Annotated in this window: 54 protein-coding genes (2 of these 54 cut by a window edge); 18 read left to right on the top strand and 36 right to left on the bottom strand. The window is 38.9% G+C overall.

The annotated features are described in order from the left end of the window. The 8 genes from HRT55_RS19170 to HRT55_RS19135 form a co-directional block, all read right to left on the bottom strand. A protein-coding gene (locus HRT55_RS19170) for a hypothetical protein (protein WP_291623819.1) crosses the window boundary here: on the bottom strand, positions 1 to 972 show its 5' portion. Its footprint begins 459 nt before the window's first position; the window shows 972 of its 1,431 coding nt (coding positions 1–972); the start codon lies at positions 970 to 972; its stop codon lies off the left edge, out of view. Positions 973 to 1,035: 63 nt separating this feature from the next. Next, positions 1,036 to 2,100 carry a 3-dehydroquinate synthase gene (aroB, locus tag HRT55_RS19165; protein ID WP_291623818.1) on the bottom strand — a complete coding sequence of 355 codons (1,065 nt, stop codon included), beginning with the start codon at positions 2,098 to 2,100 and terminating at the stop codon, positions 1,036 to 1,038. Positions 2,101 to 2,135: 35 nt separating this feature from the next. Continuing rightward, complete coding sequence (aroK, locus tag HRT55_RS19160; RefSeq protein WP_291623817.1) at positions 2,136 to 2,654, bottom strand: shikimate kinase AroK; 519 nt, start codon at positions 2,652 to 2,654, stop codon at positions 2,136 to 2,138. A gap of 243 nt (positions 2,655 to 2,897) precedes the next feature. After that, positions 2,898 to 4,976 (bottom strand): type IV pilus secretin PilQ, encoded by a 2,079-nt coding sequence (locus HRT55_RS19155; RefSeq protein ID WP_291623816.1) that lies wholly within the window; start codon positions 4,974 to 4,976, stop codon positions 2,898 to 2,900. Positions 4,977 to 4,987: 11 nt separating this feature from the next. Further along, positions 4,988 to 5,545 (bottom strand): pilus assembly protein PilP, encoded by a 558-nt coding sequence (locus HRT55_RS19150; protein WP_291623814.1) that lies wholly within the window; start codon positions 5,543 to 5,545, stop codon positions 4,988 to 4,990. Further along, positions 5,542 to 6,138: a type 4a pilus biogenesis protein PilO gene (locus tag HRT55_RS19145; RefSeq protein WP_291623901.1), complete on the bottom strand. Its 597-nt coding sequence runs from the start codon at positions 6,136 to 6,138 to the stop codon at positions 5,542 to 5,544. Before HRT55_RS19145 ends, HRT55_RS19150 begins: the two co-directional genes overlap by 4 nt. Beyond that, complete coding sequence (locus tag HRT55_RS19140; RefSeq protein ID WP_291623812.1) at positions 6,138 to 6,713, bottom strand: PilN domain-containing protein; 576 nt, start codon at positions 6,711 to 6,713, stop codon at positions 6,138 to 6,140. The genes HRT55_RS19145 and HRT55_RS19140 overlap by 1 nt, the downstream gene beginning before the upstream one ends. After that, positions 6,701 to 7,780, bottom strand: a complete 1,080-nt coding sequence (locus HRT55_RS19135) for a pilus assembly protein PilM (protein ID WP_291623810.1) — start codon at positions 7,778 to 7,780, stop codon at positions 6,701 to 6,703. The genes HRT55_RS19140 and HRT55_RS19135 overlap by 13 nt, the downstream gene beginning before the upstream one ends. 165 nt (positions 7,781 to 7,945) lie before the next feature. On the opposite strand from HRT55_RS19135, the gene HRT55_RS19130 reads away from it, so the two are divergent. Beyond that, a complete protein-coding gene (locus tag HRT55_RS19130; protein ID WP_291623808.1) occupies positions 7,946 to 10,462 on the top strand; it encodes a penicillin-binding protein 1A in 2,517 nt (838 codons plus the stop codon). A gap of 164 nt (positions 10,463 to 10,626) precedes the next feature. On the opposite strand, the gene argA is transcribed toward HRT55_RS19130, so the two are convergent. The 6 genes from argA to argC form a co-directional block, all read right to left on the bottom strand. Further along, on the bottom strand, positions 10,627 to 11,937 hold the full coding sequence (gene argA / locus HRT55_RS19125) for an amino-acid N-acetyltransferase (RefSeq protein WP_291623806.1): 1,311 nt from the start codon (positions 11,935 to 11,937) through the stop codon (positions 10,627 to 10,629). A 51-nt stretch (positions 11,938 to 11,988) separates the two neighbouring features. Then, positions 11,989 to 13,938 (bottom strand): argininosuccinate lyase, encoded by a 1,950-nt coding sequence (gene argH, locus HRT55_RS19120; RefSeq protein WP_291623804.1) that lies wholly within the window; start codon positions 13,936 to 13,938, stop codon positions 11,989 to 11,991. Positions 13,939 to 13,940: 2 nt separating this feature from the next. Continuing rightward, the gene (locus tag HRT55_RS19115; RefSeq protein ID WP_291623803.1) at positions 13,941 to 15,218 is read right to left on the bottom strand and encodes an argininosuccinate synthase; all 1,278 of its coding nucleotides are present in this window, start codon (positions 15,216 to 15,218) and stop codon (positions 13,941 to 13,943) included. Positions 15,219 to 15,301: 83 nt separating this feature from the next. Then, complete coding sequence (locus HRT55_RS19110; protein ID WP_291623801.1) at positions 15,302 to 16,243, bottom strand: ornithine carbamoyltransferase; 942 nt, start codon at positions 16,241 to 16,243, stop codon at positions 15,302 to 15,304. Positions 16,244 to 16,271: 28 nt separating this feature from the next. After that, complete coding sequence (argB, locus tag HRT55_RS19105; RefSeq protein WP_291623799.1) at positions 16,272 to 17,063, bottom strand: acetylglutamate kinase; 792 nt, start codon at positions 17,061 to 17,063, stop codon at positions 16,272 to 16,274. A 43-nt stretch (positions 17,064 to 17,106) separates the two neighbouring features. Further along, positions 17,107 to 18,126: an N-acetyl-gamma-glutamyl-phosphate reductase gene (argC, locus tag HRT55_RS19100; RefSeq protein ID WP_291623899.1), complete on the bottom strand. Its 1,020-nt coding sequence runs from the start codon at positions 18,124 to 18,126 to the stop codon at positions 17,107 to 17,109. A gap of 155 nt (positions 18,127 to 18,281) precedes the next feature. Between argC and argE the strand changes: the two genes are divergently transcribed. Then, a complete protein-coding gene (gene argE / locus HRT55_RS19095) occupies positions 18,282 to 19,430 on the top strand; it encodes an acetylornithine deacetylase (protein ID WP_291623797.1) in 1,149 nt (382 codons plus the stop codon). Positions 19,431 to 19,747: 317 nt separating this feature from the next. Here argE and HRT55_RS19090 read toward each other — a convergent pair whose 3' ends face one another. The 4 genes from HRT55_RS19090 to metB all read right to left on the bottom strand — a co-directional run bounded on the left by HRT55_RS19090 (position 19,748) and on the right by metB (position 26,311). Beyond that, on the bottom strand, positions 19,748 to 20,875 hold the full coding sequence (locus HRT55_RS19090) for a DUF1624 domain-containing protein (RefSeq protein WP_291623794.1): 1,128 nt from the start codon (positions 20,873 to 20,875) through the stop codon (positions 19,748 to 19,750). Between the two features lie 50 nt (positions 20,876 to 20,925). Beyond that, the gene (locus tag HRT55_RS19085) at positions 20,926 to 22,305 is read right to left on the bottom strand and encodes a hypothetical protein (RefSeq protein ID WP_291623793.1); all 1,380 of its coding nucleotides are present in this window, start codon (positions 22,303 to 22,305) and stop codon (positions 20,926 to 20,928) included. A 230-nt stretch (positions 22,306 to 22,535) separates the two neighbouring features. Next, complete coding sequence (gene metL, locus HRT55_RS19080; protein WP_291623790.1) at positions 22,536 to 25,082, bottom strand: bifunctional aspartate kinase/homoserine dehydrogenase II; 2,547 nt, start codon at positions 25,080 to 25,082, stop codon at positions 22,536 to 22,538. Positions 25,083 to 25,144: 62 nt separating this feature from the next. Beyond that, positions 25,145 to 26,311, bottom strand: a complete 1,167-nt coding sequence (gene metB, locus HRT55_RS19075) for a cystathionine gamma-synthase (protein ID WP_291623787.1) — start codon at positions 26,309 to 26,311, stop codon at positions 25,145 to 25,147. Between the two features lie 251 nt (positions 26,312 to 26,562). Here metB and metJ point away from each other — a divergent pair, with 251 nt between their 5' ends. Further along, complete coding sequence (gene metJ / locus HRT55_RS19070; protein ID WP_291623785.1) at positions 26,563 to 26,892, top strand: met regulon transcriptional regulator MetJ; 330 nt, start codon at positions 26,563 to 26,565, stop codon at positions 26,890 to 26,892. A gap of 195 nt (positions 26,893 to 27,087) precedes the next feature. On the opposite strand, the gene HRT55_RS19065 is transcribed toward metJ, so the two are convergent. The 4 genes from HRT55_RS19065 to hemE form a co-directional block, all read right to left on the bottom strand. Further along, positions 27,088 to 28,014, bottom strand: coding sequence for an ABC transporter permease (locus HRT55_RS19065; protein ID WP_291623783.1), 927 nt, complete (start codon positions 28,012 to 28,014; stop codon positions 27,088 to 27,090). Next, a complete protein-coding gene (locus HRT55_RS19060) occupies positions 28,014 to 28,871 on the bottom strand; it encodes an ABC transporter ATP-binding protein (protein ID WP_291623781.1) in 858 nt (285 codons plus the stop codon). The genes HRT55_RS19065 and HRT55_RS19060 overlap by 1 nt, the downstream gene beginning before the upstream one ends. Then, positions 28,868 to 29,245, bottom strand: coding sequence for a GntR family transcriptional regulator (locus tag HRT55_RS19055; protein ID WP_291623779.1), 378 nt, complete (start codon positions 29,243 to 29,245; stop codon positions 28,868 to 28,870). Before HRT55_RS19055 ends, HRT55_RS19060 begins: the two co-directional genes overlap by 4 nt. Before the next feature lie 407 nt (positions 29,246 to 29,652). Continuing rightward, positions 29,653 to 30,720, bottom strand: a complete 1,068-nt coding sequence (gene hemE, locus HRT55_RS19050; protein WP_291610826.1) for a uroporphyrinogen decarboxylase — start codon at positions 30,718 to 30,720, stop codon at positions 29,653 to 29,655. A gap of 706 nt (positions 30,721 to 31,426) precedes the next feature. On the opposite strand from hemE, the gene HRT55_RS19045 reads away from it, so the two are divergent. After that, a complete protein-coding gene (locus tag HRT55_RS19045; RefSeq protein ID WP_291623777.1) occupies positions 31,427 to 31,972 on the top strand; it encodes a DUF2780 domain-containing protein in 546 nt (181 codons plus the stop codon). A 97-nt stretch (positions 31,973 to 32,069) separates the two neighbouring features. Here HRT55_RS19045 and sodX read toward each other — a convergent pair whose 3' ends face one another. From sodX to HRT55_RS19025, 4 genes are all read right to left on the bottom strand, one after another. After that, positions 32,070 to 32,366, bottom strand: a complete 297-nt coding sequence (sodX, locus tag HRT55_RS19040) for a nickel-type superoxide dismutase maturation protease (protein WP_291623775.1) — start codon at positions 32,364 to 32,366, stop codon at positions 32,070 to 32,072. A 202-nt stretch (positions 32,367 to 32,568) separates the two neighbouring features. After that, positions 32,569 to 33,072 (bottom strand): superoxide dismutase, Ni, encoded by a 504-nt coding sequence (gene sodN / locus HRT55_RS19035; RefSeq protein WP_291623897.1) that lies wholly within the window; start codon positions 33,070 to 33,072, stop codon positions 32,569 to 32,571. 25 nt (positions 33,073 to 33,097) lie between these two features. Beyond that, positions 33,098 to 33,280 carry a hypothetical protein gene (locus HRT55_RS19030; protein ID WP_291623773.1) on the bottom strand — a complete coding sequence of 61 codons (183 nt, stop codon included), beginning with the start codon at positions 33,278 to 33,280 and terminating at the stop codon, positions 33,098 to 33,100. Positions 33,281 to 33,305: 25 nt separating this feature from the next. Further along, positions 33,306 to 33,734 (bottom strand): hypothetical protein, encoded by a 429-nt coding sequence (locus HRT55_RS19025; protein ID WP_291610818.1) that lies wholly within the window; start codon positions 33,732 to 33,734, stop codon positions 33,306 to 33,308. Positions 33,735 to 33,898: 164 nt separating this feature from the next. Between HRT55_RS19025 and HRT55_RS19020 the strand changes: the two genes are divergently transcribed. Further along, on the top strand, positions 33,899 to 34,375 hold the full coding sequence (locus tag HRT55_RS19020) for an acyl-CoA thioesterase (RefSeq protein WP_291623772.1): 477 nt from the start codon (positions 33,899 to 33,901) through the stop codon (positions 34,373 to 34,375). 154 nt (positions 34,376 to 34,529) lie between these two features. Here the strand turns inward: HRT55_RS19020 and HRT55_RS19015 are convergent, their stop codons facing one another. Together HRT55_RS19015 and HRT55_RS19010 are read right to left on the bottom strand one after the other, a co-directional pair. Further along, positions 34,530 to 35,789 carry a glycosyltransferase gene (locus HRT55_RS19015; protein ID WP_291623770.1) on the bottom strand — a complete coding sequence of 420 codons (1,260 nt, stop codon included), beginning with the start codon at positions 35,787 to 35,789 and terminating at the stop codon, positions 34,530 to 34,532. 566 nt (positions 35,790 to 36,355) lie between these two features. Continuing rightward, the gene (locus tag HRT55_RS19010; protein WP_291610812.1) at positions 36,356 to 37,132 is read right to left on the bottom strand and encodes an FKBP-type peptidyl-prolyl cis-trans isomerase; all 777 of its coding nucleotides are present in this window, start codon (positions 37,130 to 37,132) and stop codon (positions 36,356 to 36,358) included. A gap of 232 nt (positions 37,133 to 37,364) precedes the next feature. Between HRT55_RS19010 and HRT55_RS19005 the strand changes: the two genes are divergently transcribed. The 5 genes from HRT55_RS19005 (at position 37,365) to HRT55_RS18985 (ending at position 42,436) form a co-directional block, all read left to right on the top strand. After that, the gene (locus tag HRT55_RS19005) at positions 37,365 to 38,300 is read left to right on the top strand and encodes a PQQ-binding-like beta-propeller repeat protein (protein ID WP_291623769.1); all 936 of its coding nucleotides are present in this window, start codon (positions 37,365 to 37,367) and stop codon (positions 38,298 to 38,300) included. Further along, positions 38,282 to 38,545: a SlyX family protein gene (locus HRT55_RS19000; RefSeq protein WP_291623767.1), complete on the top strand. Its 264-nt coding sequence runs from the start codon at positions 38,282 to 38,284 to the stop codon at positions 38,543 to 38,545. Before HRT55_RS19005 ends, HRT55_RS19000 begins: the two co-directional genes overlap by 19 nt. A gap of 332 nt (positions 38,546 to 38,877) precedes the next feature. Further along, positions 38,878 to 40,506 (top strand): alpha/beta hydrolase, encoded by a 1,629-nt coding sequence (locus HRT55_RS18995; protein WP_291623766.1) that lies wholly within the window; start codon positions 38,878 to 38,880, stop codon positions 40,504 to 40,506. Between the two features lie 21 nt (positions 40,507 to 40,527). After that, a complete protein-coding gene (locus HRT55_RS18990; protein WP_291623765.1) occupies positions 40,528 to 41,334 on the top strand; it encodes a hypothetical protein in 807 nt (268 codons plus the stop codon). 343 nt (positions 41,335 to 41,677) lie between these two features. Then, positions 41,678 to 42,436: a hypothetical protein gene (locus tag HRT55_RS18985; RefSeq protein ID WP_291623764.1), complete on the top strand. Its 759-nt coding sequence runs from the start codon at positions 41,678 to 41,680 to the stop codon at positions 42,434 to 42,436. A gap of 132 nt (positions 42,437 to 42,568) precedes the next feature. On the opposite strand, the gene HRT55_RS18980 is transcribed toward HRT55_RS18985, so the two are convergent. Further along, a complete protein-coding gene (locus HRT55_RS18980) occupies positions 42,569 to 42,772 on the bottom strand; it encodes a YheV family putative zinc ribbon protein (protein WP_291623763.1) in 204 nt (67 codons plus the stop codon). Positions 42,773 to 42,916: 144 nt separating this feature from the next. Here HRT55_RS18980 and HRT55_RS18975 point away from each other — a divergent pair, with 144 nt between their 5' ends. Next, positions 42,917 to 44,836, top strand: a complete 1,920-nt coding sequence (locus HRT55_RS18975) for an ATP-binding cassette domain-containing protein (protein WP_291623761.1) — start codon at positions 42,917 to 42,919, stop codon at positions 44,834 to 44,836. A 161-nt stretch (positions 44,837 to 44,997) separates the two neighbouring features. Here the strand turns inward: HRT55_RS18975 and HRT55_RS18970 are convergent, their stop codons facing one another. Then, a complete protein-coding gene (locus HRT55_RS18970) occupies positions 44,998 to 47,916 on the bottom strand; it encodes an HD domain-containing phosphohydrolase (RefSeq protein WP_291623759.1) in 2,919 nt (972 codons plus the stop codon). 139 nt (positions 47,917 to 48,055) lie between these two features. Between HRT55_RS18970 and HRT55_RS18965 the strand changes: the two genes are divergently transcribed. The 5 genes from HRT55_RS18965 to HRT55_RS18945 all read left to right on the top strand — a co-directional run bounded on the left by HRT55_RS18965 (position 48,056) and on the right by HRT55_RS18945 (position 51,380). After that, positions 48,056 to 48,832: a tetratricopeptide repeat protein gene (locus tag HRT55_RS18965; protein WP_291623754.1), complete on the top strand. Its 777-nt coding sequence runs from the start codon at positions 48,056 to 48,058 to the stop codon at positions 48,830 to 48,832. Positions 48,833 to 48,910: 78 nt separating this feature from the next. After that, a complete protein-coding gene (locus HRT55_RS18960; RefSeq protein WP_291623752.1) occupies positions 48,911 to 49,048 on the top strand; it encodes a hypothetical protein in 138 nt (45 codons plus the stop codon). A gap of 110 nt (positions 49,049 to 49,158) precedes the next feature. Further along, positions 49,159 to 49,845 (top strand): flagellin, encoded by a 687-nt coding sequence (locus tag HRT55_RS18955; RefSeq protein WP_291623750.1) that lies wholly within the window; start codon positions 49,159 to 49,161, stop codon positions 49,843 to 49,845. A gap of 449 nt (positions 49,846 to 50,294) precedes the next feature. Further along, positions 50,295 to 50,534, top strand: coding sequence for a YheU family protein (locus HRT55_RS18950; RefSeq protein ID WP_291623748.1), 240 nt, complete (start codon positions 50,295 to 50,297; stop codon positions 50,532 to 50,534). 84 nt (positions 50,535 to 50,618) lie between these two features. Beyond that, positions 50,619 to 51,380 (top strand): ABC transporter substrate-binding protein, encoded by a 762-nt coding sequence (locus HRT55_RS18945; protein ID WP_291623747.1) that lies wholly within the window; start codon positions 50,619 to 50,621, stop codon positions 51,378 to 51,380. Positions 51,381 to 51,503: 123 nt separating this feature from the next. Here HRT55_RS18945 and HRT55_RS18940 read toward each other — a convergent pair whose 3' ends face one another. The 4 genes from HRT55_RS18940 to nudE form a co-directional block, all read right to left on the bottom strand. Beyond that, a complete protein-coding gene (locus tag HRT55_RS18940; protein WP_291623744.1) occupies positions 51,504 to 52,319 on the bottom strand; it encodes a DUF1338 domain-containing protein in 816 nt (271 codons plus the stop codon). Positions 52,320 to 52,543: 224 nt separating this feature from the next. Next, positions 52,544 to 52,723 carry a hypothetical protein gene (locus HRT55_RS18935; protein ID WP_291623742.1) on the bottom strand — a complete coding sequence of 60 codons (180 nt, stop codon included), beginning with the start codon at positions 52,721 to 52,723 and terminating at the stop codon, positions 52,544 to 52,546. An 81-nt stretch (positions 52,724 to 52,804) separates the two neighbouring features. Continuing rightward, positions 52,805 to 53,626 (bottom strand): 3'(2'),5'-bisphosphate nucleotidase CysQ, encoded by an 822-nt coding sequence (gene cysQ, locus HRT55_RS18930; RefSeq protein ID WP_291623740.1) that lies wholly within the window; start codon positions 53,624 to 53,626, stop codon positions 52,805 to 52,807. Between the two features lie 57 nt (positions 53,627 to 53,683). Beyond that, a complete protein-coding gene (nudE, locus tag HRT55_RS18925; protein WP_291623738.1) occupies positions 53,684 to 54,235 on the bottom strand; it encodes an ADP compounds hydrolase NudE in 552 nt (183 codons plus the stop codon). Positions 54,236 to 54,360: 125 nt separating this feature from the next. On the opposite strand from nudE, the gene yrfG reads away from it, so the two are divergent. After that, positions 54,361 to 55,041 (top strand): GMP/IMP nucleotidase, encoded by a 681-nt coding sequence (yrfG, locus tag HRT55_RS18920; RefSeq protein ID WP_291623736.1) that lies wholly within the window; start codon positions 54,361 to 54,363, stop codon positions 55,039 to 55,041. Between the two features lie 250 nt (positions 55,042 to 55,291). Beyond that, complete coding sequence (locus HRT55_RS18915) at positions 55,292 to 55,651, top strand: hypothetical protein (protein WP_291623735.1); 360 nt, start codon at positions 55,292 to 55,294, stop codon at positions 55,649 to 55,651. Between the two features lie 94 nt (positions 55,652 to 55,745). Here HRT55_RS18915 and HRT55_RS18910 read toward each other — a convergent pair whose 3' ends face one another. Both HRT55_RS18910 and HRT55_RS18905 read right to left on the bottom strand, forming a co-directional pair. After that, positions 55,746 to 56,720, bottom strand: a complete 975-nt coding sequence (locus HRT55_RS18910) for a phospholipase A (protein ID WP_291623733.1) — start codon at positions 56,718 to 56,720, stop codon at positions 55,746 to 55,748. A 319-nt stretch (positions 56,721 to 57,039) separates the two neighbouring features. After that, positions 57,040 to 57,671, bottom strand: the final stretch of a protein-coding gene (locus tag HRT55_RS18905; protein WP_291623731.1) for a DUF1254 domain-containing protein. Its footprint extends 985 nt past the window's final position; only the last 632 of its 1,617 coding nucleotides appear in the window; its start codon lies beyond the right edge, outside the window; its stop codon occupies positions 57,040 to 57,042.

Raw genomic sequence — 57,671 nt, 5'->3', positions numbered from 1 at the left:
AGGCACTTGCATAGCCTGACTTAAAACCGGTAAAGCCAATATTGCCCTATTAATCTCTTCAGCCGAAGCGGCTAACGCTAGCCCTACTTTAACGATATTATCAGCAGTAACTAGTTTTTGTTTCTTTTCCATCTGTCTAACAATTTGCTCAGCTGAACTATCCGTGTTTTTTGTTACTGACAAAGCGGTATCACTATTTTTGGCGTAAATGGACTCTTGGCTCAAATTACTACGGTTTTTATTGAAGTCTTCTGTAATTAATTGATAGCCCCAAATAACTATACCTGCCAGTACGAGCATGACTAAAAACAAACTGAATTTTTGCCACTGTGTTAATGAACTGCTGACTTCATCATGGTGTATTTTTTTGTCGTCCAAGCTTAGTACTTGTCCGGATGCAGCATCAATTACAGCTATTTTATTTTTAAATAGGCTTTTATTTGACGATAATTGCTTTGCCGCGTCGGTTAAGCCAAAAAGTACCACATTAATTATCAGGTTATGTTTCTTAGCCAAATGGACTAACTGACTTAATTCGTACTTAAGCTGTAACGAAAGCGCGTGTGCATGATCTATGACTATAGATATAGCTTCACCCTGTTGCTTAGCAAATCGTAAGACACTCACAGCTAAGGACTGCTCAGGATCAAATAAAGTATTTATAAACAACTGCTCTACTAACCGACAGCGAATTTGAATATCGTTTAATTTTATTGACGCTGATACAAAGGCTACATTGAAATGACTTTCGTTCTTATCGGAAGGTCCATTAGAAAGGCTTACCAGATATTGGCTAGCTAATTGAGAGTACTGCTCTGTGCTGTTAGCTATAACTAACACCGCTTGCTTTGCAAAGCGTAAGTTATAATCTATCCGTGTAGATACACTAATATCTGTAGGCGCATTTGCAGACAAGGGGTTATGTCCAACAAGGGCTTGCTCTGTTGTCGAAGTACTCTCTAACGCGGACATGCTTAATCCTTTCTATACTGTAAATTTTTCTTAATAACCGTTAAGCAAATAAGAAAAAGATAATTATAGAATTTCTTGAAGCGTATCCTGGGTGACATCGTCACGGATTTCAGACTGGCCTATCGCGGTTGGTATAATAAATCGGAGTTTACCGGCAATATTTTTTTTATCTCGGCGCATATGACGCATAAATTCAGCAAATCCCATATCCTGTGGAGCAATAACAGGTAGATCAAATGCTGTAATTAGTTTTTCCATTCGTCGTAATTCTGACACTTCAAGCAAATTCATTGCTACTGCTAGTTTAGCAGCAAGTACCATGCCAGTTGCTACAGCTTCACCATGTAACCATACCCCGTAGCCTTGTTCAGCTTCGATGGCATGACCGAAGGTATGACCTAGGTTTAGCAGCGCTCTAACGCCCGATTCTCTTTCATCACTGGCGACAATATCAGCTTTGCACTGACAGCACTTTTCAATCATCTGCGCTAAAACTTGCTTGTCTGCAGATTTTATCGCCGCGATATTGGCTTCAAGCCACTCGAAGAACTCTTTATCACCTAAGATTCCGTACTTAATTACTTCTGCCATTCCCGCGTTAAACTCACGAACTGGTAAAGTTTTAAGACTATCGATATCAATAAAAACAGCTTTAGGCTGGTAAAATGCACCAACCATATTTTTACCTAAAGGGTGATTTATCGCAGTTTTCCCTCCTACCGAAGAGTCAACTTGAGACAGCAAGCTTGTTGGTATTTGAATGAAATCAATGCCGCGTTGATAACATGCTGCTGCAAAACCCGTTATATCACCAATAACTCCGCCACCTAAGGCTATCAAAGTAGAGTCTCTGCCGTGTTCGTTAGTTAACAGGTGGGACATAATGACTTCAAAATTAGCTAAGCTTTTTTCAGCCTCACCATCAGGAAGAATGACTTCATCAACAGTAAAGTCAGTTAATTTTGCTTTGAGTGCATCGATATATAAAGGAGCTACTAGGTCGTTTGAGACAATACAAACTCGCTTGGCACGGATATGCGAAGAAAGCAGTTCTGTTTTACTTAACAGACCTGAATCAATGTAAATAGGATAACTACGCGTGCCTAGATCAAGATTAAGAATTGCCATAACAAGTTACTACTAGCTTCCGATACAGAATAAATTTAAAAATCGAGTCTTTCAATAATTTTGTGAGCGACTACTTTTGCACTTTGATCATCAGTTTGCACTATGATATCTGCAATTTCTTCATAAAGAGGGTTACGTTCAACAGCCAAGTTTTCTAGGACTGTACGAGGCTCTTCCGAAGTTTGCAATAGTGGACGACGACGATCTCTTTGAGTTCGTGCAACTTGTTTGTCAATTGTCGTTTCAAGATAAACTACAATACCGCGAGCGGATAAGCGATTACGAACATTGGTACTGATTACTGAGCCACCACCGGTCGCTAAAACAATACCTTGTTTTTCACTTAGATCTTCAATTACAGTTTCTTCTCTTTTGCGGAAACCTTCTTCACCTTCAAGATCAAAAACCCAAGCAATATCTGCTCCTGTACGACGTTCTATCTCCTGATCAGAGTCAAAAAACTCAAGATGCAATCGGTCGGCTATCTCTCTACCGATAGTGCTCTTTCCAGCACCCATAGGGCCTATAAGGAATATGTTACGTTTTTCTGCCATTAGATTTACTTAATACTCGTTGTGTTAACAGAACAGCCAGAAGACTAAATCTCAATGAAATAGTGCTTTTGACCAAAAAGAGGTCTCCCTCAGAAATTTCAAGGGCGTAATTATCGCAAGTGTTGACTATAAAATGCAAGTAACAATAGTACTAACTTGGTTAAAAAACCGCTTTTAAAATTAAAAAATCCATCAAATGCCATAATTAGATGACATTTAATGGATTTTTTCTCATCAAGTACCTTAGAATTCTTCGGTAACAATTCTAGGCGTGACGAAGATCAACAACTCTTTTTTCTCATTTAACTGGCTGGTCGTTCTAAATAACCAACCTAAATAAGGAATATCACCTAGCACTGGAATTTTAGAAACTGTACTGATAATTGCTTGTTGATAAATACCGCCGAGTACAATAGTTTCACCATTACTGACTAGTACCTGTGTGCCAATGCGCTGAGTATCGATCGCGGGTGCAAAACCACTAGTAATATCTGATATGGTATCTTGTGTTACAACCAAATCTAAAATGATTTTATCATCAGGGGTAATATGTGGGGTTACCGTTAAACTCAACACTGCTTTTTTAAATTGTGTGGAGGTTGCACCACTTGATGCGGCCTCTTGATAAGGTATTTCAACACCTTGCTCAATGTAAGCCTCTTTCTGATTTGCCGTCGTAATACGTGGACTAGCAATCACTTCACCTTTATTTTCTTTCTCAAGTGCTGAAAGTTCAAGATCTAAAATAGTACCATTGGCTAATCTAGCAATTTGAAAGGCGATTGTACCTGCCGGTGTCGCCACAGGTAAGTTAACATTTAACCTATCAGCTAAGTCAGGCACACTACCTCCACGAGCTACATCAACACCTTCTAAGCTTCCTGATATAGTTCCTTCACCATCAGTATTAGTTACGCCCCAACGAATACCTAGCTCTTCATTCATATTATCTTTAACAGTAACCATTCGAGCTTCGATAACAACTTGACGAACAGGAACATCGAGAATAGTAACCATACGTTTAATGTCTTCAATACTCTTAGCTGTATCACGGATTAATAAAGTGTTAGTACGTTCATCTACCGAGACACTACCGCGTGCAGATAAAATACTGGTATCTTCATTTTTAATTAATTCGGCAAACTCTGCCGCTTTAGCATAATTTATTTGCACGTACTCAGTATACAAGGTAGCAAGTTCCTCAACTTGTTGCTTAGCTTGTAAAGCTTGAGCTTCGCGGGCAGCGAGTTCATCACTTGGCGCAACCATCAAGATATTGCCTTGCATGCGTTTATCTAAGCCCTTAACCTTTAAAATAATACTTAAAGCTTGATCCCATGGCACACCATCTAGACGTAGGGTAATATTACCTGTGACTGTATCACTGATAATGAGGTTAAATTCGTTATAGTCGGCGATTATCTGTAGAACGGTACGTACCGGTATGTCTTGAAAACTTAATGAAATACTACGACCTTTAAAGTCATCAGTTTCTCCTAAGTATGTTGGTGCTTTTACAGGCTTCTCTTTTACCGTTAATATAAACAGGTTTTCTTCCTGTTTCTGGGTAAATATAAAACCACTTGCAACGTCAATGACTAAACGAGCGTTACGTCCCTCTTTAAAGGTTTCAATACTGGTAACTAACGTACCAAAGTCCGTCACATCTAATTTATAAAGTAAATCGTCAATAATTTCAGTGTTATGAAATTCAAGATTCAATTTACCTAACCTGTCATTAACATCTGCAGCTAGCATACTGCTTTTAAGGTAAACTAATATTTGCCCTTCATTATCGCTATTTAATCTAAAATCAATTGACTCTATATGGTTGATATACGCTTCACCTGCTGGGCTTAAAGTCTCTACCACATGCGCTGAATCACCATAGTTAAAGGTAATGGCAAACTCTTTGTCATTATTGAGAGTAACATCAAAAACTGATAGTTTCTCTAAACTGATTAAAGCAACAACCTTTCCTGAGGTTGCATCTAAAGCAATAGTTTTAACACCTGCGTGATTCACTAATGTTTCTTTTATATCTTTACCAAAAGCTTTAGCATCAAAAGTTACCTCGACAAAAGCAGGTGTCATTGATGTTTGAATTTCAGGTAAGATTGTAATATTTTCAGCAAAACTAAAAACTAATACAATCTGATCATTTTGTATGGTGTTATAAGAAATACCAAGCAGTTCATTGTCAGTATCAGCAGCACTTGCTGATACTGACAGCAAGGATGTAGATAACAGTAACAGTGTCGTAAGCCAGAGCCCTTTAATAGCAGTAAAGCCTTTATAATTTTTCATTTGATTAAATAGCATTATTAATTCCTTTACTTATTTGACTCTTCAGATTGTACGATATTCAATTTCGCTTCACGCTCTGCCCAACATCCGGCACCATCTGGGGCTAATTCAATAATTTTCACAGTTTTTGCACTCACTTGTGTGATACGGCCATTGTATAAGCCTAGGTAGTTTCCAACAGCAACTCTATGTAAACTTGAATCTGAGGCTTCTAATAAAGCCCAGAGCATGCTTGCATCACCTAAGGTGCCGCGCATTGTTAAGTCACTTAAAGCATATTTTTCTAACGGTTGTTTACGACGGTTAGTATCAGGGCTTAAACACCCTGCCATTTGCTGCATTTTTTGCTGAATAGCTTCAGGTCTTGGCAATACAAATGGACTACGTAAATCATCTGCTGAGTAAGCTATATGATTAAAAGGATTGACCTCTGGTATAGGGTCAATGTAATTAGTTGTGGTTGCTTTCACCTGAGCCATATGCGCTTTTATTTCAGTGGTATCATCAAAACAGCCAGAGACTAAAACAAGCGAGACTACACCAAGTATATTTATTGTTTTAGCAGTTAAACTATGTGTTGTCATTCGGCTGCCCCTTGTTGATAACGGTAGGTTTTAGCTTGTAACGTTAAATTTAAGGTATTACTGTCATCCTGCTTAATCTTAATTTTAAAATCATGCAAGGTTACAATCCTTGGCAGACCAGCAATTTTACTGACGAATTGGCCAAAGGAGTGGTACGAACCGATGACTTCGATATCAATAGGTAATTCAATGTATATTTCTTTACTAATTTCTGGCTGCCACTCTAATTTGACAAAATCAAGACCACTAGTGGTACCAACAAAAGTTATGTCATCTAACAGACCAGGAATTTCGTGACTATTAGGTAATTGTCTTAGTTGAGTAGCAAAAGTTTCTTCAGCCTCAACCATCTGTGCGCGGAATAAATCTAAATTAGCCGCGACATGATACTTTGTTCGATAAGACTGTTTTAAAGTGCTTTCTTCAACGAAACCACGATCAAGTTGCTTAATTTGATCACTAATTAAGGCCATATATCCCAAAAAAGCTACTGCTACCGCTAAAAAAACAGCTAGCAGCAACTTAGCCGCAGCAGGCCATTGACCTATATTGTCAAGTTCGAGATTATCAAACTGGGATGCATCAAACTTCATCATTTGCTCCCTTTCCTTGCGCTAACATCATCCACTAAGCCTTTTATTTTAACTTTCATTTTAAAACTACTAAGTAACTTAGGAGAGCCATCGTCAGCCGTAATAGACTCGGGGGTCGCATCCACAAATAAGTCAGATAACTCAACAGCTCGAATCATATTAGCTAAATGGTTGTTCGATTCACTTTTTCCGATCAGTTGTAAAGTGTTACCTTGCTTTTCCATTTCAGTAATGTAAATACCATTAGGAATAATCTTAGCTATTTCATCAAGTACTTGCGTACCTACATTTCGGCTACGTTGTAATTGCTCAACAACATTAATACGTTTTTCAAGTGCGGCTTTTTTATCGTTTAAGGTTCTTATTTCAGCAATTTGAATATCCAGCTGTGCAATCTCATTTTTTAGGTATTGATTTTTAGTATTTTGACCATCAATTCGTGCCTGAAAATAAAAATTAATGATAAGTACTAGTGCTAATACGGTCAAACCGACTGCGGCTAGAACAGTAAAGTATTGTTTTTGTTGTGCCTTGAGTGCTTCTTCACGCCAAGGAAGAAGATTTATATGTGCCATGGCGTAAAGCTCCTTAAAGCGAGTCCAGTTGCTACCATCAATTGAGGAGCAACTTTAGCGAGTTCGTCTTGATCTACTAACTCACTAATGGTCATATCATGAAAGGGGTTAGCAATAACGGTATGAATACCTAACTCTTCAGTAAGTAAAACTTCAATACCTTCTAATCCAGCTGTGCCACCAGAAATTAATAAATAATCAACTTTGTCTTGGCCACTAGTCGTTAAGAACATTTGGATAGCACGACGTATCTGTTGCATTAGTACTGTATGGAAAGGAGCTAACACTTCAAAAGTATAATTGGGCGGTAAATCATTTGAGGTTTTAGCCTCTTCAGCTTGTTCAAAGGATTTATTATAGTATGAAACAATTGAGCGAGTATATTGCTCACCACCAAACATTTGATCTCGACTATAAATATGCTTACCCGCATCGGTAGCCGAAAAAAGCGTTACCGTTGAACCTATATCAACTATAGCAACAACTTTATCTTTGGCATCTTCAGGTAATTGCGTTAAGCAAAGGTCGTAGGCTCGACCAACAGCATATGACTCAACATCAATCACCTTGGCATGAAAGTCACCGGCTTCTAAAGCCGCAACACGAGCCTCAATGGACTCAGTACGAGCTGCACTTAGCAATACATTAACTTTACTTGGATCTGACTCGTTAACATCAAGAGTCTCAAAATCTAAACTGACTTCATCTAATGGGAATGGAATAAGACTATCTGCTTCAATCTCGATTTGACTGGCAAGTTCATCTTCAGTCAAAGCAACATCCATATAGATAACTTTGGTAATAACCGTTTGTCCTGATACCGCGGCAGCGGCTTCTGTAGCTTTAGCTGAAATTTTCTTTCTAAGTTTTGCTATAACCGCGCCAACCGATTCAATATCTTGAATTTCGCGATCTACCACCGAACCTCGTGGCATTGGCTCTATAGCAAAATCTTCCATTACAAAGCCTTCGCTTCCCTGACTCAATAAGACGGCTTTTGCCGAATGGGAACCAATATCGATCCCCACCATCATTGAGCTTTTCTTTTTAAACAGTTTGTCTAGCATAACGACCTACAATTTTATTTTTGTAATTATTTTAGACGCAAAATACGCATAAATACATTTATTACATGCTTTTACACGATATACTAGTATTATCTTACATATTAATCCACTTATTGGCCTTCTGTTGTGTTTTCAATCAAAAAATTATTTAAAGTCAGTCTGATAGTGTTCATTTTGATAGCTATTGCCGGTTATAGTTTATACCTGACAATGCGTTCAGATTTACCCAGTGTTGACTCATTAAAAGACTTGCATTGGCAAACGCCGATGCAAGTTTTTAGTCGCGATGGTTTGCTAATATCTCAGTTTGGTGAGAAGAAACGTACCCCCTTAACACTAGAGCAAGTTCCGCAACAACTTATCGATGCTTTATTGGCAACAGAAGATGATCGTTTTTATATGCATTTTGGTGTTGATCCAATAGGCATGGGCCGCGCAGTGCTTGGTAAGTTGATGGGGCAAGACAAAGGCGGCGCTAGTACCATTACCATGCAAGTAGCGCGTAATTTTTTCCTAACAAGAGAAGTAACCTACACCCGAAAAATTCGAGAGATATTCTTATCTTTTCATATTGAGAGCTTGCTCAGTAAAGATGAGATATTAATGCTCTACATTAATAAAATTCCGCTGGGTCATAGATCCTTTGGCTTTGGCGCTGCAGCGCAAGTTTATTACGGTAAAGAAGTTAGCGAACTCAATCTGGCGCAAATTGCTGTGCTGGCAGGTCTGCCTAAAGCACCGTCAACATTAAATCCTATACGTTCGCCCAAACGAGCTATAGCCCGTCGCGCTGTAGTCCTCCATCGTATGCTAGTTAGTGGTTATATCACTAAGCAAGAATACCAAAGCGCTAAAGCAGCCCCAATTACCGGAAAAAGGCACGGCACGGAAATAGAGCTAAATGCCCCTTATATTGCTGAAATGGCTCACCAAGAAGTGCTTAAACGTTATGGCAAAGAAAAAGCTTATACCGAAGGTTACAAAGTATTCACTACGGTTACCGCTAAACTTCAAACTGCAGCTCAACAAGCATTGGTGAATAATCTATTAAACTATGACCAGCGCCATGGATTCCGAGGTCCTTTGGTCTCTCTAAGAACCAACCAAGCGTCAAAAACCAATACACTTGCCGAACAAGAACCTTCCTTGCTAACACAGGAAAAAATTGACAGTGCCCTTGCTAAAACCAACTATTACCAAATGCTTGTTCCCGCGGTAGTTATCGCTGTTGAAGAAAAATCTGTATCTATCCAGTTAAGAAATAAAGAAACTGCGACCATTAAATGGCCTGGATTAGCATGGGCTCGACCGTATATTAATGACCAAAGACAAGGTAGGCCACCTAAGCTAGCCAGTGATATCCTCCACTATGGTGATGTTATTTTAGTGAGTAAAATGCCCGACAGTAATTATCGTCTCGGACAACTGCCGACAGCAAGTGCCGCGATAGTCTCACTCTCTCCAGATGATGGTGCTATTAAAGCTGCCGTTGGCGGCTTTAGCTTCACTCAAAGTCAATTTAACCGAGTTACTCAAGCTAAGCGTCAAGTAGGCTCCAATATTAAACCTTTCATCTATTCCGCTGCCCTTGAGCATGGTTTCACTTTAGCTTCATTGGTAAATGATGCGCCGATAAATCAATGGGATAGAAGCTCAGGCGTAGTTTGGCGTCCTAGAAATTCCCCTGAAACTTATGCAGGTCCTTTACGCGTTCGTTTAGGTTTAGCACAATCTAAAAATGTTATTGCGGTACGTTTATTACAAAGTATCGGCGTTACCAATACCATCAAGCATTTAGCTGCTTTTGGTTTTGATGCTCAAGACTTACCCCGTAGTGAAACCTTAGCACTTGGCTCTGCCTCATTAACACCATTAGAAGTTGCCACTGGTTTTGCAACTTTTGCCAATGGTGGTTTTTTGATTGAACCATATTTAATTGAACGTATCGAGAACAGTGACGGCGAAGTTATTTATCAGGCCAATCCGGCCTTAGCTTGTGACCCTTGCCTGCAAGCTGATGATTTGGCCAAGCTAGAAGAAGAAATATACTTTATTGATAGCAGCAATACGCTGGTAGAAAATTCACCAGCTGTTGTAATTAAACAGGCGACTCGTGTTATTAGCCCACAAAATGCATTTTTAATAACTCAGGCACTTAATAGTGCTATTTGGGATGCAGATTGGTCTGCAACCCCAGGTTGGCAAGGAACTGGCTGGCGTGCAAGAACATTAAAGCGCCGTGATATTGCTGGTAAAACAGGTACCACCAACGATGCAAAAGATGCTTGGTTTTCCGGTTTCAGTCGGCGTTTAATCACCACCTCATGGATAGGTTTTGATGATCCTCGCCATATCTTAGGCCAAACTGTTTATAACAACAATTTAGGTAAGAACCAAACGACAGGTAAAGAGTTTGGTGCTAAATCAGCACAACCTGCTTGGATAGAGTTTATGCGTATTGCCCTAGCTGACATTGAAACTGAAGCCTTTGAGCAACCCGTTGATATAGTTTCTGTGCGTATTGATAAGGCAACCGGAAAACTAACGACTAAAACCGATAGAAGCAGTCAATTTGAGTATTTCCGTCTAGGGAATGTACCTACAGACTATGCCACACCAGATAACACTAGCGAAATATTATCTGGTGATAAGTCAAAAGAAGAGGAAGAAGAGCTGTTTTAACCGTGGATCGGGCTTAACCGTATTACTATTTATATTGTCGTAACAAAAAAAGCAGCTAACGTTTAAGTTAGCTGCTTTTTTATGGTGTTAATTCAACTGCATTACTAATTAATAATTAATTTCTAAATGATTAGTAAGTAATATCAAGCTACGACCTATAGCGATTATATATCTTTAACAAAGACTTTTGAATTACGCTGAAAGTTATACATTTGTTTTTTACCCTCTGGCAGCTCTTCTAAAGAGGTTTCAATAAAACCTTGCTCTCTAAACCAATGACCACTGACCGTCGTTAGTAAGAATAACGAGGTTAAACCTTGTTTTTTAGCACTCAACTCAACAGCATTAATTATTCTTTCACCGCGATTACCTTTACGATAATCAGGGTCAATTACCACACAAGCAACTTCACCCGTTTCCGCTTCGGGATAAGGATATAAGGCCGCACAAGCGATGATTACATCTTCCTTTTTAAGCACAGTGAAACAGCCAATTTCCATCTCAAGCAATTCACGAGAACGCTTAACCAACACGCCCTCTTCCTCAAGGGGTTGTATCAGCTCTAAAATCCCGGCGACATCATCAATAGTAGCGGTGGCAATTAACTCTTTGTGATCCTTGGCGATCAAAGTACCTGCACCATCACGGGTAAACAACTCTTGCAACAAAGCACTGTCACTTTGATAGCTAACGCAGTGACAACGCTCAACGCCATTTTCACCACTTTGAATGATAGAGCGCAGCAATAACTGACGCACATGACAGTCATTGTCATCAAGTAGAGTTTTCACCGTACGCACACTACAACTACGTATCAACTCACCCGACTTATCAATAAGCCCTTCGTCTTCAGTGAGGGCAATAAGTTTATCGGCTTGCAGTGCAATAGCCGTTTGGGTGGCAACATCTTCTAGCGCTAAATTAAAAACTTCCCCTGTTGGTGAGTAACCAATAGGCGAAAGTAAAACAATTGAACCATAGTCCAGCTGCATATTAATACCGTCAGAGTCTATTCTTCTGACAGTGCCGGTATATTTATAATCTGTACCATGGCGAACCCCCATAGGCTTAGCTACAACAAAGTTACCAGTACTGACTCTAATTTGTGAGCCGTGCATCGGTGAATTCACTAAACCGGTAGAGAGTAATGCTTCGATGTGCAGACGTAATGAACCGGTAGCATCCTTAACGGCAACTAAAGTTTGTGCATCGGTGACTCTAATATTGCTTACCACGTTATCTTCAAGATCACGCTGTTTCATACGGTCTTCAATTTGCGGCCGTGCTCCATGCACCACCACCAATTTAACTCCTAAGCTACGTAATAACGAAATATCATGAATAATATTGGCAAAATTTGGGTGCGTCACCGCTTCACCACCGAACATAAGCACCACGGTTTTTCCGCGATGGGCATTAATATAGGGTGCTGCGTTTCTAAACCATTTTACGTAATTCTGATCACTATTATTCATGCTTTCCATTCTTTAATTTAACTTACTCTGTTCTTTGCTGTTGTGTACTGGTTACTTACTTTGACTGACGATATATTCCATCGCCACTTCATCAGTAGGATCTTTATGTGGACTTGGCTCACTGTCTTCAATAATATTTTCAGCTAGCGAGCTTTTATCAATTAAGTTAAAACCAAGTTGCTCAAAATATTTCGGAATATAAGTCAAAACGATAATTTGTTCTAACTCCATTTGATGGGCGAACTCTAACAAATACTGAACCAGCGCCTCACCTTGACCTTGCTGTTGAGCACTCTCTTCTACCACTACCGAACGTATCTCTGCAAGACCAGTTTGATAAATGTAAAGTGAGGCTGTACCAACAACGTTACCATCGAGCTCTGCCACAACAAAATTCTGAATGTCATGAATAATATTATCACGTGTACGTGGCAGGATTTCACCTTTGTCAGCCCAGAAATTGGCTAACTTAAAAATGCTATCAACATCAGACATTTTTGCCCGACGCACCGACATAGCCGCAGCACGCTGCGCATTTAAACGTTGTTTAACCTGTTTAAGTGCCACTTGAATTCTTTGTTTGCCTGGTGCGCCGACAACTTGCTCGTTTAAAATAGCTTCATTGCCTAATTGATAACCAGACTGCGTCGTTGCTAATGCTTTTTCAACTTGTGAGCGTGAAGTACCGCCAAGTGCTTCACGCTTATTAAGCGTCGATTCAATGGAAAGATGTTGATATACATCTTGTTCAATTTTATCGCTGAATTCTTGTAATTGACTGATGGTTAAATCTTCTAACGGCACACCTTTATCAATTGCGTCTAAGACAACTTCACCTACAATATGATGAGCTTCACGGAACGGAATATCTTTACCTACTAAGTAATCGGCAAGTTCAGTGGCATTGGCATAACCCTGTTGTGCTGCGGCAAGAGTACGTGAACGGTTTACTTTTAAACCATCGGCGACTAACACCGCCATTTCCATACATTCTTGCCAAGTATCAAGGGCGTCAAACAAACCTTCTTTGTCTTCTTGCATATCTTTGTTATAGGCAAGCGCTAAACCTTTCATTGTAGTTAACATGCCGGTAAGCGAACCAAAAACTCGACCAGCTTTGCCACGAATTAATTCACAAGCATCCGGGTTTTTCTTTTGCGGCATTAATGAAGAACCAGAGCTAACTAAATCACTCATTTCAACAAAACCCGCTTCTCCCGAATTGTAGAAAATTAAGTCTTCAGCAAAACGTGATAGATGCATCATGGAGATACTGGCTGATGCCAATAATTCAATGACGTGGTCTCTATCAGAAACTGCATCAAGGCTGTTAAGGGTTGCGGTTCTAAAACCTAAACGACTAGCTAAAGCATTTCTGTCAATTGGGTAGGCGGTACCTGCTAATGCACCAGAGCCAAGCGGCGAAACATCTAAACGATAAAGTGCATCTTTTAAACGACCGATATCACGGTTAAACATTTCTACATAAGCTAAACACCAATGGCCGAAAGTAATAGGCTGTGCTCTTTGTAAATGGGTATAACCCGGTAGCACGGTATCTTTTTCACGTTCGGCTAAATTCATCATCGCTTGTTGTAAGTTCACTAGGGCAAATAATAAATCGCCGCCGGTCTCTTTACACCAAAGCTTTAAATCGGTTGCTACTTGGTCATTACGACTACGGCCAGTATGGAGCTTCTTACCTAAATCACCGGTTTTTTCGATTAACTGAATTTCTACCCAGCTATGAATATCTTCGGCATCAGATAGTAAAATCTGCTTCGGATTATCTTCTACCGAGGCTTTTAATTCTTCAAGTGCTGCGGTTAAACGTACTAACTCATCATCGTTTAATACACCCACTTCATGAATAGCTTGCGCCCAAGCGATTGAGCCGACAATATCTTGCACGGCCATACGATAATCTACCGGCAGTGAGTCATTAAACTTCTTAAACTGTAAACTCGCTTTGCCTTTAAATCTTCCGCCCCATAAAGCCATAATTACTTCTCCTGATCTTTTAGGCTGCTTTTCTGGCTTAACGCGGTAATTCTACTTGATAAGCTGAATAAACGGATAAAACCTTCGGCATGTTTTTGGTCGTAAACATCATCTGCACCAAAAGTAGCAAACTCTTCTGAGTACAAGCTGTTTGGTGAGCGACGTTGGATCACTTGTGCCATGCCCTTGTATAACTTAACAACCACATCACCGGTTAATTTTTCTGCAAAAGATGCTGCTGAAGCAAGTTGCGCTTTAGCAAGTGGTGTAAACCAACGACCATCATAAATAACATGAGAGAATTCAAGACCAACAGATTCACGATACTTAAGTGATTCTTTATCGAGAATCAATGTCTCTAAGCCCTTGTATGCCGCCATTAAAATAGTGCCACCTGGTGTTTCATAACAACCACGAGACTTCATACCGACTAAACGGTTTTCAACAATATCAATTCTACCAACACCGTGTGCCGCACCCTTCTCATTTAGATACATTAGCGCATCATAAGCGCCAGCCCCCTTTTCACTACCAGCCTCACTATTTCCAGAAAAATCTTTACCATCAATAGCAACTAATTCACCATCAAGAAAACTTAGTTGTACTTTTTCTGGCACATCTGGAGCATCCATTGGATCAACCGTCATGGTCCATACTTCTTTTGATGGCTCACACCATGGGTCTTCTAACTCACCACCTTCATGAGAAATATGCCAAGCATTAGCATCACGGCTATAAATTTTAGTTAATGACGCTGAACAAGGAATATCACGCTCAGCTAAATAATCTAATAAGTCTTCACGAGAAACCATATCCCACTCACGCCATGGCGCAATTACCGTAAGCTCTGGTGCTAGGGCAGCAAAACAAGACTCAAAACGTACTTGGTCATTACCTTTACCGGTACAACCATGACAAACCGCATCAGCGCCAACTTTAAGAGCAATCTCTACGTGTGCCTTAGCAATAATGGGACGCGCCATTGACGTGCCTAATAAATATTGACCTTCGTACACTGAGCCGGTTTTTAAAATAGGGTAAATATATTCTTTTACGTATTCTTCCTTAAGATCAACTATGTAACATTCTGATGCACCTGAAGCTAAGGCTTTTTCTTTTACGCCTTCAAGCTCTTCATCACCTTGACCAACATCGGCACAAAAGGCGATAACTTCACAACCATCGTAGTTTTCTTTTAACCACGGAATGATAGCCGAGGTATCTAAGCCACCAGAATATGCTAATACTACTTTTTTAATTTGTTTCTTTACTAAGGCCATTTTTCTTCTCTCTTAAATTTTTTAAATGTTACTAGCTAGTATCATTACTAACTTAGTCTCAATTATTTCGTTACTAATTCTTATTAATTAACAAGCAATGTTACTAGAACGGCATTCTGTGCCCACATTCTGTTTTCTGCCTGTTGGAATACTTTAGATAATTCACTATCAAATAATTCGGTAGTAATTTCTTCTTCCAAATGCGCAGGCTGGCAATGCAATAACATAGTCGCCTCTGCTTTCGCCATTAGCGCGTGATTAACTTGATACGGGGCAAACTTAGCGAGAATTTCCGCTTTTTTACTGGCATCTTCATCACCCATAGAAATCCATGTATCGGTATAAATGACATCCTGTTTACCGATGGCGTTAATATCATTGGTAAGGTGCAACTTACTGCCCGACTCTTGTGCCAGTTGCTTGGTTTTTTCAATGATATCTGCCTGAGCGTCATGGCCTTCAGGAGAGACTAAAGTGAAATCGACCCCTAAAATTGCTGCCATAATCATTAATGAATTAGAAACATTGTTACCATCGCCGACATAGGCCAATTTTACTTGGCTTAAATCAGGGTAGGTTTCTGCTAAAGTGACAAAATCAGCAAGTGCTTGGCACGGATGATAAACGTCACATAAAGCATTAATAACCGGAATACTGGCATGTTCAGCTAAACCTTGAATAGAATCATGACTAAATACACGGGCAACAATTAGATCAGCAAAACAGGATAAGTTTTTTGCGTAATCACTAACCCGCTCACGTTCACCCAGCTTGCCATTTTGTTGACCTAAATAGAGCGAATGCCCACCTAACTTATTAATGCCCATGTCAAAGCTAACATGAGTTCTTAATGAAGGTTTTTCAAAAATCATCGCCACTGACTTGCCCGCTAATGCTTGGCTATAATCGCTAGGATGTTGTTTGATATTAATAGCTAATTCGATTAATGCTAATATTTGTTCTTTGTTTAGCTGGTCATCAGCTAAAAAATTGTTTAATGATTGTAATGCGTTATCTGTCGACATAAGGTTTTATCTCAATATTTCGTTTAGGCTAATTTGGCTGTATTTGTGTGCCAATGCCATTTCCATCAAGTAATTGGCTGATTTGCTCAGGCGATTGCCAGCTGGCAACAGCGATACTTCGTCGTAATTGTTGCGCGGCATGCAAGGCGGCATTTACTTTTGCGGTCATGCCTCCGGCAATAACACCTTGCTTAATAAGCTCTTGGGCTTGCTCGGCGTTAAGTGATGATAAATACTCGCCATCTGCGCCTTTAACGCCATTCACATCGGTGAGTAACAATAGTTCCGCATTAAGTAGCTGACAAATAGCCACCGCGGCATCATCGGCATTGACATTGACTAAGTCGCCATTATCTAGCGCACCGATTGAAGAAATTATCGGGAGAAAATTAGCTTTTAATAAAGTGTCTAATAACTTACTGCTATTGGTTTTTGGTACACCCACTTGACCTAAGTCTTGCGTGGATAAAGTACAAGAGATCATATCGCCATCATTTAACGATAAACCCACCGCGGCTAAATCCATACTATTAGCAGTGGCAACAATAGCTTTATTAACCGTGCCGGCGAGAGCGCCACTGATTAATGCTATTTGCTCTTTAGGTGTAACCCGTAAGCCATGCTTTTTCTCTGTGGTAAAACCCGCTTGTGTCAACATTTCATCAACCACACAGCCACCGCCGTGCACTAAAACCACTTGTTTATTTTTCAACGTGGCAATCACACTGAGTAAAGCACTTAGAGCTGATTCTTTTTCAAGAATCGCGCCGCCAATTTTAATGACTAATGGTTTTAGTTCAGGTTTTACAGAATGACTCATCTCTATTTCTCTCTATACCTTAAATTGGCTTATAACTATATGCTTATGAGTTTAGTAACGAATATTCACTGGCCAAGCCAAGTGAAATATTAAAACATTGCACGGCTTGCGAAGCTGCACCTTTCAGTAAATTATCAATGGCACAACTTACCACCACAACCTGCTTTGCTTCATCAAACTGCCAATGCACATCAGCAAAAGGTGTATAAGCGACATTGCCAATTTCTGGCCAACTTGTCACTAATCTTACTAGTGGCTTATCACTATAGGCCTGTGTAAAAGCTTGTTCTATTTGAGCATTACTAACACCAGCATTAACTTGCAAGGTCACTGTGGCTAACAGCCCTCTTTTATAAGGTGCTAAATGTGGGTTAAATACTACTTCAATTGCTGCTTCTTGGGAGATCTCAGGCTGATGTCTGTGCTGCAATACGTTATACGCCTTTAAGCTCACTTCATTAAAGTTAGTCGCTAATGAGGCACTTCTTCCGGCGCCACTTACACCACTAATACCATTAACAACAACCAATGAGTTTTCTAGCACTAAACGGTTCACTGTCAGTGGCTTTAAACAAAGTAAACTTGCCGTTGGGTAACAACCCGGTACAGCAATTAAGTTGGTATTGGCTATATCCTCTTGCTGCCATTCAGCTAAACCATACTTAGCAGTAGCTAGAGCATCAGTATTGGCATGTTCAAAACCATAATATTTAGGGTAGTCAGCAGCATCTTTTAATCTAAAGCCACCGGAAAGATCAAATACTTTCACGCCAGCTTCAACAAAGGCTTGTGCCCAATCAGCACTAAATTCATGGGGTGTAGCAAAAAACACTACATCCAAGTCTGCTGCATACTGATCAAACCATGTCGACGAAAATGCTTGCAAGGGTAAATCGCAGATACCTTTAAAACGGCCATGTAAGTCACTAAAAAGTTTATCTTCTGAACTGCTATTTTCAGAAACAACAAGGTGACAGATTTGTGCTTGGCTATGTTTACTTAATAAACCGACAAGTTCTGCACCCGCATAACCACTGGCGCCAATAATCGCCACTTTTTGCATACTGTTATTCGAATCTGGTATAGCCGTTGTCATTTTTGAAGTAGCCTTATTAAAGCAGGTTATTTACACTATAGAACTAAGGTAACACCACATGGGTAGTTATGCAAACAATCAGCATAACTATTTAAGTAATTATTCAAATTTATAGGTTCTTTATGATACAACTGCCTGATTTCAGTCAAAGCTTAAGCCAGTTAATCGCTTGCCCTTCCATCAGTTCTACTCAGCCAAGCTGGGATCAAGGTAATAAAGAGGTAATCCAACTCTTAGCCACCTGGTTTGAGCAACTTGGTTTTACTATTGAAATTCAAGCCGTACCTGAGACCGACAATAAATTTAACTTACTTGCTAAGTTAGGTAGTGGTGAAGGCGGATTATTACTGGCAGGCCACAGTGACACTGTACCCTTTGATGAAAACAGCTGGCAATCAGACCCACATAAAGTAGTCATTCAAGATGATAAGTTTTTTGGTTTAGGTACTTGTGATATGAAAGGATTTTTCGCTTTTATTTTGCAAGTCTGTAAAAACTTAACCGCTGCTCAACTGAAAAAACCTTTATACATTCTTGCCACTGCTGATGAAGAAACGACTATGGCTGGCGCCCGTTTTTTTGCCAAGAGCCAAGCGATAAAGCCTGATGTTGCCATTATCGGTGAACCAACTAATTTAGTACCCGTGGTTATGCATAAAGGTCACATGTCACACCGAATTAGTGTAGAGGGTAAATCTGGCCATTCAAGTAAACCTAACCTTGGTGTAAATGCCATAGAAATTATGCATAAAGTCATTGGTCAATTAATTGAATTAAAAGAAAAACTGCACCTAAATTACGAAAACAAAGCCTTTGATGTAACAGCGCCGACCTTAAACTTAGGGGCGATTTCTGGCGGCGATAATGCCAATCGAATTTGTGGTCACTGTAACCTAGATATTGATTTACGCTCTTTACCGGGCATGAGTGATGACGAATTGATAAACTGGTTGAGTGAGGCCTTAAAACCTTTAGCTGAACTTTACCCTGGCCGAATTACCTTTGCTGAAATGCACCCAAGCTCACCTAGCTTCGAACAAAAGAAACCCAGTACATTGATAGACATTGCTGAAGAAATTAGTGGCCATAGTTGTTGTGCGGTTAATTACGCGACCGAAGCGCCTTATATTCAGCAACTCGGCTGTCAAACCATTGTGCTTGGTCCTGGCTCTATTGATCAAGCCCATCAGCCAAATGAATTCTTGGCTCATAGTGAAGTAGACAAAACTGAGCGGTTACTAACCAAAATGATCCAGCACTACTGTTGCTAATCTTTAGCGACCATATTAATGAAGAGTAGCCAAAACTGAGAAATTACTCACCAGCATGATCCAGCACTACTGTTTTTAACTTTTAGCTACCATATCGATGAAGAGTAGAAAAGAACGAGCTATTACTTACCAAAATGATCCAGCACTACTGTTTTTAACTTTTAGCTGCCATATCGATGAAGAGTAGAAAAGAACGAGCTAATACTAACCAAAATGATCCAGCACTACTGCTTGTAGTATTTAACTTTTCATAAATGATTGATAATAAAAAGGCCGTCATAATATAACTATGACGGCCTTTTTTGGTTACTGCGAACTTACAAATATTTCAACCAAATGCAATCAGGGTGTTTAGCTTTAAAACCTCGATACCACAAACAAAATGGATATAAGGCAAGTAGAAAAACACCCGTTATTATATAAGTACCTGATAGGTCCGTTATATCTCTCATGCCGCCATAAGTACCGCTACCGGTTAAGAGAATTCGATGCACTAAATAAAACATCATAGAAGTTTGGCCGAAAACCAGTAAGACACCGTTAGGGCGCACTCCAATGCGCTGCTCAACTTTAATCATTAACGCTAGAATAACCGCCATAAGCCCTAACTCAAGCATGATAAAACTTGCCGATGGTGGATATTTACTAACATGTAACCATTGTTGCCAACTGTTATCTTCTTTTAATAAAAACATATTACCGTAATCATTGAAATAACGGATAGCAACAAAAGCAGCTAATGCGGCAAAGCCTAAGCGGAAAAGTAATTTAGCCGGGCTAACAGTCACCTTGCCATCGCCATAATCTAGAATATAGCGGCCAAAAACCCAACCCAAAATCATTACTGATAACCAAGGTACTAACGCGTAAGAAATACTTAGGTCTGCCGATGAATATTTACCTATTAATAAACCGACAAGAATAGATTGCTCTTGACCGCCAGCAAACCAGAACTGCGCGGTTACTAACTCACCACCTAATATCCACGCCATGGCAATAATCAATAATTGTGTAGTGGATAAGCGCCTAAAAAAGGCCATGCACATCATAGCTACACCAATGGCATAGAGTACTTGAAAAGTCAGTTTTCCGCCGAAGAATGAAGTAATGGTTGGGTCTAATAGGGCGATAAAAGCGCCGCGAATCAAAATATCTTTATCAATGCCTTTACTGTCAAAACCCCTTGATAACTTGCGCTCAACACTAATAGCTAATGCAGTACCAGCCAAAAAAACAAAAACAGGCGCACAAATATGACTTATCCAGCGACTAAAAAACTCGAACGCAGGCAACGGAGTGCCTAGAATATAATTGACTGCGGAGTCAGTTGATAAATGATCTCGGTTATAAACCATTGAAACATGATCCAGCACCATGATGATCATAACAAAACCGCGCATCCAATCTATTGCCGCGATACGTTTACTTTTTACTACATTGGTCATTTATTCACTTCCTTTTGAAAAACCTGGGGTAAGCCCCTTATTTTGGGAGCCTATGAATCCGTTTTGTTCCACAGGTTTTGATGTGCTTTTAATGAGAAAAATTCATTAGCATGCCAACAGCGAGGTAATAAATCTAATTCCTTACGCTCCTGAGAATTTGAACTTAGTAACTCTAATATTTCATTCAAACGATCTTTACTCAAGGTGGCTAGCTTTTTAGCCGTTTGGGGGAAATAAAGGTTACTGTTATTTTTGATAACAGTATTTTGGCCATAGCCAATAAAGGTGAGTTTACGGGTCGCCATTCGACAATTCGGCTGCTCTGCTTTTTCAGGATAAAAACTATTTACAATGCTGTACTCATAACAATCACCTTGATCACCAAATTCCCCTAATGGCATATAAACAACACCAAAACCTTGGGGAAACATACCGGTGATCTTATATAAGGCATCAACGACACTTTGTGCACAAGCACCGACCTCAGCATTTTTATTAAGCACCTGAAAGACTTTCGGCAGTAATTTGTAATTATAACTTGCCTTGGTTGACAAAATTATTGAAGTATAAATTTGTGGAACTTTTAAGACATTACCAATAGTATTTTTAGGATTAACACTGGTTTTTAATAACTGCTTGATAAAAGATAATTTGTCTTGTTCATCGATAATAAATTGCTCACGCTCGGCCTTGGTATTACCAATGAAGATTGGCATGCCGATACCTTCATTGAGGTATTTCAACGTTTCACGATAATTAATCTGTAGCAGCTCTTTCCGTTGTTTCACCTCAAGGGTACGAAAGACATCTAATTTACCATCGCCACCAACAAGAATAGTTTGAGCTTTAGGGTGATAGTTACCGACATCTTGTATAAGTGCCGCCATTATCAATGGAATTTTCACTTGCTCAACAAAGCGATGGTAAGCTTTATTATCATGACTGGCAAAATCACTATATTGTTCAGGGGAAATACCGCTGAGAAATTTAGTGATATAAGGTTCGACCATCTGACCATCGATAATTAAGCGGTCCAGTAAACGTAAACATAATACCGCCTTATAAACTGACTTACTCTGTTCATTACTTGCTGCGACACGTTTTCCTTCGGTAGGACTGATTAACTGAAGTGTGCCAAGAAATTGTGCCGATTTACGGTTATTTTCAGCATAACTATCGCCCTCGGCCAACTCAAGAATAATGAGTGCCAGCGACAGTAAACTCGAATGGCGCTCAGTGCGCTGCATTTGTTCAACCTGAGATTTATCGGTCGATGTTTTATCATCTGAAGGACGAAATTCTTCTTGTTCAAAATAGCCGATAGCGCGATCTAACAAAGAGTCTTTAACGGCACTTCGTCCATAGACTTTTGCTAACAAATGATGAATTTGTCGAGTGTAGTGTGTTTGGTGCGGAGAATCTTTAGCCATTGTATCGCTGAAGGGAATAAATAATATCTATAATGCTAGTAATAATAGCTAAAAGCAACAGATAGACAAGCAGCTACGGCTTTGATGAACAATTAACTAAGTTATTAATTATGTTCATCAAAGTCATCATCATTGATTTATCTGGAGCAATAGCTAAAGTGTGACACCTATATAGGGAAATTCGGCACGATTATCGCCCTAATAAGCCGCATTTATGCCTTAGTAACGCCTTAGTTTATACCTTTTATTTTTACCTGGTTTTTTTTGTGAGCAAGTTGCTGACAAATCTTAACGAGATCTGAATGCAATCCACCAGCAGTGACATCTCGCCCTGCCCCCGGACCACGTATAATTAAAGGATTGTCTTGATACCAGTGACTATTGATTTGAAAAATATTATCACAAGGCGTTAAATTGGCAAAAGCATCACTTTGTGGCAATACTTCCAAACTAACTTTAGCGCTTAAGCCTGTTTTTTCGTTATGCTGAAAACGAGCGACATAACGGATACAAGCACCTTTATCATTGGCATCACTTAATGCCGTAGCAAAGTAATCATCTAGTTCATCCGCTCGGGCTAAAAAGTCACTGGTTGATAATGATTGTAATGCTTCTGGTACTAAGTTTTGACAGTCAATGTCTACTAGATCCAACTCAAACCCTGCTTTTCGCGCTAAAATCAATAACTTACGCTGTACATCTCTGCCTGATAAATCTTCTCTAGGGTCAGGTTCAGTAATACCTTGGGCTAAAGCATTCAATAACAGCTCTGAAAATTTTGAACTGCCGTCATAGGTTTCAAATAACCAAGAAAGCGTACCGGAAAAAATGCCGGATAATTCACTGATGCTATCACCACTTTGACGCAAGTCATCAATGGCGTAATTAATAGGTAAGCCGGCACCGACAGTAGTATTGCCTAACCATAAGCTGTTATTACTATCAGCAGTATTGACTAGGTTATTATAATGTTCGGTACTGCTTGAAGCGGCCCATTTATTAGCGCCGATAACATGAATACCTAAAGCAAAAAGTTGTTCATACAATAAGCTAAAATCTTCACTAGGGGTGATATCTACCACAATTAATTCATCGTATGGATGATGACTCAACCAAGAAATAAGCTGTTCTCCATCATAACTTTGTGCATCTTGAGCAAATAATGACGTCGCTAAGTTTACATCAATACCATCATTATTGATCAGGGCTTTTTTCGAGGAAAGCAAGCCAACAAGATGTAAGTTTTCCAAGGCATATACTTTATTAAGTTGCGCGGGTAATAACTCTAAAAAGCGTTCACCTATGTTACCCATACCAGCAACCACTAAGCCAATATGGCGAGCATCTTTGGTCATGTCGTGATGAACGGTATTTAATAATTCAATGGAACAAGGCTCTGGTAAAATGGCAATAACGCTATGGTTATTCTCACTGCCCACTATGTTTAATGGTTTGGCTGTTTTTAATGAGCGTTTAAAACGGGCTCTAATATCGCCACGTTCAGCTACTTTATGGCCAACAGTGGCTATAATGGCCACTGGCTTAAAAGTGATATCAACATCATGACTTGCCAACCACTGACTTAATGGTTTTTGTTGTGCTTGGGTGATGACCATAAAGCCTTGTTGATCATCTATACAAATAGGTGAAAACTCTGCTTTGGCTTTAGCCGCAGCCTCGCCGATAAAACTCACGGATTGCACCAACAATAAATCATTCAAATAAGTAACTGATAACTCTTGTTTAGCTATTTGGCCAAACTTACCAATTTCAGTACCAACGACTTGTGCATCAAAGCTACTAGCTACATGTAAGTGGGTATGATGTTCACTTGAAGGATTAATCAGTGGCAATAATGTTTTGGCATGTAAAACCGGGTTACCTAAACGGCCTAATTCTTTGGCAACACCGTTAGGCAAGCGATGTAATTTCCTAGCATTAGGCACAACACGAGGATCGGCACTATAAATACCATCAACATCTGTCCATAAGGTCACATTACTTGCAGCGACTAAAGCTGCAATTATAGTGGCCGAGTAATCACTGCCATTTCGTCCTAAGGTACAGCTGTTGCCGCGGCTATCTTTACTGATATAACCAGTAATTACTGCTAACTTACCAAACTGACGCCTTTGTCTTAATTGCGCAGCACTTATCGCGGAGTCTACCGCACAGCTTTGTTCATTATCGATAACAAGAAAATCACGCGCATCAATACTATTACTTGGACAAACTTGCTCATTAAGTAAAGCGGATAGCAATCTTGCTGACCATACTTCACCCAAGGCTAAAATATCATTGTGATGTTGCACAATATCGCCCGCTAACCGTTGAGTTAATTGCTCAATGTCTTTACTTAACAGATGTAATAATTGCTTGGTGTTGTTGGTATTTAATAATTCAGTGATTAACTGTTCTTGCTGCTGAGCTAACTCAGCGATAGCTTGGCTTAACTGATCACTAGTTTGCTTAGCTGGTGTAGCGATTACTTGTTCGGCCAGAGAGTAAATAGCAAATAAGCCATCGGTATTTTTACCATTAGCTGATACCACGACAATATCGTTTAACTGACAATTTTCACGAATAATTTCAACAACACGTTTAATACATTTGGCTGTTGCTAAAGAACTACCACCAAATTTGTGTACTTGAATAGCATGCTTAGCTAGTTTGTTTTCCGTGGTAAAGTCAGCGATAAATTCATGCTCGACAATATCTTTGCTTAGCACGGCTTTTTTTTCGTTAACGTTATTTTTCGTAATACTTGCGGGTGTCATCTCTGTGCCTACTCAATTGCAAATTTATTTTCACAATTGTTTATTTGTTAATGGGTGATAAATTACCTTTGGCTTTGCGCTAAACCATGGGCTAAATCGGCCAGTATATCATTAATATCCTCAATACCGACGGATATCCGTACTAAAGACTGAGTAATACCCGCGGCTAACTGATCGACTATCTCCATACCCGCATGGGTCATGGTTGATGGGTGACTAATTAAACTTTCAACGCCACCTAATGATTGCGCTAAAGTGAACAACTCAAGATTTTCGAATAGCTTTTTAACCGCTTCAACACCACCTTTAACTTCAAAACTTAACATAGCGCCATAGCCAGTTTGCTGCTTTTTGGCAATATCATGACCTGGATGCTCAGGAAAACCGGGGAAATATACCGCATCAATAGCATCATGGTTCTTTAAAAAGTCAGCTACTTGTAGGGCGTTTTCTTGGTGTTGCTTCATTCGTACGGGTAAAGTTTTTAAACCGCGTAATGCTAAGAAACTATCAAAGGCACTGCCGGTAATACCAATACAGTTTGCCCACCAAGCAAGTTTTTCACCAAGCTCAGCAGTTTTGGTAACTAATACACCACCAACAACATCGCTATGACCGTTGATATATTTAGTGGTTGAGTGAAAAACAATATCAGCGCCCAAGGTTAACGGTTGTTGCAGTGCTGGCGATAAAAAAGTGTTGTCAACTGCCACTAACGCACCCGCTGCATGACACGCTTTGGTTACTTCTTCAATATCGACCAGGCGTAATAACGGATTGCTTGGGCTTTCAAGTAAAACTAATTTGGGTTTGTGGGCTAAAGCATTAGCCAATGCTTGTTGATCATTTTGATCAACAACAATGAGTTTGAACTGACCACGTTTAGCTAAATGGGTAAATAATCTAAAACTACCCCCATAACAATCATGTGGAATAACAACTGTGTCATCCGTTGATAAAAGCTGACAAATTAAATGCACTGCTGCCATGCCGGTACTGGTAACTATGCCAACACTGCCTTGCTCTAGTTTTGCAATGGTTTCAGCAAAAGTAGCTCGGGTTGGGTTACCGGTGCGAGAGTAGTCAAATTGACGCTTATCGTTAAAGCCTTTTAATGAATAGGTACTGGATAAATGGATAGGAGCAACCACAGCGCCATGGTGCTGATCGCTATTTATACCGGCTCTTACTGCCGAAGTAGTGATATTACTTGTTTTAGCAATCGACATTTAGTTGTCTCCATTAATTGATTAAGTAAGCACGCAAACGCATTAATTATTTGCCTATTTTATCGGTCATTGCACCGACAAATAGCAAAATTTACGTTTAGATGTTTGGACGTCTATAACTCTAAACACTTTGATTAATTGGGTCAAGTAATTTTAGACATCTAAACTTCTACTTGACTGGTTTTTTTCAGCAGGTAAAATCTACCCTTATTACATTTAATTATCTTATATAGCAAAACAGAGGAATATCCATGGCTCAGTGGAATGAAGAGTACATAAATCCCTATGCCGAACACGGTAAAAAAAGCGAGCAAGTAAAGAAAATTACCGTTTCTATTCCTTTGCGCGTGTTAAAAGTATTGACGGATGAACGCACTAGACGTCAAGTAAATAACCTTCGCCATGCTACTAATAGTGAATTGTTATGTGAAGCGTTTTTACATGCTTTTACTGGTCAGCCCTTACCTGACGATGAGGATTTAGCAAAAGATAACAATGAAAAGTTACCTGCCAGCGTCAGGCGATTACTTGAAGCAAAAGGTGTTACCGATTTTAGCGCTTATGAAATAGATGAAGAATAGCTATTTCTTATAAAAGCTAACATCTAAAAAAGGTACTTGTTAAGTACCTTTTTTATTGCCTTATTTATTAACAATAACCTCTAAACCTTATAGATTGGTAAAATTAATGATAAAAAAGCGATGTTTACTCAGTAAACATCGCTTTTATCGTTGGTGATTCGCTTATTAGCGAGCCTAACTAAAGTAAAAATCAGCTTAACTTTCTTGTTTATTGACCCTAAACCAGTAAGTTGCAAATAGTAGTCCCGCAGATACCAATATTGTGCGGTAATCAATTTGTGCTATCAACAATTCTAATGCTAGTGAACGTGACTTCTCTTGTTCTCCCGCCATACCGGCAAGGTTGTCTGGTGTAAGGGAGAAATAGTCCATTAAGAAATGGCCGAAGAAGGGTTGCGAAATATTCAAATAATGCACCACGATAGTTTCAATGACTAATAGCGCGACAATAGGTAACACCGCCCATAAAAATGGTGCTTTATTCGCGTAAATAGACGCTAACATTAACCAGCTATATAAAGGTAATAACCAAATTGCCATAGGCAGCAGTGTTAACCAAATATAACCTACGCCACTGAAAATATTTGCGCTAGCCAGCATACCCCATAAAGAGATATCAAAACCTACAGATAAAATGACACAAGTGACAACAGCAAGTACTAACATCAGTAGCATTAAGAATGTCGCTGCGCTAAAAAAGATCACAGGAATAACAACGGCACCCGTTACTAATTTACTGGCAATGGTCATCTCATCTGAAACAGGTAATGAGCGCCAGAACATCACCGATTGGTCGCGTCTTTCATCAAATAAGCAGGTAACAAAATAATAGACTTGCACAATAAAGCCTATGGCGATAAACGGGCTAAACAGGGCAATGGCTGAAACATAGAATATCTCCCCCAATCGCTCAGTTTGCTGCATCTGCGTTAATCGCTCAAGTTCTTGCGCTATCTGCGACAACTCATGTAAAACGTCCTGCATGTTTATGCCATTAAGCACTACAGCTAATATTGGAATAAAAATGAACACACCAGCCAAAGTGATAGGTATCCACTTCAGCATACCGTTAAATTCCCATAACTCTTTTTTAATTGAAGCTTTCATTATTGCAGTATTCATTAGCAAGTCTCCTTATTCATCACGCCAACAAAAATATCAGCCAAACTAGGCACACTCACTTTACCTAAGCCCTCTAGTTTTTGTTTATCTTGATTATCAAATAACATAGTGGTCAGTCCCATCATGCTATTTTTAAATAACGGCTGCAGTTCATCAGCTTGTGGCAGTTGCTCATTGGTAACAGAAACTAAATTAAAACGCTCTTTTATATCCTCAGTGCTTTGTGCCAATACGATCTTACCCTGCTGAATAAAAGCAACGTCCGTTAAGATATGTTCAATTTCTTCAATTTGATGGGTAGTGATGACAATGCACTTATCTTCAGTATAAAAATCTTCCAACAAGTGGCTATAGAACTGACGGCGCGTCAAAATATCTAAACCTAAGGTTGGCTCATCTAAAATTAATACCTTGGCATCAATGGCTAGAATAAGTGCTAAGTGCAATTGCGCCACCATGCCTTTAGATAAATTTTTAACTTTATCGGTTAAGATAATATTGGTTTTAGCTAAAAATTCTTTTGCTTTTTCAATGGCAAAGTTTGGATGAATGTCTTGCATATAACTTAACGCTTGTGACACTTTTAACCATTTTGGTAAAATAGCGACATCGGCAATATAAGCAACATCTTTAAGCATGTTTACCCGGTCTTTTCTCGGATGATGACCTAAGACACTGATATCACCTTCAAAGTCGGTCAAACCTAAGATGGCTTGTAAGCAAGTAGTTTTTCCTGCGCCGTTAGGGCCAACTAAGCCAACAATTTGTCCGGCATTTAGCGATAAATTAACTCCTGACAATACTTTTTTACTGCCATAAGATTTATTTAAATTTGAAATTGAAATGAGTGAGCTCATATCTTGCCCTCCACGGGGTTATTCACATTAACTGACAATAACTGCTCTGCTGACAGCTTTAGTCGTGAAATCTGCATTAGAATTTCAGGCCATTGGTGCGACAAAAAACTATCACGCTCTCTATCTAGCATCAATTCTTGTGCGCCAGGCATAACAAATAGGCCCTTACCTCGTTGCTTTTCTACCACTTCTTCATCCTGTAACATCTGATACGCCTTTGAAATAGTAATTGGATTAAGCTGATACTCAGCCGCTACTTTCCTTACTGAAGGTAACGCTTCCCCTTCCTTGATATAGCCATCTAATATGCGCGTAATGACTTGCTGATACAGTTGCAGGTATATCGGTTTATCTGGATCCCATTGAGGTGTCATGCCCGTTTCCTTGAATAATACCAAAAAGATATTAGTGTTATACACCACCAGCACACTACAACACAAGAACAGTCTGCCGTTATTTTATCCAATTGATGGCATGAGATGCGGTTAACAACTGACAACAATAAATTAACTCATTGATTATTAATAAGGATTTTAATTTAGGATGATTGTTTTTAAAGAATGTAACAGAGTATGTAAACCAATATCAATTATAAAAATCGTGGGTCAGCAACTAGCTATGCCTGAAAACAGCACAGAGTGATAGAGGGTATTTCGGAGTAGCTAAAGGGCTTGGCAAAAAGCTAATTAAAAATTGCCAATAAAAAAGCCGTGGTTAGCTTATCTAGGGGATAAGTTAACAACGGCTTTATTGTTTTTCACTCTTTATAATAAGCTAAGGCTTACTTATGGTAAGGCTTACTTAAACGATGTACTGATTCAATGAAGTGGCCAGCATGATCTGGGTTCACATCAGGGTGAATGCCGTGACCTAAGTTAAATACATGACCCGTACCACCTTCACCAAAACCTGCTAATATTTTTGAAACTTCTTGTTCAATACGTGGCAAGGGTGCGTATAACATTGATGGGTCCATATTGCCTTGTAGAGCAACTTTATCGCCAACGCGCGCTTTGGCGTTTTCAATATCAATGGTCCAATCTAAGCCAACTGCATCACAGCCTGTCGCTGCGATAGACTCTAACCACATGCCACCATTTTTCGTAAACAAGGTTACTGGCACTTTACGACCTTCATTATGACGAGTTAAACCATCAACAATTTTCGCCATATATTGTAGTGAGAATTCATTGTAATCACGTGGAGATAATACGCCGCCCCAAGTATCAAATACCATCACTGATTGCGCACCCGCAGCAATTTGCGCATTTAGGTAACTAATAACCGAGTCAGCTAACTTATCAAGTAATAAATGTAAGGTTTGCGGCTCAGCAAACATCATCTTTTTGATTTTAGTGAAAGCTTTAGAGCTGCCACCTTCAATCATGTAAGTAGCTAAAGTCCATGGACTACCAGAGAAGCCAATTAAAGGTACTTCACCCTTTAGCTCTTTGCGAATAGTACGCACGGCATTCATTACATAACCTAATTCATCTTCAGGATCAGGAATGCCAATCTTATCGACATCGGCTTTACAGGTAATTGGGTTAGTAAATTTAGGACCTTCACCGGTTTCAAAGTACAGACCTAAACCCATAGCATCAGGGATAGTTAAAATATCACTAAACAAAATAGCCGCATCTAATGGAAAGCGACGTAACGGTTGAATAGTTACCTCACATGCTAATTCAGCATTTTTACATACCGACATAAAGTCGCCGGCATTTTTACGTACTTCACGATACTCAGGTAAATAACGACCAGCTTGACGCATCATCCATACCGGTGTGTAGTCTACTGGTTGCTTTAATAACGCACGTAAATAGGTATCATTTTTTAATTCTGTCACCAATAGTTCCTCTTAATTGTCTTGCTTTGTCCTGGCAAGTAGTTAAGGACTTAACCATAACTGACTGCAAGGACTGCCTTAATTCTTTGCGAAGCCGCCTTATGCAGCACAACAGCGCGAATGTGTTTTATGATGCGCAGTTTAGCACTGACCTAGCTTTTGATCTATGCGCTAAATCAACACTGCTGAAAAATAACCTTATACAGATTCGAACTTAAAACACGTCAACAACCTAAAAGTTCAATTTATTTAATTTTTTTTCAAAAGTATTAATTTACGCTTGATTTCTGCCAATGAATATTGAATCAATAGCTTAGCAGTACTGGCTTGTCGGACCAGTTTAGTACGAAAAAAATCGTGGTGCTTATGCTCTACTAAAGTTGTTGCGGTGGCAAAAATGCTTTGGTATAAAATGCCTGCGCTACAGAAAAACAATAATAAGAACAAAAATAAAAATAAATAAAGCTAAGAATTAATAAAAATAATAAAAAAATATTAGCTAAAAAATTAATAATAAGAATCTTGTTTAACAAGACCAAAATGCGAGCATTTCAAGCCTTTCTCTTTGAGAAAGGCTTTTTTATTTGTGCAAAGTCATCACCTTTGTTAAAGCATGGCTTTTTATCTGCCTTTAAATAATTCCAACAATAAACTTCCTCAAGCATGTTAAAGTAACTCATTACAAAAAATTAACATGGAGTTAACCGTGAAATTATCAATTATCTGCCTTTCTGCCTCAGTTGCCTTAACAAGTTTAGCTGGCTTAACCTCACTTCCGGCCATGGCCATTGATTTAGGAAGCATCACTAAATCTTCGGCTGAGCAACTTAAAGCAGCAGCCAAAGATGCCGGAGTACCATTTCAAACTAATGCTATGATCGAATATGCTGCCAAGCAGTTAAATCTATCTGAAGAGACGGTATCAGCAAGTTTTGGCTCACTACTTAAGGTTGCCCGAGATAATTTAACGCCGGAAAACTTTGCCTTAATCAGTAAAGCTGTGCCAGATACACAAAGTTATGTAGATAAAGCGCCTAAAGTATCGAAGTCATCATTGAGTTCATTATTTTCAAGTGCCGGTGAAGCAGGTAAAAAATCCGAAAGTTTGGATTACCTCAATTCAGCTTTTGAAAAACTAGGTTTGTCTAGTAAGCAAGTACCAGGTTTAATCAACAGCTTTAGTAGTTATTTAGACAAGAGTGGTTATAAAGAAGCAGCTGCGTCACTCAAACAGGGTCTAAGCTTGCTGTAAACACATATTAGCTTTTCCTATCTACAGCTTGTTTTATTAGCCCATGTATAGCCACGACAGTTTACTCGCTGGCTATACATGTTAAAAAGCCTATCAGCTATTTAGGTGGGAATACCCACAAGACCTTGCCTTGTATTTGTGACTTTCCCACTGGGCCTAACTTTTCAATGGGCACACTACTTTTATGATGACCTTTAAGCCAAAATAAGCCGTTTCTATCCACTTTCGCTAATGACTTAACAATATGACCATAGCGAGGGTGCAACACCTTAAGTAGGCTACCTTCTTTTAAGCTAAATATTTTCAGCCAAGGTACGACAAAAACATAACTGTTTTCCGGTATGCGAGGTGACATGCTCACCCCAGTAACTTTGCAAAAATGAAAACCAAACATAGTGCCTCCTAATAAAAAGTATGCCTAATACCAATTTCACTAAATTATTGCCCACTTGTGCGGGGTAAAATACGCCAAGGCGGCGTTGCTCTCAATTCCAATAGCCAGCTATTGGTCAATCGAGCGCCTTGCTTTGGTTTATTTTTTCTGTGCACAACAAGATCACAAACTTAGTGAAACTGGTATAAGATCAATAAAGCCGTTAAGGTTGGAGTTTGGGGTATACCAGTATTTCTGCTGGTGGATATGGACAAACGGCAGTAAAGGTAGTCACTTTCTTGGTAGCCCAAAATATTTCAGCAAACCGATTTACTTGCTGCAACAACGTCAGCGCAGCATCTCTACTAATATGCTGTTTTGCTTGTGAGCTGGCGAGCATAATGCCGTGCACCAAGTCATGCAACTCTGGGTATTGGCTTAATTGTGGCGCTTTAATGTAATCACCCCATATTATGTTTATTTCTTCTTTTACTTTTAAACCATGCTTTTCTTTTTGGTTTACTAGTCGTAAAAACTGCGCTTGCTCATCTAACGTTAGTGATGGCTTAGCTTTTAATTCATTAAGTAAATCGACCATACGGATCATAGTTAATGCCGCAATTTGCGCACTGATAGGATCGTAGATTTTACAAGGTATATCGCAGTGTGCCATCACCACGGGAAAGTTTAATTTCTTGTCCAACTTAGCGATAAGGTTATAAAGCATCATCATCTTCTTCCTATATTTTGGCTTAGCCTTTAGTGGCGGTAATTTCTTTAAAGACCACAACAACTGCGGCGATAATAACGGGTACTAACCATAATAAATGTACTAAGCCAGCCCCTGGAGCGCTATGATCATGTCCGGGATGGGCGAATAATGGATTACTTAGTAGTAATGCCGTCAGAGCAAATATAATAGCTGTTCTTCTCATGTCGTTATCCTTAGTAGTCAGTAAATTAGTGCATTACCGGTTGGCTGGCATTCACGGCCATTGCCATTTTATTAAGCGAAGATAAACAGTCATCGCATGCGGGGTGTTTTTTACTAAAAGCTAACAGTGGCATTAACGTTAATTTCATTGAAAGTAAGGCTATGGACTGTAAATCTTCGCTATATTGACTTTGCTGAGATAACTCAGCCATACGTTGATGGGGTATTTGTAAATAACGAAAAGCCATTTTGGGTTGGTCCTGCTCTTCATACAAAACAGCTAAGTTATGAAAAGCGCTGATCCAAGCCATTAATAGCTCACTATCTTCAATATTTTCTTGCCACTGCTGCTCTAAGCATTCTATCGCTTGGTGATAATAGTCTTCAGCTAGTGGTAGCTGTTGTTTATTAAAACTATCGTTACCCTTTAAAAGTAATATTTGCCAGACTTCCATAACCCTTCCAAACAATTAAACGCAAATGATAATGGTTCTCATTCTATTTGCTTTATTTGATTCTGTAAAGATAATATTTGCTAATTAACAGTGAACACTATATTTTTGTGCTATCCGCTGCAGATCCACCCTGTACAACTCCATTAACGATAAAGAGCACACTTATGAATACACCACAACGCGACATTACCTTACGATTTTTAGCCGAACCACAAGACGTGAATTTTGGTGGCAAGGTGCATGGTGGTGCTGTGATGAAATGGATAGATTTAGCCGCTTATGCATGTGCTGCCGGCTGGAGTGGACGTTACTGTGTTACCGCTTATGCGGGTGGTATACGTTTTATTGCTCCTATTCATGTTGGCAGTTTAGTGGAAGTAGAAGCGAAAGTTATTTATACCGGTAATTCGTCAATGCATATTGCTTTAGAAGTTAATGCTTGCGACCCTAAATCATTAAACCGTCGTTTAACTACCCACTGTATTGTTATCATGGTCGCAGTTGATCAAAATGGACAATCGGAAAGTGTGCCGCAATGGCAACCAAAAACAGAAGCAGATAAGAAACAACATTCTTCAGCGGTTAAATTAATGGAGATGCGCAAACAAATTGGTGAAGAAATGCAGATCTTTGTCGATTAAGACTTTAGGCCGCCATGTTAAAGCAACTGTAATGGTTGTAGATAAACGGCGTCAGAATAAAATTTCCCTACAAAAATAATGTATAAAGGCGGTGCTAAACCCTAATAGGATTTATCACCGCCTTTTTCTTATACCTGTCTGCTTATAAGACCCTTTACTCTTTCTCAGGTCCTTCAACTAAGTCTTTCAACTGAGTTTTCACATCAATCCATTGCGCCATATATTGAGTACTTTTATGGTGATGGTGATTGAGCATGCTACCAATAAAATTTTGTTGCCTGTGCTGTTCAAGATTATCGGCCAGCTTTAATAAACAGTCCGCTAACGCCACTAAAATTCTTTCTTGTTGATACATTAATTGGCTATTTTGTTGACCTAAATCACTGGCAACTTGCCAAACTTGTTCATCTTGATAAAGCTTTACTGCGGCATCAGCTATTGTTTGTGGCTCATTGGCTATTGCCCCCGGCCAAGCTAGCTCGGTTTGCATGCTTTCGGCACCAATATCAGAGGTAACTGATGGTGTCGCACAATACATAGCTTCAGCTAACTTGCCTTTAATGCCGGCACCAAAACGTAATGGCGCTAAACAGACTTTAGCGCTTTGCATAGCAAGTACCGCATCGTCAACCCAACCTTTAACCAGAAAGCCTGACTTTTCATCATGTAAGTCAGTCGCTTTTGGTGGTGGATATGCGCCATAAACATTTAGCTTAGCGTCAGGCAATTGTTTGCGAATAAGTGGCCATATTTGCTGTTTTAGCCACAATACCGCATCCCAATTAGGCGCATGGCGAAAATTACCTATCGCCATAAAATCGTCACGCTGCTGATAACTCGGATTATCTTGCGTTAACTGCGCCTCACTCAACATAAAGGGACAAAAGTGAATCAAGCTGGCATCAACTTTAAATAAGCGTTGTAGTAAAGCCACTTCAACACTTGAGATCATTAAGCTGATATCAGAGCGGAATATCGATGCAACTTCACGTTTAGCTAAATCACTGGTGAGTAAGTCTTCATCTGTTAGATCACGTTTTTGTTTATAGGCTTGATGACGGCCATTACGTAAGCAAAACAAATCTTCTGTATCTAAAATTCGCAGGGTATCAGGGCAATGCTCACTGACGCGCCAGCCAAACTGCTCTTCCATCATAAAGCGATCAAACATCACTGTATCTGGCTGTAAGTCAGCAATAAATTCATCAAAACTGGTGCAGTTGAGATTGATATTTTCCATGGTAATATTTAAGGCGTTTAAATCAACCATATGCTCAGTTTGTTGCGCTGGGCTGGCAAAGGTAATCTGATAACTTTGCCCTTGGAAAAAGTGGATTAACTGCATCATACGGCTACCTGCCGCGGAAGAGTTAGGTTCAGGCCAAACATAGCCAATTATTAGGAGTTTTTTCATTGGGCTATTTTATACCAATCACACTCATTTTCAATGGCCTGAGTGGCATTTAAAACTCAATAACATCGTTGCTTTCAATCACAATAGCTTATACCAATTCCAATAAGTTTCTTCCCACTCAGCGAGAATTAAAAGGCTTAGAGGCAAGGCATTGAGTGAAGAGAATGCTTATTCCCTTGTCAAAATCAATAACAAAGACTATGAGCCTTTTAAACTCGCCCTTTGGGAGCTTTTCAGCGATATGATAATCACACAGAATTCCTTTAATATAGAGCGACTATATACAAAAAAATTCTATTTATTCTCAAACCGCTGACAAGCTCTGAGTGGGAACTAACTTAATGGACTTGGTATTACGATTGCTCAATCAATCGCCTTGTTCTTGAACATTTAATCTAATTGAATCCTTACTTATAAAAAAAACTACAAAATTTGGCTTTAAATATAGCCTTTCATAAGATACTCAGGAAATAAAAAAAGCCACCAGTAAGTAATTACTGGTGGCTTTATATTTTTAACGAGTAGTAGGTAAATAGCTAAACAAACTTAACCCACATAAACTTTAACTAGTGAGCTGCGTGGTCGTGACCATCTGCTTTTGGTGCTACTTCATCTTTTTGAATTTCTAATAATTCAATTTCAAATTGTAGTACTGAGTTACCCGGAATGCTTGGTGGGTTACCGTTAGGACCGTATGCTAAATCTGAAGGGATAGTGAATTTGTACTTAGCACCGACATTCATTAACTGTACGCCTTCAGTCCAACCTTTGATTACACGGTTAAGTGGGAATACTACCGGCTTACCTTTGCCATCATATGAGCTATCAAACGATTCACCATTTAAGAAAGTACCTGTGTAATGCACTTTTACTGTATCAGTTGCCGCAGGTGTATCACCTTCGCCAGCAGTTAACACTTCATATTGAATACCAGATTCAGTTACTATCACACCTTCTTTTTTAGCGTTATCGGCAAGAAATTTAGCACCTTCAGCTAGGCTAGCTTCAGAAGCGGCAATCGCTGCTGCTTGCTGTTTTTCTTTCATGCTAGCATCAAGATTCATTAGTAAAGCTTGGATTTCTTCTTTTTCGATAACAGCTTTACCGTCAATGCTGTCAACAAAACCGCGTACAATAAGCTCTTTATCTAAGGTTAAACCTAATTTGTCATGCTCTTCTAAGTTACGTTGCATGTACATACCAATTGAAGCACCTAAGCCATAAGCTTGTTTTTGCACTTCAGTGTCTAGTACCGGTGCTTTGACTTCTTCAACCGCTTTTTCGTTACAACCAACAACGGCAACTAACGCAAGGGCTATTAGGGTAGGCTTGAACAATTTCATTTATATCTCCATTTATACAATACAATTGGAGAATTCCCCCAATTTACGGCTATTCATTGTTTAATTTATCTTTTATAGCGCCATTAAGACTTTACTAAAGCCACGATTAAAAAGATAACACTAAACAATTTCAAAAAAGAACTTATACTAACGATAAATGCGCAAATAAAAAAGTATTAATATTTTGTTAAAATGTAATTGGATTTATCCAGTCATCTTATTGACGACACTCATGGCTTGCAAACCTGTAACGCAAGCGCCAATAGAGCGTTGGCAGCAGTCTGTTGAAGGTTCCTATGCCGGCAATATTTCTAAAGATGCCAAATTCTCGGTTATTTCTTCTATTCACCATGGTTTGAGTGTTTGGGATTTAACCAAGAATGAACGCATTTATAACTGGGCACAAGAGCAAAATAGCAGTGATAATTTAGTACTCACCATCGATATAAGTGACAACTCTAGTCATGTTCTCACCGCTAATAGAAAAAACTTTGCCTTATGGAACCTGAAAAATGGCAAGTCAGAGGGTTACTGGCAAGTACGTGAGTCGAACATTAGAGATATTGCCATAAGTAATGGCGGTGATTACTTACTTATTGGCAAAAGCAACGGTACTGTGGTGCATGTCAGCGTTGATACAGGTAGACGCTTAGAATTCCTTGGCCATAAAGAAAAAGTTAATAGCGTTGATATGCTGCCCAACGGTCGTGTGGCTATGTCTGGGGGTAACGATTTCATTGCCTATGTATGGGATACTCAATCAGGACAAGTTGTTTATCAATTTAATCACAGCTCTCGCGTATCAAAAGTAGCATTAGATGCGCAGGCCCGTTACGCCTTTAGTGCCGACAGTATGAAGTCGGCTTATATATGGGACTTAAAAACAGGTAAACGTATAAGTACCTTACAAGGGACAAAACGCCATGAAGTATTTAGTACTGTGCGTTTTTCACCCGATGGCAAAACCATGATCACCGGCGCGGCGAGCAGAAAAGTCAGTGTTTGGGATATTGCCACAGGCAAACGCCGTGCACATTGGTTTGTCACACCAAAAGAAGCAAAAAGACCTACCGGGGCTGTTGTGTATAGTGTCGCATTTGGCGATAATAACGATCTATTAACGATAAGTTCATCAGGATATGTTGAATCATGGCCAATGCCGAAATAACCCTTAGCGCTAAAAGCTCGAAAACTAACTATGTTCAGCAGCTTGAAGAGCGTGTTGACGCCTTAGAATCACGTAACGTTTTTCAAGATGATGTAATTGAACAGCTAAGTGAAGAGCTAGCCGCCCATCAACATGAAATCTCAGAGCTGAAACATCAAATTCAATTAGTCGCTAATCGTCTTAAAGATGCTGGTAGCTTATCAGATGATATAGACGACGTTGAGCCACCACCACCGCATTATTAAATAATCGTTAGTATCATACAAACTCAGACAAGAATGAATCCACTGCGATTCCCTCAGTTTTATGTAGGTGCAGCTTTATTCAAGCCGCGCCACTAGAGAAAGCAGGCTGCCCATCTTTTTCACCATTGGCTTTACTAATTTCTTATTTTATTATCCCTAATAAATTCTAGTTACTCCCTTTAAAGCGATCCTCTGACTAAAAATAAACCCTTTTCTTATTGTTAATAAGATGTAACCATACCATTTCATTAACGATAAGGAATATCATAACAATGAGGCAAACGGACAAACAGACAAACGGGCTTAATCTTCAGTTATTGCTATTAACAAGCATGTTAACAAGTGTAAGCGCCGTGGCCGAAAATACTGACTTTATACAGTTTGAAGCGCCTTTAAAATACGAACTTAATTTAACTGATAACGAAACAACGCAGCGTTATGGCTGTGATTCAATTCAAGCAAGTTATAACCAAGGTTCAACGACGACAGATAAGGCTAATAGCGAAAGACAATACTCTCCCGAGTCTTGCCCAAGACCACCAACAAGACCACCAACACCACAGCCTCCAAAATACTTAACCAGTGGTTATAAAAAATCACCTGATACCAGCTTTACCACGCAAGCAACACGCACTGTAAGCTACTGCGTAAGATATGATGGCCAAAATCCAAAAGCTTATCCAGAACAGCCTTTGCCAATAACCTCAACTCAAATACATAGTAAAGATACTTCCTTATTCAATAAAATATCAGCGGTTGTACCGCACCAAGTGACGTCTACTGCTGAGTTTTTAGCAAAAGAGACACAGTTTATAGCCCCAGAACGGGCTTCTGGATCTCGCTGTGTTGAATGGCGACAAAGACAAATAAGTTCAACTTCAGGTTATGTTTCCGTGCGTTACGGTAAAGATAAAAGGCTCAATAAGCCGATTGTTTTTGTGCAGGGGTATGGTAGTGATTTTAACGAAGGTTTTACCATGAACCAAGTTGCTAATGAAAAAGATCAATTCGATGATTTTATAGAATATAGCAAACAACTCAATACTTATAGACATATCTATAATGCGGGTTATGACTTAGTACTCTTTCGTTATGCCAAGCAAGATTCTGGCATAGAATCTAACGCTTGGGCATTAGCGACCTTGTTAGAAAAGCTTGCCAAAACAAGCGCTGAAGTTAGGGTTGTTGGTCACTCCATGGGCGGCATTGTTGGTAAACTAGCCATCATGTATATGGAAAACACCGGTAAAGTGCATAATGTTAGTGACTTTGTTGCCATTGACGCACCTTTTTATGGTGTGCATGTACCAAAAGATGTCAGGAGCTTTGCTGATGAATTAGAGAATCAAGCAAGAAAAATAAGATGTAAGCTTTACCGCCATAGCAGTAGAAGAAGCCAATGTAGAAACGAGCGCCGCCGCTTAAAGTCTATTAATGATATTTTTTATTCTTACACTTTCAAGCAGTTGGATGAAGGTAGCCCACAAAACATAGCCTTACGACAACGTTTTAAAGATTTAGCGATTTTCTTTAATCCAACCCGAAGCACTGCGGTTTCATATGGCACAGAAGTTTCAAAACCTATTCCTCAGGTGTATTTTGGTGCTGGCTCTAGGCATAATTTAAAAGTTGATGTTAAATGGCGTCTTTCAGGAAACAGGCGTTCTCGTTTAAATACCACAGCAAAAGAGGGACGCAATGGTAGCTATGCCATGACATATTTTGATATTAGCAAGCAGTTAATAGCAGCTAAAAATATGTCATACCACATAAAAAAGGCAATAAAACAAGATAATAAGATGCAAGGAAGACATGTTTTTGTTACCACAGACTCAGCCTTTGCTGGGAAAGATGGCAGTTTTGATAAATATACCTTTGCTGAAAATCGCTTTTCTGGCGGACATCAAGAGCATAAGTATGTGCTTTTTTCAGACACATTAACTAACGTTTTGAAGCTATAACGCTTGTATCGAGGAGTAAATATGAAATATATGATGATTTTTATTACTGTATTGGTTTTATCTAGTTGTCGTTCAGATAAAACCAATACAGAATCAAGTAGTAGTTTTATTTATGATATTAGTACCTTAACTATCGCTTTATCACATGAATATTTAACACCTGCCGAGGGTTATTTTACACATATAGACACACACTCTGTTGCTCAGACTTTGCTACAAAAAGAATCGGGTGGTGATCTATTCTTAGCCTCAACAGACCAAATATCACTTATATCACCCTACGGCACTATAGCTCACGGAGAAAATTATAATGAGACCACTTTAGGGGGATCACATTTAGCATGTTGCTCATTTACTATTAACTTACCCGAAAATAATATCAATTTCGACAAGGTCAAAAAATTATTAGACGACAATATTTGGAAAGTAGTGTTTAAACGCCATGGAATTATTGAAGATAGCTTTTCAATTGCTTATCCGGCTCCAGTAGCAATAACAGACATGCACAAATTATTCGTACTGTCTGATCAGGATTTTACCTTAACTTGGAGTGATAGTAATAGTGCTGGTTCAGTTGACGGGACTATTTATTCAAAGTGCTTTGATAATGATCAAGTAAGGTTCGATACCGTTAGCTTTGAAGCAGGTACTCATAACCTTTCAATACCACTAAGCAACACTGATGGCTGTAGCGATCATGAAGCAAGCATAAATATTCGATTTATTTTCGAAGCCAAAGCGAATAACACAACTGACTTATTAAATGCCCCACTAAGAGGAATACCATTTTTTGTACAATTCTTTGATCTACCATTAAAAATAAATTAGTAGGTAAATAGCAGAACAATTTAATTTTATAATTAGGATCAAATTTAATAATTTATTTAATAAATTCAATCGGGGTCAGATCAACTTTAATGAGTACTTAACGTTGATCTGACCCCACTCACACCGACAAGAATTAAAGCTTAACCACTACTGATAGAGAAGCAAGAAATGGCGATTACACCAGCACCTATTTTGATACTTATTCCTTTCTTACCAGTAAGCATTCCCCTCATAGCGAGGTATATTACCGTTATGGCATTACTGACTTATTAAAGTTAAACCTATAGTTTGCATATTGCCAATTTAAATACATTGATTAGATTGGCTTTTAAAAAGAACGCTGATGAAAATGAAACACTTTCTTATATTACTTATCGTTATTTCTTTATCTGGTTGCTCTTCAGAAAAAAGTGAGACGACATCGAGCAGCGATTTTGTTTATGGTTTCGAAACACTAAGCTATATTATATACCCAGCTTATGGAGATGATCCTAGCACCCATAATATAATAGGAAATATTATGCTACTAGGTTCCGGAAGACTATCGTTATCAGATAATGACCAACTTAACCTTATTAGCCCTGCAGACCATGTAATAAAAGGAACAAATACTACAATAGCCTACTCTTCAGACCTAGAGTGCTGTAACTTCGGTGGCATTGATAATCGGACGTTAGCTGAAATTCAAGATAATAATACTTGGCGAGTAGAGTTTAAACGCCAAGGCATTGTTGAAGATAGCTTTGACATTAAGTTTCCAGCGCCAATTACGATAGAAAAACCGCAAACATTAAGTGTATCGCAAGATCAAAATTTTACTTTTAAGATAATCAGTACTCATAGCGCAGGAGGGATATCAGTAATGATGGACTCAACGTGTTCCGAAGCGAATACGTCAACTTACATTGAAGTGACAGAGGATGATGAGGTTATCACGGTGCCACTAGATTACACCGCTGGTTGTATAGACCAGGAAGCAAAAGTATCCATTACTTATTATGCTGGTGCACAAGTCAATCCCACCACTGACTTATTAAGTGCCACCATTACTGGCACACCTAATTTAATTCAGAATATAAAGCTACCATTAAAAATTAATTAGCTAAGCAATATCAATAAAGAAGTTACATCTAATGCTGTGACCTCTTTATTAACTCAATACTCTTATAGACATGTAGCTAACAAAGAAGACTACATTGCGTTATCGTGTATTGACTGCTTTCACTTAAGCTAATTACTGCTTAAACACACCAATAACTTGTTCATGTTCACGCACAACTTTCTCAACTTGTGCTTCCGTTTGCACCATTTGTTCACCACAGCTAACGCAGGTCACTTTTTCTACGTTATTTTCTTTGGTCAGTGCCAGGGTATCCATAGCTTTACATTTTGGACAGACTGCACCAGCGATAAATCTCTTTTTTAGGGCTTTGTTCATTTTTACCTACTTCTTCTACAACTAAATAGTTAATTATCGCTATTTTACCTTGAATAGTGGTCATAGGAAAAGCGACAATGCACCTGCATTTTTTTAGCTTGTATTTTTCCAGCAACGCTATGCCATTTTATCGAGGAATTACCATTGATTATAGCCACAGACCTAAGCTTAGATAGAGGGGCTAAAAACCTAATAAAATCATCTAGCTTTACCATTCACCCTAATCATAAGGTTGGCTTAGTAGGCAGTAATGGCTGTGGTAAATCATCTCTTTTCGCCGCACTCTTGGGTGATTTAACCCCAGATGCTGGTGATTTATCCATGCCAACAAGCTGGGATATAGCGACAGTAAGACAGGAAACGCCGTCTTTAGAGCGAAGCGCTCTTGATTACGTTATGGATGGCGATAAAGAATTTCGTCAGTTAGAACATGATTTAGAGCAAGCTCGTATCATGGATAACGGTAACCTTGAAGCCACCATTATTAATCAAATTGATACCATTAACGGCTATAGCTTACCTGCCCGTGCTGGTGAGTTATTACATGGTTTAGGTTTTTTACAGTCACAACTAGCTAACCCGGTAAAAGATTTCTCGGGTGGTTGGCGCATGCGTTTAAACTTAGCGCAAGCGCTAATATCTCGTGCTGATTTATTATTACTCGATGAACCGACCAACCATTTAGATTTAGATGCTGTTATTTGGCTACAACGCTGGTTAAAGCGTTTTACTGGTACGCTAGTACTGATTTCACATGACAGAGACTTTCTTGATACGGTTATTGGTCAAATTTTACATATTGAGCACCAACAGGCAAAATTATACAGCGGCAACTACACCTCTTTTGAACGTCAACGCCGCGAACATCTAGCGCAGCAAGACGCACAATATCAAAAGCAGCAAAAAGAGGCTGCCCATCTAACCGCTTTTGTTGATCGTTTTCGTGCCAAAGCCAGTAAAGCCAAGCAAGCACAAAGCCGATTAAAACGCTTAGAGAAATTACCTGATTTAGCGCCGGCTCATGTTGATAGTCAATTTACTTTCAGCTTTGAACAACCGGAAAGTTTGCCCTACCCACTATTATCACTTAAAGAAAGTCAGTGTGGTTACCCTAAATCGGATCATGGTGAACAAGTCACTATTTTAAATGATGTAGGTTTAACGTTAGTGCCGGGCAGTCGCATTGGTTTATTAGGGCGAAATGGCGCGGGTAAATCAACCTTAATTAAATCTCTCGCCGGAGATATTGCTTTACTTAACGGCGAGCGATATTGCGCACAAGAGCTAAAGATTGGCTATTTTTCTCAGCACCAATTAGAGCAATTGCATGTGGCATCGAGTCCTGTTGATCATATCTTGCGTGCCAAGCCTGCCTTAGGTGAGCCGCAAGCTCGTACTTTTTTAGGTAAATTTGGCTTTAGCGGCGACCAACCGCTTGAACCGGTTACCAACATGTCGGGCGGTGAAAAAGCACGTTTAGTACTGGCATTAATCGTTTTAGAAAAACCACAATTATTACTACTCGATGAGCCAACCAACCATCTCGATTTAGAAATGCGTCAAGCCTTAGTAATGGCGTTGCAGGACTTTGAAGGCGCTATTATATTAATTGCCCATGATAGGTTTTTATTAGAATCCTGTGTTGATGAATTTTATCTGGTTGCCAATGGTCAGGTTAGTGACTTTAGTGGTGATATTGATGATTATCAACAATGGCTTAATGATGATAAGAAACAAGCGGTAAAGTCGATTAAAAGTGAGCAACAAAACAGTGATAAAGGCTTAGACAAAAAACAACTGCGCCAACAACAAGCAGAGCTAAGAAAAAAATCTGCGCCACTGCGTAAAGAAGCCGATAAGTTAGAGAAAAAGATACATCAATGGCAGGAAGAGTTAACTAAGGTAGAAGCTTTATTAAGCGACAGTGAGATTTACCAAGCAGATCGCAAAGTTGAATTGACCGATTTACTGAAAAAACAAGGGCTATTGAAAAGCGATATTGAAGATAATGAAATGGAGTGGCTTGACCTTGCTGAGCAGATTGAAGAAATGATGTCAGTCTAAGGTAGGTAACTACCTACTCTAATAATCAGCTAGCCGACTAGTTACCTAGTCGACTATGCAATTATTCGGCTATTAGTCGAATTTAAGGGAAGTGTTCTTAGCTTATCCTGCTAAATAACAGAGCACTGAGCCACTTTACATTAAGCAATATCTAACATCAGTTATGTTGATAGATATTGGCTAATGTCCACCTCATCAATTTGCTCTGCTGTTAAGAATTTTTCCGCGTAATCAAGATAAACTCCCGAGCTTAAAAATAATTCAAATAAGTCATTATCGATATGCTTGCCCTTGCGCATATTATCAAGAATAGCAATGCTCTGGCTTAACGACTTAGCCTCTTTATAAGGCCTATCACTGGCGGTTAACGCTTCAAATATATCTGCAATAGTCAAAATCCTGCTTTCTATACAGATTTCATCCCCTTTTAAACCTTTAGGATAACCCTTGCCATTTAACTGTTCATGATGGGCACTGGCAATTTCAGGAACACGCTTAAGATTATCAGGAAAAGGTAATTTCTCAAGCATTTGAATAGTTTGAACTATATGATGATTAATAATATAGCGCTCTTCAGTGTTGATAGTGCCTCGTGTTATCACTAGGTTATTTAACTCACCTAAATTAAAGCGATATTTAGGAACCGCCATGGTAAAGCTAGCATGAGACTCTTGCTCAAGATGACCAGCGATATGATCGATACAATGTTCGGGTTTATCTTCGAGTAAAAACTCGCGTACAGGTAATTGCTCTGTCGATGCAGGTTTACGCTCTTTTTCAGCCTGAGATAGACCCAGTGTGTCATCAAAATAACGTAACCACTGGCGCTGAGCGACTTGATTGATCCGTGTTATCGCTTCACTAGACATCATTTCTTCCCCTAAATTACATCTGGCAATAAAGGCAAAGTCTTCTTCTAAGGCGGAAATCTCATTAGCTAAGTATTTGTCTGCTACTGCTCGATCTTTTCCCGCAAGAATTTGCTCTAATGAATGAATGTGCGCATCTCGTCGCAATACTTCAAAACGCATACGAACTTCATGAATGCGGTTATAAATAGTTTCTAGCTTGGTGGCTTTATCAACAACATTTTCAGGAGTAGTTACTTTGCCACAGTCATGTAGCCAAGCTGCTGTTTTTAACTCATACCATTGTTCATCGGTTAAGCTAAAGCTCTTTAAGTTTACCTGTGTTGACTTAGTTGCTTGTTCAGCCAGCATCATAGTTAAGGTAGGTACACGTTGACAATGCGCGCCGGTATAAGGCGACTTAGTATCAATAGCACCGGCAATTAAATGAATAAATGACTTCAACAACCGCTCTTGGTTTTCTAGCAATTCATTACTTTCAAAGGCAACCGATATAAATTTTGATAAGGCGGTACAAATCCCTTTATATTGCATTTTTTCAAATTCAGTTAATGTTCTAGTGAAAGTAAAGCCAAGGAAGCCATCGACTTGTTTGTCACGGTCCACCAGAGGTAAAAATAAGACATAAACATCATCACTTTTTTGATATATATTTTCATAAATAAAACTAGCCTTAAGCTGTTCATTTAATTTAGCAAACTGTGCTTGCCCTGCTCCTTGTAAAAAATTTTCCCTTTGCTGAGCTGTCTGTTGCGCCGAGTCAATCGAAGTGAACTGCTCAGGATCTAACACTGTACCATTACCCCAGGCTAAAAATATTTCCCATATATAGTGTTGCTTTTTATCTGCACGATAGATAAAAGCAGCATCAGCTTTTAACATCTCGCATCCTTGGCTACAGATATTTTTAGCCAAGGTTTTTATGTCTTTTTCTGTTGCCAACATATTAATGATGGAAAAAATATCTTGCAGAGAGTTACTTACCGCTAACATATCTTGCTCAAGTTCATTTAGCTCTTCGATAAAAGAGTCGCCTGAAGAAACTTGATTAAATTGTAAACTTGCCAGTCTATGTGTACTTTTAACTAAGCGATGGATTGGACGAACAATCACGCGAGCAAAGAGCCAAGTAATGGGAATAAAACATAAGATAATCACAGCTGATATAACAAGATGGTCAAACAACGACTGCCTTACCGCAGCAATCACCTTAGCTTTAGGCGTAGCTATAAGGAGCTTAGCACTAGCTTGAAATTGTGGATGTAGCAGGGCTATTTTCGCCACCCAGACTTGTCCATTAAAGCTAAACTCATTTAAGCCTTGTTGATTTTTATCATTATCAGCAAAATTAATAATGCTTTGATGATCATACTTGTTAGCGCTAGCAACTGGCTCATCCATTGTTATCAGAGTAAAGTCACCTGAGTATTGATAGGCTAATACTTCATTTTCACTATTAAGAATTATCTGTAGATCGTTTTCGGTAACCTGACTAAGTTGCATTAGCTCTGATACTGCTTGCACATTAAAATCAATGGCACTGACTACTTCGGTATCACTCAGTACCAGGCTAATAATACGGTGTTGCTGTTCATATTCTTGATAGGGAGCAACAACCGATATTTCTTTGGAATTTAACCCCTTAAGATACCAAGGTCTACTAAAAACTTTATATGATGTATTGCTGACAATGGGGCTGCCTATAAGGTCTAATTGAGAATTTAGAAAACTAAATATTACCTTACTCTGACCATCAGGCGAGTATTCTAGTATTTCAAAAACAAATACTGCCGCTATCGGCGCTTTATATTGCTGTCTATCTGCTTCATTAAGTAATTGCTTTACTGAAACAAAATCACCATTTTTAAAGCCGAAATGCACCGCATTACTTAATGGGTCAATGGCAAGGTAATTGGCCAATTCATCCAATAGCGCAGTATCATTTATATAGGCTGAAAAGTCGTGCCACTTATCCTTACTGATGTGTTGCTGTAATCGCAAAGCGGCAGGAGTTAGGTGTTTTTGAAAGCTATGCGTTTGACGTTTTATTGCTAGGTCAAACTTTTGTAAGGTCTCATCAAAAGCTGACTCCGACATACGGTAATAGTTAACCGTTATTAAAGTACCAGCACTGATAAATAAAAAAAAGATAAAGGCTAAACTTATATAACTAGTTAAAGAAAGTTTAAACCCTCTCAATAAACCCTTCATTAATGACTTCCGCAGAGGTGAAAAAAATAAATTATAACAATAGCTGAAAAAAGTTACCGCTTGAAACAGTTCTTTAATGTAACTCACATAAGTTCTAAGCTACACTTATTTATAGCAATTAAGCCGACCAAGGAAAATTATGCTCACCAAAGCCAGTGCAATTCTCAAAACACACTTTAGCGTAAAAAAAATACTACCAACTATGTTCTTACTCGCTAGTTTCTCTGCATTTAGTCAGGGTAATGATCTTGAGCAAGGTATTTATGAATTAAATCGTGGTGAATTTAAAGCGGCTATTGCCCAATTTCGCCCGTTAGTTATCGAAGGCTATGCTCCAGCCCAGTATCAAATGGCCTTGGTTTATCAAAACGGCTATTCTGTGCCGAAAGATGGTATGAAAGCAGTCGAGTTACTCCAACTTGCAGCCGGACAAAATTATCCAGATGCGCAATTTGAGTTGGCTTTACTTTACTCCGAAGGAAAGTTCGTTAAACAAGACATAAAAAAAGCTTTTGAATTAACCCATAAAGCGGCTAAAAAAGGTTTAGCGAGCGCACAATTTAACTTAGCCGTTATGTATTCCGACGGCGCGGGAGTAAAACAAGATGATTTTAAAGCGTCTCGTTGGTATAAAAATGCCGCCAACCAAAACTATGCCCTTGCTCAATATAATTTGGCCTTACTTTATAGTGAAGGCAAAGGCGTAGAAAAGAGCACTGAAATGTCTTTTGTCTGGAATACTATTGCCTCATGGAATGGTTATCCAAACGCAGAAAAAAGTCGATTAATGGATGAACGAGATTTACCCTATAAAAAAATAGAACTTAGTATAGATAAAGCGAATAAACTCTATAACAATATTCTAGAGCAACAAAAACTCAAAGCAAAAATGGCAGAAAAACAGCGTTTCTATTGATCTAAATCAGCATAGGCAGTGGGCGACTAAATTACACTAGGTACATCAAGAATTACTTAGTAAATTATGGAGCCCTATATGAACTTATTATCAATGTTAGCTAACGATCCTGTCGTGATGTTCTCTTTTGGCGGCTTAGCCATTATGTTAGCTATATGCGGCTTCTATGTTTATTACTTTCTTACACATATTCAAGAAGATTGTAAAAAGCACTAACCTAATTACTTATATATCAACTAGACTCTCCTGCTTATTACAGGCTAAATAACTCTCTCTTGCTATACTAATTAATAGTAAGGTCAAATTTAGCCTATTGAGGTCTAGTTATGTTGTCGGTAAATCAATCATCCGCTACTTTAAGCTTTATTGATAAACTCAATCAGCAAAGAGAACAGCAAGCTGAAAAACTCGTCTCTGGAAAACGCATTAATAAAGCCGCCGATGATGCTGCTGGCTTGCAAATTGCTAATCGACTCACCAGTCAAATTAATCAAAACCAACAACTGAGCTTTAACGCACAAGACCAAGCTAATATTAATAATGTTGAGGCTGGCGCTTTATCTGCGATTAATGATGGCTTATTGCGTGCGCAAGAGTTATCGATACAATCAGGCAACCCGCTTTATGCTGGTGATGCTATTCAAGGTGAGTTAGACCAAATCACCGAACAAATAAACACCCTAGCTAGTGATGTATTAGGGCAAGACAACTTTATCAGTAGTCTCGATGCTAGCGATCCGGCGACGACACAAACCATTATTCAAGACACCTCACAACAAGTAAATGAAAGTGCCAGTACTTTAGGTGCCCAAAATAATGCTTTGGTCAGCCAAGTAGCTACCTACCAAACCAGTATTATCAATGTCAGTGCTTCGCGTTCTCGTATTGAAGACACAGATTTTGCTGCCGCTACCAGTGAACAAGAACAGAACGCAGTGCTTTTACAAAGTGCCATAATCACTAAAAAAAATGAAGAAGAGCGTAAAGGCATCCTTTTCAATAAATTAGTCTAACGACAGAACGTCAATCTGCGATACCTTAATTACGAGGCCTTAAGAAAAGTGTTTCACGTTCTGGTATTTTATAGCCAAATTTTTCCGCCGCAACAAATGAACAAGAAAAGAATGCAGTACTTTTACCAAGCGCCGTCATCACTAATAAATATGAAGAAGAGCGTAAAGGCATCCTCTTTAATAAATTAGTCTAACTACAGAACGTCAATCTGCGATATCTTACTTACGATACATCAAGAATAGTACGCCCCTATCTAGTATTGAAGACACCAATTTTTCCGCCGCAACGAATGAACAAGAAAAGAATACAGCACTTTTACCAAGTGTGATTATTACTAAGAAAAATGAAGAAGAGCGTAAAGGCATCCTCTTTAATAAATTAGTGTAGAGCAATAGTGCAATTGAGCGGTACAATAGCAGTTCATTATTTAAAGCTCTGAAACTCCTTTATGATTATCCCCTTAGAACAACTATCAAATGACACCTTAGCCGCGATTATTGAAGACTTCATTTTACGTGAAGGAACTGAGTATGGTTCTGAGGATATTAGTAAGCAAGCCAAGATTACCCAAGTAAAAAAACAACTTGAGCAAGGTAGTGCGCTATTGGTTTATTCAGAGCTCCATGAAAGTGTCAATATATTACCCAGTGATCAATTCAAAGCAGGCATGGAAGAAGAGCAAAGCTAATTAAATTTCAAATGAACAAGCAATAACACTCGCTCGTCTATACTAAGTAAAAGCCTTAGTAAGCTTAGAGGAAGGGTAAACTTGATGATGATGATATTAAAAATAGTTAAGCTTGTTATCCTTTTTTTTGCTTTCTTCTCAACATTCGTTTTATCTGACAGTAAAACTAAGTTAATCATTGGCTACGGTGACCACGATGCTGCTCCCTACGCCATTGAAAGAGCAGAACAACTCTATGACGGTATCATAAGAGATATAATTACTGAGATTTCTGATGAATTAGATATTAGTGTCTCCTATATCAAAACCCCACGAAAACGCATCGAGCGCTATTTAGAAAATAATACTATTCATCTCGTTTTAATCTCTAATCCGGCTTGGCTTAGCAATAGTGAAAAGCTCCAATGGAGTGACACACTTTTTATTGAAAAAGATAAAATCGTCATCCGTGCTGATAACCCTAAGACATATCAACAGATATCCGACTTTAGGGGCATGATTATTGGCACCATTCGCGGCTATAAATACCCGACTTTACAGCCGTTTTTTGATGAAAAACATTTTACTCGCTACGATGTTAGTAACTTGTATGTAAATTTAATTCGTTTAGATCTCAACCGAATTGACGCCCTTGTTGATGCTGATATTTTGATAAACTATCAATTAAAACACGTCAAAAATGCTGAGGTATTTAAAGTACTAGCGCTGACCGTTAGTCAGCACAAAGTTCAAGCCGCCTTATCTCCAAACGCCCCTATTACTATTATTCAATTTAACCAAGCCTTGAAAAAATTAAAAGACCAAGGGGTTATTGCCGCTATTTTAAGGAAGTATCAAATTGAATAATAATGGCAATGACTAATCAATAGACTAATAAGTATTGCGAATAACAGTTACTAATAATAACTAAAAAGCCAGTGGCATAGCACTGGCTTAATAATTTTACAGTTTGATTCCTGCGGTTAATAATTAACTAAAAGCGAACTCAACTTTAGCGTTAGTACTGTCGAAAATTTTATCTGCTGATGCGGCGACAAAACCCGTATATAACTCGCCATTGGCAAGTGGGTAACGTTTAGCAAATTCATAGAAACAACTTGGGATTTCCATGGTTTTATCGGAAAATTCTACCGGAGCTTTATCAGCAAGTGTTGATGATTGCTCTAACATCACTGCTTTATCACCCTTAATTTCACCACCATTAGTATTAAGTGCGTAACCTGCCTCTTTAAGCGTAGCATTAACTACTTCAATATCTTGGTAGTTAGCTAAGTGGTTAATGCTGACAGTAAAGTGATTTGCACGGTAACCCCATGCAGCTAACCAGGCAGCATATTCACTGACGCTTAACAATGTCTCATAGTCTTTTGAGCTAATTTCCCAAAGACGCCCCGAGTAAAGAAAATCGGCACGGTCACTAACATCTTCTGGTAACTGTGCTATTAAACCGGCAATGATCTCTTGCACTTCAGTAGAGAACTCTTCCACACGTAATTCACTAATAAACACTTTAGGCATAGTACTATCAGGATGTTCAAAATGTTTTGCATCCAATTTTTTTGACGAAAAATCATATTGACCACATTCTGTGTAACCAATAGCCAAAAGACCTTTAGCTAGTTGTACCAAGTTTATTTTAGGGTCATTAAAGGTACGGTAAGCCACATGATCATTGATTACATCATTGCCATTCCCTATTAATTGGTGAATTTTTTTTGCTGACGGAGTCACGCTGAGATATTGTTGCCAGATCTCATTAAAAAGTGCGGTTACTTGCGCTGCCATGGTTTTTCCTCTTACTAATTGAGTAGTTTTTAATTAAATAACATTAATAGAATATTAAATAATGATAATTGAATATTTAGGGTGTAAAACTCGAGCGGTTAATTTTCCAAGTAAAAGTGTAGATACAAGTAAAATTAATCGCTGAAAAAGTAGCAGATAGCAAAATGGTCGGGAAAATAGCAAAGTGATATTTTGGCTGACAGCATAGGCTATCCACCAAAAAATTAGATTTGATCGATACTTTTAAAGAAGCAAGGACGACGTCCAGCTTGGTGGTGTGATATGTGTTTTTTTAATACGTTGGATAACATCGCTAAAACAAATGACCTAATGACGGTAATACCGGAAGTTTGCGCTAAGCTCACTTCAACTAATAGCGCTAATTTAGCATAAATCTTATGCAAAACGAACTACTTCGCTTTACTAAAGTACAGAATAAAAGGCCAAGTATTATTTGAAATCAATATACCTGGCATAGCTCGCTGTTATTCATATACTTTTCTATGGGCTTTAATAATATTTTGCCAAGGAAAGTCTCTAGCACCTAAACTAACAAAATCGGGGTTAAGTAAACTTTCGCGTTTATTGTAACTTAACGGATTAAACTCACTATCGATAATATCACCGCCGGCTTGCTCTAAAATACACTGACTAGCACCGGTATCCCACTCACCCGTAACGCCGATACGCAAATAACAGTCAGCTCCGCCTTCAGCGATAAGACAGTTTTTCAATGAACAACTGCCCAAAGCTACGTAGTCATAATCGTAATCATCATTTAAATATTGCCCCATCAATTGCAGTTGCTGACGACGGCTTATAGCAACTTTAATACGGCGGTTTTCTTGATACTCGGCCACACGAATCGCATAACTAGCCTGACAATTATCTTTAAAGGCTCCAAGGTTTTTTTGGCCATAATAAGTCAGGCAATGATCGGGGGCGTGAATAACGCCAAGGGTTGGCCAGCCATTTTCAACTAAAGCGATATTTACCGCGAAGTCGCCACTACCAATAATAAATTCACCGGTACCATCTATAGGGTCGAGTAACCAATAACGAGACCAATCTTTGCGTTCGCTGAACTGCACTGCTCCCACTTCTTCCGAAATAATAGGAATATCAGGTGTCAGTGTTTTAAGCTGATCCATGAGGATATCATTTGCTGCGATGTCGGCACTGGTAACCGGACTTTCATCGGCTTTCATTTCTGCGGTATAGTTTCCCTGACGATAATATTTCATTACTTCTACGCCAGCTTTTTTAGCACTTTCTAAAGCAATGTTTAGTAATTTATCTTGGTTCATCTTTACACCCCGTTCAACGTTGCTTTAGTACATGATTGATTTTCAGTTCATTGAAAGTTAATTTTCAAGAAAATCTCGTACCAACATTAATGCTGCAATACTGCGTGCTTCGGTAAAATCTGTTTGTTGTAATAGTTCTTTATAGTCTTTAATTGGCCAAGATACCACTTGTAAAGGCTCAGGCTCATCACCTTCAAGCTCTGCACTATAAAGCTGCGTAGCTAAAAAAATGGTCATTTTTGCATTAAAAAAAGCTGGTGCCATCATAAGTTCAGTCACTTGCTGTAACTGCTCACTACCATAACCAATTTCTTCTTGTAGCTCTCTATTGGCTGCCTGATGAGGAACTTCGCCTTCGTCAATAAGACCTTTAGGGAAACCTAATAAATAACTATGGGTGCCGGCACAATACTCTCTGACTAATAATAATGTCTCATCGTCAAGCATAGGTACTATCATCACCGCACCACGACCAGAGCCCATCATGCGCTCATATTGCCTTTCTTCACCATTGCTAAAAGTTAAGTCTACTTGCTCAATAGCAAATAAGGCACTTTTAGCCACTTGTCGACGATTAGTTATGATAGGTAGTTGATTGTTATCAGCCATATAGCTAGCTACTTAAGTTATTTTTGTTCATTAGATATCACTATAATGACACGATAAACAATACTTTTGGAATAGCAAAATGCTAATATTTATTGCACTACAATTTATTTTAAGGAATGGCCAATATGGCAAACATTAATTGGTCAGAAATTTCTACCGTGTTGATTGATATGGACGGTACTATTTTAGACTTACACTTTGATAACCATTTTTGGCTAGAGCATCTGCCATTACGTTACAGTGAAAAAATGTCGATCTCGCTAGAGGCAGCAAAAGCAAAATTAAAAGCTGATTACTTAGCCGTTGTTGGTACGATTGAATGGTATTGTCTCGATTACTGGTCTGAGCAAACCCAGATGCCAATTAAAGAGCTCAAACGCGAAATTCAACATTTAATACAATTGCGCAGTGACGCCAAAGATTTTTTATTAGCGCTAAGAGCCAGTGGTAAAGATATTGTTATGGTGACCAATGCTCATCCAGAAGCTCTGTCACTTAAAATTGAACGCACTCAATTAGATCAATACTTTGATACTTTATACTCTACCCATGAATTTGGCGTCAGCAAAGAGTCACAGTTATTATGGCAACGCCTGCAAGACAAACATGGCTTTGATTGTGATAGCACACTATTTATTGATGACAGTATCGAAATACTCAAGTCTGCTCAGCAGTACGGCATTAAGCACTTACTGGCCATTGCCAACCCTGACAGTAAGAAAGCAGCGACTGTTATTACTGATTTCCCCGCCATTACTAACTACGAGCCGTTAACTGCACAGCTGAATAGCAACACAGCTGATTAACTTATTACTTTTAACGAACTAACAAAGAAAACCACCTCGCTATTAATCCTACAGACCAATAAGCACTAGCGTTATGTGCTAAACACATAATACTAGTGCAACTAAGTCATTGTACTTAGTTAACTCATTTCCCTATTGTAGTTAGCACAAGCCAGACAAGAAGTGCTGGCGAGACAACAAAGATGCACTTTATTTTGCAGCCAAAGTAAAAAACAGTCATCTGCAAACATGGAAATAGTGAGGGTCACCAATGAAAAAATTCATATTAATGTTATTACTAGTAAGCAACGCTACCTTAGCAACTGAGTCACTAACTAAAACAGAAAAAGGTGAAGTTGAATTATTATTAGCTGAAGCGGCCAGCAAGTTAATTTATCTGGAAAGAGATTGTGATCAACCCATAGATAAAAACAAGTTCAAAGAGCTTGCTCGATTAAAAGCTTTTAGTGAAGGCTATATGACAGTTGAAGGTATAAGTTGGGACAGAGTCGAGCGTAAAGCTCATCAAGGTTATGGCGCACTAAAAATTGAAGCGCCAATGGGTCAGTTTTGCCAGCAATACCAAAGTGATATTAAAGGTAACTACCGTTTCTTAAAAGAAACAAGTTAAATAGCACCAAGACTAAAAAGGCGGTTACTCAATGAGTAACCGCCTTTTTCTATAAACTGTCACGTATCTCATGACGAGACACAATTGAGTAATATTAAAATATTTCAGTTAATGCAATGCCAATACCAAACGTTTGCTGTGAATGGTTATAGTCAATTAAACTTTCGCCATAGCCGTTAGTATATTGAAAGTAACCTTTTAACTTACCTGAAAGTGGGAAGGTGATACCTAATTCCATGCCACCTTTATGCTCTTTAAAGTTTCGGCGACCTACAAATGAAAACTCAAGGCTTTGCCATTTATAGAGCAAAGTCAGATCAAAATGCCCCATATAATCTGAAATATCAACATTATCATTAGCTGATTCATCAGGTGTTGTTTCTTTGCTGCCTTCAGGGATCTTCCACCATGGACGAAATGACACCGCATAATTATCTTTGGCAAAAGTGAAAATGTAATACAAGCGGTTCCAACTTCGCGATAACATTTGTGTACGGCCATTAGATTGATGTTCAAAACCAACAACCATATTTGTTTGCCCACCTAGTGGTTGCCAGTCTAATGGTGCGGTATAAAATAATTCAGGTTGATAATTTGTTTCTCTAAACGGACGGGATAACTCTTGGTTATAAAGCTGCCACCAAGATTGCAAAGTAAAAGAAAAATCAAGGCTATCGCCCTCAGTGAAAATAGCCTCTTGTGTTAATGGTACCTTTAAACTAAATTGAAATTTTGCTTCAAGGCTTTGAACCTCTTCACCCCATTGCCCTATTCCCTCATAGACTTCCCTATTCATATTATCTGAAACGCTAAAAGGTAAAAGATAAGTCATTTTATGAGGTGTGATTACGTAGGGATCAAATGAAGACTTTTTTTGCGAGGAAAGACGATCAAAATAAGCTGAGTTTTCTTTTTTCTCTGACTGCGCTGCTGGCTGTTTTTGTACTTGTTTTGTGGCAACACTAACATCCGTTTCATTAGTGTTATTTTCTTTATCATTCGCATGACTCAACAAGCTAAATGATAATAGACATAAAGGTAATATTTTAACGAGGGATAAGTTATTCATATAAAAGTTTAACTACAAGCTATACAAGTACGTAAGGTTAAGAACAACTTTAAACAACTGCGCAACTTAAAGCATTCTATTTATTAACTATATAATAAATATTTTGTTACTAGCAAACATCATTACCTAGCTTACAGTTTTTGACCTTACAATCACCGCCCTTTTATTCAATGAAAAACATCTATGCGAAGTGGAGAGTAAACTTAGGTGAGGTAGTAAATTGAGCTATTAACCTCACTTAACGCTCAAACAAGTCACTTGAAATGGTAATGAGTAACCCTTATTAACGAGTAATAAAGGTTACTTCAAATGGATCTAGCTAGTCAATTAGCTGAAAATCACTTGGCGCCCAAGTTTTATCAAACCAAGGTTGTAACGGTCCATATAAACGTAACATGGCAAACCAGGCTTTATTCGGTGTAGTTTCTGTCCAGTTAGCAACAGGTTTACCTTTAGGCGCTTTAGGACCAAAGTATAAAGTCACCGAGCCATCTTTGTTATACACCAAAGCATCACGCTTATTATTTTTGCTTGGGTACTTAGATCCTCCTGGCACTTGTAACTCTGAGCGTGTTTGTGGGTCATAAGCCACCATAGACCAAAAATCTTTTGCTGGTGCATTAGCAGGTAATGTCACTTGATAAGTTTTTTCACCGTATAAGATATCGCCTTTATTATCTGCCGTTGTCATCGCATAGTTTGAACCAATACCAGGGATTTGTAATGCCATTGCCGGTGTATTTACCGTGGCAATATAGAAGAATAATGTTCTAGCATCCATATTACGGCCACCAGCACCTCCATCTTTTAACCACTGATAGTCACGACCAATGAAACCGGTAAACCACTGCTTGCCGGCAAACAAATAAGCATTTTCATCTCGTGATTTAAAAGCAATACTACGAGCCGTTGCATTACCTACAGCGACTGCATCTTTTAAAATGGCCTTCA

Source organism: Colwellia sp. (assembly GCF_013214175.1).
Lineage (GTDB): Bacteria > Pseudomonadota > Gammaproteobacteria > Enterobacterales > Alteromonadaceae > Colwellia.
This window is presented reverse-complemented; position numbering and strand designations above follow the sequence as displayed.

Coding starts and splice junctions, on each gene's coding strand:
- aroB (WP_291623818.1), bottom strand. CDS start 2,100: ATGGCAATTCTTAATCTTGATCTAGGCACGCGTAGTTATCCTATTTAC.
- aroK (WP_291623817.1), bottom strand. CDS start 2,654: ATGGCAGAAAAACGTAACATATTCCTTATAGGCCCTATGGGTGCTGGA.
- HRT55_RS19155 (WP_291623816.1), bottom strand. CDS start 4,976: ATGCTATTTAATCAAATGAAAAATTATAAAGGCTTTACTGCTATTAAA.
- HRT55_RS19150 (WP_291623814.1), bottom strand. CDS start 5,545: ATGACAACACATAGTTTAACTGCTAAAACAATAAATATACTTGGTGTA.
- HRT55_RS19145 (WP_291623901.1), bottom strand. CDS start 6,138: ATGAAGTTTGATGCATCCCAGTTTGATAATCTCGAACTTGACAATATA.
- HRT55_RS19140 (WP_291623812.1), bottom strand. CDS start 6,713: ATGGCACATATAAATCTTCTTCCTTGGCGTGAAGAAGCACTCAAGGCA.
- HRT55_RS19135 (WP_291623810.1), bottom strand. CDS start 7,780: ATGCTAGACAAACTGTTTAAAAAGAAAAGCTCAATGATGGTGGGGATC.
- argA (WP_291623806.1), bottom strand. CDS start 11,937: ATGAATAATAGTGATCAGAATTACGTAAAATGGTTTAGAAACGCAGCA.
- argH (WP_291623804.1), bottom strand. CDS start 13,938: ATGGCTTTATGGGGCGGAAGATTTAAAGGCAAAGCGAGTTTACAGTTT.
- HRT55_RS19115 (WP_291623803.1), bottom strand. CDS start 15,218: ATGGCCTTAGTAAAGAAACAAATTAAAAAAGTAGTATTAGCATATTCT.
- HRT55_RS19110 (WP_291623801.1), bottom strand. CDS start 16,243: ATGTCGACAGATAACGCATTACAATCATTAAACAATTTTTTAGCTGAT.
- argB (WP_291623799.1), bottom strand. CDS start 17,063: ATGAGTCATTCTGTAAAACCTGAACTAAAACCATTAGTCATTAAAATT.
- argC (WP_291623899.1), bottom strand. CDS start 18,126: ATGCAAAAAGTGGCGATTATTGGCGCCAGTGGTTATGCGGGTGCAGAA.
- argE (WP_291623797.1), top strand. CDS start 18,282: ATGATACAACTGCCTGATTTCAGTCAAAGCTTAAGCCAGTTAATCGCT.
- HRT55_RS19090 (WP_291623794.1), bottom strand. CDS start 20,875: ATGACCAATGTAGTAAAAAGTAAACGTATCGCGGCAATAGATTGGATG.
- HRT55_RS19085 (WP_291623793.1), bottom strand. CDS start 22,305: ATGGCTAAAGATTCTCCGCACCAAACACACTACACTCGACAAATTCAT.
- metL (WP_291623790.1), bottom strand. CDS start 25,082: ATGACACCCGCAAGTATTACGAAAAATAACGTTAACGAAAAAAAAGCC.
- metB (WP_291623787.1), bottom strand. CDS start 26,311: ATGTCGATTGCTAAAACAAGTAATATCACTACTTCGGCAGTAAGAGCC.
- metJ (WP_291623785.1), top strand. CDS start 26,563: ATGGCTCAGTGGAATGAAGAGTACATAAATCCCTATGCCGAACACGGT.
- HRT55_RS19065 (WP_291623783.1), bottom strand. CDS start 28,014: ATGAATACTGCAATAATGAAAGCTTCAATTAAAAAAGAGTTATGGGAA.
- HRT55_RS19060 (WP_291623781.1), bottom strand. CDS start 28,871: ATGAGCTCACTCATTTCAATTTCAAATTTAAATAAATCTTATGGCAGT.
- HRT55_RS19055 (WP_291623779.1), bottom strand. CDS start 29,245: ATGACACCTCAATGGGATCCAGATAAACCGATATACCTGCAACTGTAT.
- sodX (WP_291623775.1), bottom strand. CDS start 32,366: ATGTTTGGTTTTCATTTTTGCAAAGTTACTGGGGTGAGCATGTCACCT.
- sodN (WP_291623897.1), bottom strand. CDS start 33,072: ATGCTTTATAACCTTATCGCTAAGTTGGACAAGAAATTAAACTTTCCC.
- HRT55_RS19030 (WP_291623773.1), bottom strand. CDS start 33,280: ATGAGAAGAACAGCTATTATATTTGCTCTGACGGCATTACTACTAAGT.
- HRT55_RS19025 (WP_291610818.1), bottom strand. CDS start 33,734: ATGGAAGTCTGGCAAATATTACTTTTAAAGGGTAACGATAGTTTTAAT.
- HRT55_RS19020 (WP_291623772.1), top strand. CDS start 33,899: ATGAATACACCACAACGCGACATTACCTTACGATTTTTAGCCGAACCA.
- HRT55_RS19015 (WP_291623770.1), bottom strand. CDS start 35,789: ATGAAAAAACTCCTAATAATTGGCTATGTTTGGCCTGAACCTAACTCT.
- HRT55_RS19010 (WP_291610812.1), bottom strand. CDS start 37,132: ATGAAATTGTTCAAGCCTACCCTAATAGCCCTTGCGTTAGTTGCCGTT.
- HRT55_RS19005 (WP_291623769.1), top strand. CDS start 37,365: ATGGCTTGCAAACCTGTAACGCAAGCGCCAATAGAGCGTTGGCAGCAG.
- HRT55_RS19000 (WP_291623767.1), top strand. CDS start 38,282: ATGGCCAATGCCGAAATAACCCTTAGCGCTAAAAGCTCGAAAACTAAC.
- HRT55_RS18995 (WP_291623766.1), top strand. CDS start 38,878: ATGTTAACAAGTGTAAGCGCCGTGGCCGAAAATACTGACTTTATACAG.
- HRT55_RS18990 (WP_291623765.1), top strand. CDS start 40,528: ATGAAATATATGATGATTTTTATTACTGTATTGGTTTTATCTAGTTGT.
- HRT55_RS18985 (WP_291623764.1), top strand. CDS start 41,678: ATGAAAATGAAACACTTTCTTATATTACTTATCGTTATTTCTTTATCT.
- HRT55_RS18980 (WP_291623763.1), bottom strand. CDS start 42,772: ATGAACAAAGCCCTAAAAAAGAGATTTATCGCTGGTGCAGTCTGTCCA.
- HRT55_RS18970 (WP_291623759.1), bottom strand. CDS start 47,916: ATGAAGGGTTTATTGAGAGGGTTTAAACTTTCTTTAACTAGTTATATA.
- HRT55_RS18965 (WP_291623754.1), top strand. CDS start 48,056: ATGCTCACCAAAGCCAGTGCAATTCTCAAAACACACTTTAGCGTAAAA.
- HRT55_RS18960 (WP_291623752.1), top strand. CDS start 48,911: ATGAACTTATTATCAATGTTAGCTAACGATCCTGTCGTGATGTTCTCT.
- HRT55_RS18955 (WP_291623750.1), top strand. CDS start 49,159: ATGTTGTCGGTAAATCAATCATCCGCTACTTTAAGCTTTATTGATAAA.
- HRT55_RS18950 (WP_291623748.1), top strand. CDS start 50,295: ATGATTATCCCCTTAGAACAACTATCAAATGACACCTTAGCCGCGATT.
- HRT55_RS18945 (WP_291623747.1), top strand. CDS start 50,619: ATGATGATGATATTAAAAATAGTTAAGCTTGTTATCCTTTTTTTTGCT.
- HRT55_RS18940 (WP_291623744.1), bottom strand. CDS start 52,319: ATGGCAGCGCAAGTAACCGCACTTTTTAATGAGATCTGGCAACAATAT.
- cysQ (WP_291623740.1), bottom strand. CDS start 53,626: ATGAACCAAGATAAATTACTAAACATTGCTTTAGAAAGTGCTAAAAAA.
- nudE (WP_291623738.1), bottom strand. CDS start 54,235: ATGGCTGATAACAATCAACTACCTATCATAACTAATCGTCGACAAGTG.
- yrfG (WP_291623736.1), top strand. CDS start 54,361: ATGGCAAACATTAATTGGTCAGAAATTTCTACCGTGTTGATTGATATG.
- HRT55_RS18915 (WP_291623735.1), top strand. CDS start 55,292: ATGAAAAAATTCATATTAATGTTATTACTAGTAAGCAACGCTACCTTA.
- HRT55_RS18910 (WP_291623733.1), bottom strand. CDS start 56,720: ATGAATAACTTATCCCTCGTTAAAATATTACCTTTATGTCTATTATCA.